The organism is Streptomyces scopuliridis (assembly GCF_042790125.1).
In the GTDB taxonomy this organism is placed as follows: domain Bacteria; phylum Actinomycetota; class Actinomycetes; order Streptomycetales; family Streptomycetaceae; genus Streptomyces; species Streptomyces scopuliridis_A.
Genome location: NZ_JBHTZS010000002.1, coordinates 1 through 57671 on the forward strand (window position 1 = coordinate 1; position 57671 = coordinate 57671).

Consider the following 57671-nt stretch of genomic DNA (forward strand, 5'->3'; position numbering starts at 1 on the left):
CGTACGCGCGCGCCACGTCCTACGTTTTTTCGCGAGGCATCCGGTCCCGGTCCGGCTCCAGCTCCGGCTCCGGCTCCGGCTCCGGCTCCGGCTCCAGGAAGGGGGCCAGCAGGCCCGGGACCGCCTCGTCCGCGAAGGCCAGGCCCTCGCCCCGCGCCGCGTCGTACACGTGGTACCCGCCCTCGCCCGCGGCCGTCGTCGCCGTCAGCGTCACCAGGCCCGCGCGGCGCTGGAAGTACGACTGCTTGACCGTCCAGCCGATCACCCCGCCGCGCTGGAGGGCGACCGTCGTACGGCGCAGGGTGCCGGAGCGGGCGACGAGATAGCCGCCGCTGAGGCCATGGCCCAGATTGCGGTAGGCGTCGAGGGCGAACAGGACGGCCACCGGCAGCAGGATCACCGCGCAGACCGCCGCGACGGTCAGCAGGACATCGGTCAGCAGCAGGCCGAGGACGGCGAGGATCACGACCGGCAGCAGTGCGTACGCCACGGCCCAGCGCAGCCGGCGCCCGCGCGCGGCCCGTGGGTGCGGAAGCAGGGTCACGCTGTTCGTCGGGGACACGGGCTCGCGCAGCACCTGCGCCGCCACCGCGTCCGCGAGCGCCCGGGGCGCGGCGGGCAGCAGCGTCTTCTTGTCGCTGCGCATGTCCTCTTCCTCCTGGGCGAAGCCGGTGGCGACCGCGTCCACCCTGGCCGCGCCCGCCATCCGGACCCCGAGCGGCTCGACCAGCTCCACACCGCGCAGCCGGCGCTCCTCGATGGAGACGGAGCGTGAGGTGAGCAGTCCGCGGCGGACCCGGAGCGTACGGCCGGGCTCGCGCTCAAGGCGGTAGTTCCACCACATCTCGATCCACAGGCCCAGCGCCCCTATGGCCCCCGCGAGGGCCAGCACGGCGAGCAGGACCAGGCTCCCCCAGAGGACCGAGACGGCCCGGAAGTAGTCGCCCAGCCAGGCGAAGAGCCGCAGCTGCACGCCGAACCAGTCGCTGAGCTGCACCAGCCCGCCGGCCGCCGAGGCACCGAGCAGCGGGGCGGCGAAGGAGAGCGGCGCGTACCGGATCCACCGCCGGTCGAAGGAGGCCAGCGTGCCGTCGCCGTACGCCCCGGGCTTCCCCGGTGCCCGGTCGAGCAGCTCTCTTCTGAGCCGCTCGCCCTCGGCGCGGGTGACGGGGTCGAGTTCCAGCGTGGATTCCCCGGCACCGGTCTGCTCGCCGGTGCCGATCCGGACCTTCACCAGCCCGAGGACCCGGAGCAGGGGGTGGGCCGTCAGATCGACGCTGCGGATCCGCTCGCGGGCCAGCGACCGGCGCTTCAGCAGGAACAGCCCGGTATGGAGCTCGGCGCGCTCGGACCCTATCCGGTAGCGGGTGCGGCGCCACCGTATGTAGTCCCCGCCCGTACCGCAGATGATCAGCAGCACGGCGCCGGCGGTCACCCAGCCGACCGCCTGCGCAAGCCCCAGGCCGCCCGCCATACCGACGGCGGCCGGCACACCGGCGCCGATCACGACCCCGATCATGATCACGGTGGTGACCAGGAGCGTACGCCGGTCCAGCCGCCGCCACTCCCCCTCCGCGGGCCCCCCGAACCCCGCGGGCTCGCTCATGTCGCGTCCCCGGGAGTGGCCTGGGTGATATGCGTCAACTGCTCGGCCAGCCCGGCGGCCAGCTCATGGTCGAGCCCCTCGATCCGCACGGCGCCCTTGGACGACGCGGTCGTGACGATCACCGTGGAGAGCTTGAACAGCTGCTCCAGCGGACCGCGCACGGTGTCCACGGTCTGGATCCGGGACATCGGCGCGATCCGCCACTCCTGCCAGAAGAAGCCGGTGCGGACATAGACCGCCTCGTCCGTCACCTCCCAGCGGTGCACCCTGTACCACCACCCGGGTATCAGACCCGCACAGGCCAGCCCGAGCACCGCCAGCACGACGGCCGGGCCCAGCAGCCATGGCCGTGCCGGGGTGATGAGCGCCCCCAGCACGGCCAGGACCCCCACCGGGCCCGCGGTCAGCAGCAGCCATTGCGTGCGCCACCAGGCGATGGCGCGCCTGTCCAGCGTGTTGCTCGGCGGTCGCAGCCGTCGGGCCCCCTCCCCCGTCATCGGCTCAGCGCCCCCGCAGCCCGCGGTACGCCTCGACCAGCGTGGCCGTCGAGGAGTCCAGGCCCTCGCCCGGCTCGTCACCGGTGAGGACGGGCTCGATCCTCTTGGCGAGGACCTTGCCCAGCTCGACACCCCACTGGTCGAAGGAGTCGATGTTCCAGATGGCGCCCTGGACGAACACCTTGTGCTCGTAGAGCGCGATCAGCTGGCCCAGGACGGACGGGGTGAGCGATTCGGCGAGGATCGTGGTCGTCGGGTGGTTGCCGCGGAACGTCTTGTGCGGCACCAGCTCCTCGGCCACCCCCTCGGCCCGTACCTCCTCGGGCGTCTTGCCGAAGGCGAGCGCCTGCGTCTGCGCGAAGAAGTTGGCCATGAGCAGATCGTGCTGCGCGACCAGGCCGGGCGCCAGATCCTCGACCGGCCGGGCGAAGCCGATGAAGTCGGCCGGGATGACCTTCGTGCCCTGGTGGATCAACTGGTAGTACGCGTGCTGCCCGTTGGTGCCCGGCGTACCCCAGACGACGGGCCCGGTCTGCCAGTCGACGGGATTGCCGTCACGGTCCACCGACTTGCCGTTGGACTCCATGTCCAGCTGCTGGAGATAGGCGGTGAACTTCGACAGATAGTGGCTGTACGGGAGGACCGCGTGCGACTGGGCGTCGAAGAACCCCCCGTACCAGACGCCCAGCAGCCCGAGCAGCAGCGGTGCGTTGCTCTCCGGAGGGGCGTTGCGGAAGTGCTCGTCGACGAGATGGAAGCCGTCGAGCATCTCGCGGAACCGGTCGGGGCCGATCGCGATCATCAGCGAGAGCCCGATGGCCGAGTCGTACGAGTAGCGCCCGCCGACCCAGTCCCAGAACTCGAACATATTGGCCGTGTCGATACCGAACTCGGAGACCTTCGCGCTGTTCGTGGAGAGCGCCACGAAGTGCTTGGCGACGGCTTCCTGTCCCGCCCCGAGCCCACTCAGCAGCCAGTCGCGCGCGGAAGTGGCGTTGGTGATGGTCTCGATGGTGGTGAAGGTCTTGGACGCGATGATGAACAGCGTCTCGGCCGGGTCCAGATCCCGTACGGCCTCGTGCAGATCGGCTCCGTCGACATTGGAGACGAACCGCACCGTCAGCCCGCGGTCGGTGAAGGACCGCAGCACCTCGTACGCCATCGCGGGCCCGAGGTCGGAGCCGCCGATACCGACGTTGACGACGTTCTTGATGGGCCGGCCGGTGTGGCCGGTCCACTCGCCGGACCTGATCCGGTCGGAGAAGGCGCTCATCTTGTCGAGCACGGCGTGCACCGCCGGTACGACATTCTCGCCGTCGACCTCGATGACGGCGTCACGCGGGGCGCGCAGCGCCGTGTGCAGCACGGCGCGGTCCTCGGTGGTGTTGATCTTCTCGCCGCGGAACATCGCGTCCCGCAGCTCGGCGACCCCGGTGGCGGCAGCCAGCTCGCGCAGCAGCGCCAGTGTCTCGTCGGTCACCAGATGCTTGGAGTAGTCCAGGTAGAGGTCGCCCACCTGGAGGGTGTGGCGGGCGCCGCGCGCCGGGTCGGCGGCGAACAGCTCCCGCAGATGCGTCTGCCCCAGCTGCTCCCGGTGCTTGCCCAGTGCGTTCCACTCGGGCGTCCGGGTCAGCCTGGTACGGCTTTCCGCGTTCATCTCGGACATCAGCCCACTTCTTCTCGTGCCTGCGTGCATGCCCTGTTGCCCGACCAACCTAATTGATCAGGGGGCCCAGCGACGCGGCGCCGAGCAGGAACAGCCCGGCCGCCAGCAGGGCGGGGGTGTTGAGCCCCCAGCCGGCCGCCGCCACACCGCCCAGCAGCGCCCCGAACGGCGCCCCCGCGACGGCGAGCGTACGGAACGCCGCGCTGATCCGGCCCAGCATCTCGGCCGGGCTGCGCTCCTGCGTCAGCGTCGCCTGGTTCACATTCCACACCATGCCCATGACGCCGAAGACACCGAGGCAGACGGTCGCCGCCCAGGTCTCACGCACCGTTCCCAGCGCGACCAGACAGCCGGTCTGAACGGCCCCGGCGAGGAAGACGGCGCGTATGCGGCCCGTCCGCTCGGCGAGGCGCTTGGCCAGCAGCCCGCCCACCACACTGCCCACCCCGTAGGCGGTGAGCGTCACGGCGAATCCGCTGTTCCCCGCGTCCAGCCAGCCCGTGACATGCAGCACCAGCGTCGCGATCACGGCGCCCATCCCGATATTGACGAGCGTCGTCGCCAGACACAGCCCGCGCAACGTGCGGTCCCGCCACAGCGCGCGTATCCCCTCGGCGATCTCGCCGCGCAGTGTGGAGCCCGTCTTCCGGGGCGCCCGCTCCGGCGGCTCGGCCCGTAGCGAGGCGATCAGCAGCGCGGCCACCCCATAGGTGAGCGCATTGGCCACATGCGGCATCGCCACGCCGACGAGCAGCAGCACGGGCACGAGCGGGGCCGCGAGAAAGCCGCTCGCGATCTGCTGTCCGGTCATCAGCCGGGCGTTGGCACTGCCGAGCGCCTGCCGCGGCACCAGCGACGGCAGCAGCGCCGTGGCCGCGTTGTCGAACAGCGTCTGGAGCGTGGTGAGCGTGAAGGCGAGCGCCAGCAGCAGCGCGATCGACGCCTGGCCGAGGGCGACGGCCGCCGCGAAGGCCGCCATCAGCACGCCCCGTACCAGATCGACGCTCCACATCGCCCGCCGCTGGTCGACCCGGTCCGCGAGCGCGCCGCCGAGCAGTCCGAACAGCAGCCACGGCAGATACCCGCAGGCCGTCACCGAGGCGATCAGCAGCGGATCGTCCGTGAGCGAGGCGGCGAGCAGCGGCAGCGCCGCCGTCCGCAGCGCGTCACCGAACCGCGAGACGACCGCGGCCGACCAGAGCCGGCCGAACCCCCCGCGCCACGCGGGCGTCCGTACGTCCACAGCCTCGGTCGCCGTCACAACTTCCCCTTCCGGTCCACTGATTCAGAACCGTAGGCGGTGCCACTGACAACGCGAGGTCGCCGATCGGCACCCCGAAAGGGGGGCAAAGCAGGACAGAAACGGTTCGGCCGGACACCTGTTGGGTGTCCGGCCGGTAAAACGTGACTAGTGCCGCGACCGGCAATGTTTGCGCGACGGGGCAAACGTTGCCGGGAGGGGCACTAGATCTCGCCGCGAAGTTTGGCGAGCGCTTCGGCGAGGATCGCTTCACCGTCCGCGTCGCTGCGCCGTTCCCGTACATACGCGAGGTGCGTCTTGTACGGCTCGGTGCGCGGCGGGTCCGGCGGATTGTCCCGGTCCTGACCGGCCGGGAATCCGCAGCGCGGGCAGTCCCACGTCTCCGGAACCTGCGCGTCACTGGCGAAGCTCGGCACCGTCTCATGCCCGTTCGAGCACCAGAAGGAGATGCGCAGGCGTGGCGCGGACTCGCCACGCTCGGCCTCACCCATCGGCCCCGCTCCGACCCGGCTTCCCCGGATCGCGTTGCCACTTGCCACGGTCGTAACTCCCTGCGTGATGGTGCCGCAAAGCATCGAGAGGCAGCTCCGCTGCCGGGCGCCCCAGTCTACGTAAGGCCCAACGCGCGTCCAGTGAAGGGAGTTACCCCCCTGCCGCCGGGCGCGGAACCCATGATAGGCCGCGCCCGCGCCGCCGTACCGTGCGTACGGTCAGCTGTCCAGCTTCAGCAGCAGACCGAGAACGACAATGCACGCGAACCACAGCAGACCGACAACCACGGTGATGCGGTCGAGGTTACGCTCCGCGACGGAGGAACCACCGACGGACGACTGCATTCCGCCACCGAACATGTCGGAGAGGCCGCCGCCCTTCCCCTTGTGCATCAGCACCAGCAGCATCAGCAGCAGGCTGAAGACGATGAGGGCGATCGAGAACCCCATAACCACGGCTGGACCAACTTCCTCGGACTGACAGGACCGACAGGACTGAAAACGAACGACGGGGACCGACGGGCCGCCTCCGATACGCATGGTCGCGCCATGCGCACACGGACGGCGTCCTCTCGGCCCCCGCCAGGGTACGACGGATCCGTGCTACCGCATACTTACTGGTCGCGGAAGCGTACGATCTTGACGAACTCGTCGGCGTCCAGCGCCGCGCCGCCCACCAGAGCGCCGTCCACATCGGGCTGCGCCATGATCGCGGCCACGTTCCCGGACTTCACCGAGCCGCCGTACTGGATCCGGACCTTGTCGGCCAGCTCCCGCGAGTACAGCTCGGCCAGCCGGCCGCGGATCGCCCCGCAGACCTCCTGGGCGTCCTCCGGGGTGGCGACCTCGCCGGTGCCGATGGCCCACACCGGCTCGTACGCGATCACGACGGACTCGGCCTGGTCGGCCGGTACGTCCTTGAGACCGCCGTCGAGCTGCCGCAGCGTGTGCTCGACCTGCCGGCCCGCCTTGCGGATGTCCAGGCCCTCCCCGACACAGAGGATCGGGGTCAGACCGTGCTTGAACGCGGCCTTCACCTTGGCGTTGCAGATCTCGTCCGTCTCGGCGTGGTACTGCCGCCGCTCGGAGTGGCCCACGGCGACATAGGCGCACTTCAGCTTCGACAGCATCGGGCCCGAGATCTCACCGGTGTACGCGCCGGAATCATGTGCCGAGATGTCCTGGGCGCCGTACTTGATCTTGAGCTTGTCGCCGTCGACCAGGGTCTGCACGGACCGCAGGTCGGTGAAGGGCGCCAGCACGGCGACCTCGACGGCGTCGTAGTCCTTGTCGGCCAGCGCGAAGGCGAGCTTCTGGACATGGGCGATGGCCTCAAGGTGGTTGAGGTTCATCTTCCAGTTGCCCGCCATCAGCGGGGTACGGCCGGCGTTTTCGGATGAAGCAGTCATACGGGGGTCAGTCCTCCAGTGCCGCGAGGCCGGGGAGCGTCTTGCCCTCAAGATATTCGAGGCTCGCGCCGCCACCGGTCGAGATATGGCCGAATGCCTTTTCGTCGAAGCCCAGGATCCGGACGGCGGCGGCGGAGTCGCCACCGCCGACGACGGAGAAGCCCGGGGAGTCGACGAGCGCCTGGGCAACGGCCTTGGTGCCCTCGGCGTAGTCGGGGTGCTCGAAGACGCCCATGGGACCGTTCCAGAAGACGGTCTCCGCGTCGGCGAGCTTCGAGGCGTACAGCCGGCCGGTCTCGGGGCCGATGTCCAGGCCCATCTGTCCGGCCGGAATGGCGTCCGCGGCCACCGTCGCGGGGTGGGCCGGGGCCTTGGTCCTGAGGTCCGGGAACTCCGGGGCGACCAGGACGTCCACGGGGAGCACGAACTCCACCCCGCGCTCGTCGGCGCGCCTCAGATACTCCTGGACCGCCGGGATCTGGTCCTCCTGGAGCAGCGAGGAGCCGGTCTCGTGGCCCTGCGCCTTGAGGAAGGTGAAGACCATGCCGCCGCCGATCAGGATGCGGTCGGCCTTCTCCAGGAGATGGTCGATGACGCCGAGCTTGTCGGAGACCTTGGCGCCGCCGAGGACCACGGCGTAGGGCCGCTTGACGTCGTCGGTGAGCTTCTTGAGCACACCGACCTCGGTGGCGATCAGATAGCCCGCGGCGTGCGGCAGACGGGCCGGCAGATCGTAGACGGAGGCGTGCTTGCGGTGGACGGCCCCGAAGCCGTCGCCCACATAGAGATCGGCCAGCCCGGCGAGGTCGTCGGCGAAGGCGCCGCGCTCGGCGTCGTCCTTCGAGGTCTCGCCCGGGTTGAAGCGAAGGTTCTCCAGGACGGCGACCCGGCCGTCGGCCAGGCCCGCGACGACGGCCCTGGCGGACTCGCCGACCGTGTCGGTCGCGAACGCCACGTCGGCGCCCAGGAGTTCACCGAGGCGCGCGGCGGCGGGGGCGAGCGAGAAAGCGGGGTCCGGGGCGCCCTTGGGGCGGCCCAGGTGGGAGGCGACGATGACCCGGGCGCCGGCCTCGGCGAGCCGGGCGACCGTCGGCTGTACGGCGCGGATACGGCCGTCGTCGGTGATGGTGGTGCCGGCGAGCGGCACATTGAGGTCGGCGCGGACGAATACCCGCTTTCCCGCGACCCCTTCGGCGAGAAGTTCGTCGATCGTCTTCATCTGCTGCGGGACTCCTTGGGATGTCTGGACAGGCCAACAGGGCTCGAACAGCGCCGCATGTGCGCCGGCCGAGCCCTGTCGCTCATACCGAGATGCCTACCGGCCCTGAACTCAGCGGCCCTGAATCAGAGCTGGCCGCCGACGAAGACGGTCAGGTCGACCAGACGGTTGGAGTAGCCCCACTCGTTGTCGTACCAGCCGATGACCTTGACGTTCTTGCCCTGGACCATGGTCAGGGAGGAGTCGAACGTGCAGGAGGCCGGCCAGTTGACGATGTCCGAGGAGACGATCGCGTCCTCGGTGTAGTCCAGGATGCCCTTGAGCTGGCCCTCGGCGGCCTTCTGGAACGCGGTGTTGACCTCGTCCTTGGTCACCTCGCGCTCCAGCTCGATGACGAGGTCGGTGACGGAGCCCGTCGGGACCGGGACGCGCATCGCGATGCCGTCGAGCTTGCCCGCCAGCTCCGGGATCACCAGCGCGGTGGCCTTGGCGGCACCGGTGGTGGTCGGAATGATGTTCTCCGCGGCGGCACGCGCGCGGCGCAGGTCGCTGTGCGGGAAGTCCAGGATGCGCTGGTCGTTCGTGTACGCGTGGACCGTCGTCATCATGCCCTTGACGACGCCGAAGTTCTCCAGAAGAACCTTGGCCATCGGCGCCACACAGTTGGTGGTGCAGGAGGCGTTCGAGATGACGTGGTGCGCGGCAGCGTCGTACTTGTCCTGGTTGACGCCCATCACGATGGTGATGTCCTCGTCCTTGGCCGGAGCCGAGATGAGAACCTTCTTGGCGCCGCCCGCGAGGTGCTTCGAGGCATCGGCCTTCTTGGTGAAGATGCCCGTGGACTCGATGACGATGTCGACACCCAGCTCACCCCAGGGGATGTCGGCCGGGTTGCGCTCCGAGAGCACCTTGATGGTGTGGCCGTCGACCGTGATCGTGTCGGCGGTGTGGGTCACCTCGGCCTTGAGGCGGCCCAGGATGGTGTCGTACTTCAGCAGATGCGCCGTGGTCGCGGTGTCACCCAGGTCGTTGACAGCCACGATCTCGATGTCTGCACCCTGCTCCAGCAGCGCGCGGAAGTAGTTACGACCGATGCGGCCAAAGCCGTTGATGCCTACGCGGATCGTCACGAACCGATCTCCTCGTTGGTACGCCGGTTTTCGACGCCGGCGAGTTGTATGGGATGTCCCCGACCGCTTATGACCCTACCTCTCCACGGGCCGCGCGGTGACATCGAGTGGCCCCGCGGACCCGCGGCGGCCCGAACCCGTTCGTACGGGTTGACGAGCCGCCGCGGACCCGGTGCCCAGGGCTCAGCGCCGCAGGGCGCGCAGCGCCTTGCCGAGCAGCGCCGCGCGCTCCCCGGCGTCCGGCACATGCTCCAGGCCGAAACCGAACAGCACGGTGTTACGCGTAGTGACGGAGGCAGAGGAGGTGAACAGCTCCTGGGCGCGCGCCCAGTCCCCCTGCACGACGGGGCTGCCGGCCGGCGCGCCGGGCGTGGTCCAGACGCCGAGAGAGGTCTCGAAGCCCTCCGACTCGCGGTCCGCGCCGCCCACGACGAGCCTCGCGTCGTCCGCGAAGAGCCCGAGTCCGCCGCTGCCGGGGTCGGTGATGTAGCTGAGCGAGATCTCGGCCTTCTTGCCCGCGTAGGCGCTCAGGTCGAAGGAGACCTGACGCCAGCCGTTCGAGCTGCCGGTGAAGCTGTTCCAGGAGCCGCTGGTCCCGGTCGCCGCGCAGCCGTCCGCGCCGAGGGTCAGATAGTGGCCGAGGAACGGATGGCCTTCGAGGTAGAACCCGGCCTCGCACTCCGCGGGGACGGCCGTGCTGGTCGCGCCGCCGGCCTCGGGAAGCGTGGTCCAGTCCTCGGCCCCGGCGGTGCGGGCCTCCAGGACGGCGTGGTCGTACCCCTGCTCCGTGTTCCAGTTGAGCGCGAAGCGGAGCGCGGGCTTGTCGGCGGCGCTGACACCGGTGAGGTCGACGGTGCGGGTGAGCCGGCTCCACTCGTTGTCCTGGTGGAGGGCCGCCGCCATCCACTGGCCGGCGTACGGGGCGTACGGGTTCGTGACCCCCGTGTACGAGCCCGACTCGGCGCTCTTGAACTGCGGGAACGCCTTCGGGTCGAGGACGTCGGAGGTGACGGTGTAGGCGCCCGCGGGGTCCAGCGGGTTGCCGGGCAGCCCGGCGAGCGATCCGGCCGCCCCCGCGAGCGATCCCGTACCGGTGAAGCCGGTGGCGCCCGACGTGGACGTCCGTCCGTACGCGCCCAGGTAGTACTGGCTGAAGTCGTTCGTCAGGGTCCGTCCGACCTGGGCGTTGCCGCCCGCGCGCCGGCCGGCCTCGATCAGCTTGCCGCCCTCGTTGAGGAAGGCGCGCAGGGCCAGCTGCGTGGGCCCGCCCGGGGCCGCCGCGCCGGTGTAGTGGACCGCGGTGGAGAAGTGGCCGAGGACGCCCAGCGGGTGCGGTGCGCCCTGGGTGGCGACATCCCAGACGGCGGCGGTACGGCCGTTGGCGCGCAGGGCGTCGGTGTAGGCGCGGAGCTGCTGCGCGGGCGCGCCCTCCTCGGCGATCACGAGCGTGTCGGCGCGGGGGCGTTCGGCGACGGTGTAGCTGAAGTGCTCACTGGAGGTGGGCTTTCCGCTCTTCGTCCGTCCGGTGAACCAGACCTCGACGGTGTCACCCGGACGAGCGTCCTCGATCTCGGCGCGGTACTCGTCGAAGTGGAGGTTGTCCTCGCCTCCGTAGGTCTCGCCGCCCTTCCAGGACTTGAGTTTCTCGTCGTGCGTACGGCCGCCGTTGACGCGGTAGTTGAGCTCCTTGTCCCGGACCGACTTGCGGGCCGTGACGGAGACCTCCTGGTCACTGTCGCGCGCGTACGAGGTGGTGAACGGGTCGGGGGTGAAGTCGGGGGCGGTCAGGCCGACCGCGGAGGAGGGCTGGTCGGGGTGGGCGGCGGTCTCGGCGACGGAGAGCGCGAAGGGGACGTTCTTGGCGAACTCGTCCTGGATCAGCTTCTCGTCGTCGGGGAAGTTGAAGCCGGAGCGGCAGTCCTTGGCCTCCCAGGCGTCGTCCGGGTCGATCGCGGACGCGGTCTGGCAGGTGGTCATCTCCGGGGTGAACATCATCGTTCCGTTGACGTTCGCCGCGTGCCCGTCGGCCTCGCCGTTGGTGGTGTAGAGCTCGGAGGAGACCTGCGGGTAGTAGCCGGGGACCGCGGGGTTGTCGGGGGTGCCCGCCAGCGCCTTGTAGAGCACGTCGTCGGGCGTCGGGGTGGCGACCTGCCAGCCCACGCCGTAGAGCAGCAGTTCGGCGGCGGAGTGGTAGTTGATGCCGTAGTCGAAGCCGATGCGCTTCTGGAAGCGGTCGATCGCCTGGGTCTCGGGCTCGGAGCCGGGTCCCGCGCCGCGGTAGGTCTCGCTGGCGGGCCGGGGCGAGGAGCCCTCGTCGTCGTAGCCCCACTTGTAGGGGAAGTTCCGGTTGAGGTCGACGCCGTCGCCGGAGGTGATCTGCCCGTCCCCGTTGACGTCACGGAGGTTCTTGCGCCACAGCCGGTTGCTCTCGGAGCTGTGGGTGAAGTCGTAGCCGTCCGGGTTGGCGGAGAGGACGAACCACAGTTCGGTGGAGTCGACGATCCGGGTGATCCGCCGGTCCTTGCCGTAGTTGTCGATGTAGTGGTGCATCAGCCGGCGCGTCATCTCGGGAGTGATCCACTCCCTGGCGTGCTGGTTGGACATGTACAGCACGGACGGCTTGGCCCCGTCCTTGGTGGTCCGCGCCCCCTTGCTGAGCTTGAGGGCCAGGATGTCCTGGCCCTTGAGGGTCTTGCCGATGGACACGACCTTGGCGATCCCGGGGTTGGCCTGCCCGGTCTCGACGATCTCCTCCTGGAGGTTGCCCGCGCCGCTGTACGGGCGGAACACCCCGTCCCCCGCCGCCCGCAGCCGGGCCCCCGCCTTCGCGGAGACCTTCCGCTCGGTGGCCTCGACGCCCTGCTTCGCGAGGGCGCGGGCCTGCGCGTCGGTGAGGAACAGCTCGACGTTCGCCGTCCCCTTCTCGGGCGCCCGCTCCGTCAGTTCATGGGCGTCCTGACCGGCCGCGAGGAGCAGCGGTATCTGCTCCTTGGTGACCTCTGCGTCGAAGACCTTCACGGCGTCCGCGCCCGGCGCCGCCTCGGCTCCCGGCGCGGATCCGGGCCGTGCCTGGGCGGCCGGTGCCGCCGTGATACCCGCCAGCAGCAACGCGCCCGCCGCGAGGATCGATCCCGCTCTTCGTCTCATGTGCCCCCCTTGCTGTTGTCTGCCACGTCCGTGGACAGACGCCAGGCTCACCACCCTCCATGATCATGTCAAGGGTGTATCAAGGAGCCGCAAAATGCCTGCTGCCGACACCTATTCGGGGCCGGCAGCGGACAGTTGGGAACAGCGGGCCAGGTCAGCCGACGAGGCCGTCGGCCAGATCCTCGCTCAGATTGGACTCCGTACCCGGAATCCCGAGGTCCTGGGCCCGCTTGTCGGCCATGGCCAGCAGCCGCCGGATCCGGCCCGCGACCGCGTCCTTGGTGAGCGGCGGGTCGGCGAGCGCGCCCAACTCCTCCAGGGATGCCTGCTTGTGCTCCATCCGCAGCCGGCCCGCGGCGGCGAGATGCTCGGGCACCTCCTCGCCGAGGATCTCCAGCGCGCGCTGCACCCGTGCGCCCGCCGCGACCGCGGCCCGCGCGGACCGGCGCAGATTCGCGTCGTCGAAGTTGGCGAGGCGGTTGGCCGTGGCGCGGACCTCGCGGCGCATCCGCCGCTCCTCCCAGGCCAGCACCGACTCATGGGCGCCGAGCCGGGTCAGCAGCGCGCCGATCGCGTCACCGTCCCGTACGACCACCCGGTCCACCCCGCGCACCTCACGGGCCTTGGCGGCGATCTGGAGCCTGCGGGCGGCACCGACCAGCGCGAGGGCCGCCTCGGGACCCGGGCACGTCACCTCCAGCGAGGAGGAGCGGCCGGGCTCGGTGAGCGAGCCGTGCGCCAGGAACGCGCCGCGCCAGGCCGCCTCCGCGTCACAGGTGGCACCGGAGACGACCTGCGGGGGCAGTCCGCGGATCGGGCGGCCCCGGCCGTCGACCAGTCCGGTCTGCCGGGCCAGCTGATCACCGCCCGTAATCACCCGTACGACGTAACGGCTGCCGCGGCGCAGTCCGCCCGGGGCCATCACGACGAGCTCGGAGTTGTGCCCGAAGATCTCCAGGATGTCCTTACGGAGCCGGCGCGCGGCGATGCTGGTGTCCAGCTCCGCCTCGATCACAATGCGTCCGCTCACCAGGTGCAGCCCGCCCGCGAACCGGAGGATCGCCGAGACCTCAGCCTTCCTGCAGCACGTCCGGGTGACGGGGAGGCGGGCGATCTCATCCTTCACCGCTGGCGTCATCGCCATGGGCCGATCCTTCCATGCATCCGAAAAATACGGTCGTACGCGGCTGCCAACAGCTCCGGATCATGGACCGGGGAACTGTCGGGCGCTGCCACCGGCGCCAGCTCGACCGCGGCCCCGAACCGCTGGGCGGCGTCGGAGAGTGAATCGCGGTCGGGCACGGCGGCCTGGTCGGCCAGCACCACGTCCAGGGCGAGTTTAGGGGCGTGTCGCCCCAAAACCTCCAAATGACGCTGCGGTGAGAAGCCTTCGGTTTCACCGGGTTGGGGCGCGAGGTTCAGTGAGAGGACCCGGCGCGCCTTCGTCTCGACGAGCGCGTCGAGCAGCTCGGGCACCAGAAGATGCGGGATCACCGAGGAGAACCAGGAGCCGGGGCCGAGCACCACCCAGTCGGCGTCCAGCACCGCGGCGACCGCCTCGGGGACGGCCGGCGGGTCGTGCGGCACCAGATGGACGGACTGCACCTCACCGCGGGTGAGCGCGACGGTGGCCTGGCCGCGCACCGTGTCGACCTGGTCGGGCCGCCCCGGGTCATGGCCCCGTACGAGCGCCTGGAGCTCCAGCGGTACGGCGGACATGGGCAGCACCCGGCCGTGCGCCCCGAGGAGTTTGCCGACCAGATCGAGGGCCTGCACATGGTCGCCCAGCTGCTCCCAGAGGGCGACGATCAGCAGATTGCCCACCGCGTGCTCGTGGAGGTCACCCTGCGACTGGAAGCGGTGCTGGATCACCCGCGCCCAGGTCTGGCCCCAGTCGTCGTCACCGCAGAGCGCCGCCAGCGCCTTGCGCAGATCGCCGGGCGGCAGGACGCCCAGCTCCTCCCGGAGCCGGCCGCTGGAGCCGCCGTCGTCGGCGACGGTGACGACGGCGGTGAGATCGCCGGTGATCCGGCGGAGCGCCGCGAGGGAGGCGGACAGGCCCATCCCGCCGCCGAGCGCGACGACCTTGGGCTGGGCGCCGCGCCCCCGCGCCGACAGCGCGGGGACACCCCTGCGCAGTCGGCGCATGCGGAAGGTGCGTCCGGTCACTCGCGCCCCATGTCCCGGTGGACGACGACGGTCTCGATGCCTTCGGAGGCGAGACGCGCGCCGAGCCTCTCGGACATGGCGACGGAACGGTGTTTGCCGCCGGTACAGCCGACGGCGACGGTCACATAGCGCTTGCCCTCGCGGCGGTAGCCCGCGGCGATCAGCTGGAGCAGCTCGGTGTAGCGGTCGAGGAACTCCTTGGCGCCCGGCTGGTTGAAGACATACGCGGACACCTCCTCGTTGAGCCCGGTGAAGGGCCGCAGCTCGGGGACCCAGTGCGGGTTGGGCAGGAAGCGGCAGTCCACCACCAGGTCGGCGTCGACCGGCAGGCCGTACTTGTAGCCGAACGACATGACGGTGGCCCGCAGCTCCGGCTTCTCGTCCCCGGCGAACTGGGCGTCCATCTTGGCCCGCAGTTCGTGGACGTTGAGGCTGGAGGTGTCGATCACCAGATCCGCGTCGCCGCGCAGCTCGCGCAGCAGCTCACGCTCCGCCTCGATGCCGTCCACGATCCGGCCGTCGCCCTGGAGCGGGTGCGGGCGGCGTACGGATTCGAAGCGGCGCACCAGCGCCTCGTCGGAGGACTCCAGGAAGACGACCCGGCGGGTCACCTCCTTGGCGTCGAGATCGGCGAGGGATTCGCGGAGGTTGTCGAAGAACCGCCGCCCCCGTACGTCGACCACGACCGCGATCCGCGCCACATTGCCCTGCGAGCGGGCGCCGAGCTCCACCATGGTGGGGATCAGCGCGGGCGGCAGGTTGTCCACGACGAACCAGCCGAGGTCCTCCAGACACTTGGCCGCGGTGCTGCGGCCCGCGCCCGACATACCGGAGATGATCACCAGTTCGGGGATGGCCGCCTCGACGGCCTCACCCGTCTCGTTTGTGGTGCCCGTACTCACGTGCCCTGCTCCGTCCCGGTCGTGCTCAGTCATGCGTGCTGCCCCCGTTGTCTTCCATGATCTCTCCTGTTGCCGTGTTCACGGCGGGTGCCGCCGGGGCCGCGTTGGCGAAGGCCACGACGACGGACTCGGCCGTTTTGCGGCCCACGCCCGGCACCTCACAGATCTGGTCGATTGTCGCCTGCCGCAGCTTCTTCACCGAGCCGAAATGCTTGATCAGCGACTGCTTCCGGGACTCTCCGAGGCCGGGCACATCGTCCAGCGGGCTGGACCTGACGCGCTTGGCCCGCTTGGCCCGCTGGTACGTGATGGCGAATCGGTGCGCCTCGTCCCGTACGCGCTGGAGCAGATAGAGCCCCTCGCTGGAGCGGGGCAGGACCACCGGGTCGCTCTCGCCGGGCACCCAGACCTCTTCGAGGCGCTTGGCGAGGCCGCAGACGGCGACATCGTCGATGCCCAGCTCGTCCAGGGCCCGCTTGGCCGCCGCGACCTGCGGCTGTCCGCCGTCGACGACGACCAGCTGGGGCGGGTAGGCGAAGCGTCTGGGGCGGCCGTCGTCCTCGCGTCCGGGCTGTTCCGGCGGGCCCGGCCTCGCGGAGGAGTCCCCGGACTCCTCCGCGTGATCCAGCTGTTCCGCCCGCTGTTCCGGCTGCTCGGACCACTCCCCGGTCCGTTCCTTCTCAAGGAGATAGCGCCGGAAGCGCCGCCCGATGACCTCGTGCATCGACCGGACGTCGTCCTGTCCCTCGAAAGTCTTGATCTGGAACCGGCGGTACTCACCCTTACGGGCGAGGCCGTCCTCGAAGACCACCATGGACGCCACGACATCGTCACCCTGGAGATGCGAGATGTCGAAGCACTCGATACGCAGCGGCGCGCTGTCCAGACCGAGGGCCTCCGCGATCTCCTCCAGGGCCCGGGAGCGGGTGGTGAGATCGCTGGCGCGCCTGGTCTTGTGCAGGACCAGCGACTGCTGGGCATTGCGCCCGACCGTCGCCATCAGGTCCTTCTTGTCACCGCGCTGCGGGATGCGCAGCGAGACCTGGGACCCGCGCCGCTCGCTCAGCCACTGGGTGACCGCCTCCGTGTCCTCCGGCAGGGCGGGGACAAGGACCTCCTTGGGGACGGCGTCGCCGCTCTCCTCCCCGTACAGCTGCTGGAGCGCGTGCTCGACGAGCCCCGCCGTCTCCACGGCCTCGACCTTGTCGGTGACCCAGCCGCGCTGGCCGCGGACCCGGCCGCCGCGGACATGGAAGATCTGTACGGCCGCTTCCAGCTCGTCCTCGGCCACCGCGATGAGGTCGGCGTCCGTGGCGTCGGCGAGCACGACGGCGTTCTTCTCCATCGCGCGGCGCAGCGCGCCTATGTCGTCCCGCAGCCGGCCCGCCTTCTCGTACTCCATCTCCTCGGCGGCCTCCGTCATCCGCTGCTCGAGCCGGCGGATGTACGCGCCGGTGCGGCCGGCCATGAAGTCGCAGAATTCCTCGGCCAGTTCGCGGTGCTCCTCGGGGGTGACCCGGCCGACGCAGGGCGCCGAGCACTTGCCGATGTAGCCGAGGAGACAGGGGCGGCCGGTCCGGGCTGCGTTCTTGAACACCCCGGCGGAGCACGTCCGTACGGGAAACACACGGAGCATCAGATCGACGGTCTCGCGAATCGCCCAGGCGTGTCCGTAGGGGCCGAAGTAGCGCACGCCCTTCTTCTTGGCGCCGCGCATCACCTGGACCCGGGGGAACTCCTCGTTCAGCGTGACGGCGAGGAACGGATAGCTCTTGTCGTCGCGGTACTTGACGTTGAAGCGGGGGTCGTACTCCTTGATCCAGGAGTACTCCAGCTGGAGCGCCTCGACCTCGGTGGAGACGACGGTCCACTCGACGGACGCGGCGGTGGTGACCATGGTGCGGGTGCGCGGGTGCAGACCCGAGAGGTCCTGGAAGTAGTTGGCGAGCCGCTGACGCAGGCTTTTCGCCTTCCCGACATAGATCACCCGCCGGTGGTCGTCACGGAACCTGTAGACCCCCGGCGAGTCGGGGATCTGTCCCGGCTTGGGGCGGTAGCTGGAGGGGTCGGCCATGCCGTCCACCCTACTGTCGGGGACCGACAGCAGAGCCGCGCCGGGGTACCGCCCGGGGCCCTCAGGCCCTGGGGCCCGCGATGAGCTTGCCGCCCTCCGCCGTGACCGGGACCTCGGGCAGCGGCGTGGTCGCGGGGCCCTGGAGGGCCTTGCCGGTGGTGACATCGAACTTGCTGCCGTGGCACGGGCAGTCACCCACCGTGCCCTCCAGCTTCTCCAGGAGGCAGCCCGCGTGGGTGCACTGCGCGCTGAACGCCTTGTACTCCCCCTTCGCCGGGCAGCTCACCACCAGTCGCTGGTCCCGGTAGAGCTTCGCGCCGCCGACGGGCACGTCCGCCGCCGCGCCGAGGTCGACCGGTGCGGTGGGGGTGGGGTTCTCGGCATGGCCCAGCTTCGACTCGGTGGAGCAGGCCGCCACCCCCAGCCCGGCCGCACCGGCGAGCGCGGCGCCCTTCAGCACGGTGCGGCGAGCGGCGGACGGGCCGGCCATGGTGTCTCCACTGGGTCGGGGGTCGGTGACATACGCGACGATACCGGGGCCGTTCCGGCGGTCCTTCAGCGGCTGCCCCCGCGGCGGGACACCCCGCCGAGGAACGCCCCGACCGCCGTCCGGAAGCCTTCCGGGTCCTCGGTCCAGGGCAGGTGTCCGGCGCCCGCCAGCGTCGTCCTGGTCACGTCCGGGAGCGCGCTCTCCAGCGAGTCCACGGACCACCGGGGCCGGATGTCGTCCTCCCCGTCCACGATCAGTACGGGGACCCGCAGCGCGGCGCACCGCTCCCGCAGCCCGTGCGTGGCCCCGGGCCGTCCCAGCTCCGCGCCGATGGTGGCGTTGCACGTGTGGTTGACGCCGAACCACGGGGTCGCCATGGCCTCGGCGTGCTCCCGCGCGCGGCCGTGGTCGCTGAAATCCACCGACCACTGGAGGATCGCGTACTCCCGGTCCTCCGCCTCCGTACGGCGCTCACCACGCTCGCGCAGTTCCTCCCAGCGCTCCCGGCGGCCGTGCCGCTCGCCGAGCCGGCGGCGGAACGCCTCCTTGTACGCCGGATGCCAGGTGGAGTCGTCGTCGATACCGGTCCCCGAGACATAGATCACCCCGCTGACCAGCGCCGGATGGTCCAGCGCGTAGGCCAGAGCCAGCCGCGCGCCCCAGGAGTGGCCGAGCAGCGTGACCCGCTCCAGCCCGAAGTGACGCCGTACGGCGTCGAGATCGGCCACCGAGCGGTCGGTGCTGTACGGCCCCGAGCGCTGGGAACGGCCACAGCCCCGCTGGTCCCAGCGGTACGCCGGGGTGCCGGGAAGCAGAGCCGCCGGCTCCTCCAGGGTGTCCCAGAGGCCCGGCCCGCCATGGCAGAGGATCACGGGCTCACCGGCGCCGCCGCCCGTGCGGGTGGCCCAGAGCCGTACGCCGTCGTCCGTCAGAACCGTCTCGTCCCTGCCGCCTGTCGCGGCCGTCCCGTCCATTCCCAGGATTGTGCCGGTCCGGGGAGGGACGGGACAGCCGCTTGGCGGGGCGATGCGCGCGGCGTGGGCGTGCCGGGTCAGGCGCGGCGCGCGCGGACGGCGGTCTTCTTCGCCGCCACCGCCTTGGCCGGTGCCTTCTTGGCCGCCGTCTTCCGGGTCGTCGCCTTCTTCATCGGCGCCGCGTCGCTGATGCTCTCGGCGTCCAGGATCTCCCGCAGGAACTTCCCGGTGTGGCTGGCCGGGACGCCGGCCACCTGCTCCGGGGTGCCCTCCGCGATCACCAGACCGCCGCCGTTGCCGCCCTCCGGTCCCATGTCGATCACCCAGTCCGCCGTCTTGATGACGTCCAGGTTGTGCTCGATCACGATCACCGTGTTGCCCTTCTCGACCAGTCCGGAGAGCACCGTGATCAGCTTGCTGATGTCCTCGAAGTGCAGACCGGTCGTCGGCTCGTCCAGGACGTAGACCGTACGGCCGGTGGAGCGCTTCTGCAGCTCGCTCGACAGCTTCACCCGCTGGGCCTCACCGCCCGAGAGGGTCGGCGCGGACTGGCCCAGCCGGACATACCCGAGGCCGACCTCGTTGAGCGTCCTGAGGTGGCGCGAGATCGTCGGGACGGCCTCGAAGAAGTCCAGGGCCTCCTCGATCGGCATGTCCAGCACCTCGGCGATGGACTTGCCCTTGTAGTGGACCTCCAGGGTCTCCCGGTTGTAGCGGGCTCCATGGCAGACCTCGCACGGGACGTAGACGTCCGGGAGGAAGTTCATCTCGATCTTGATCGTGCCGTCACCCGAGCAGTTCTCGCAGCGGCCGCCCTTGACGTTGAAGGAGAAGCGCCCGGGGAGGTAGCCGCGGACCTTGGCCTCCATCGTCTCCGCGAAGAGCTTGCGGACATGGTCGAAGACCCCGGTGTACGTGGCCGGGTTGGACCGGGGCGTACGGCCGATGGGCGACTGGTCGACATGCACGACCTTGTCGACCAGATCGTCACCGTCGACCCGGGTGTGGCGGCCGGGCACCGACTTCGCGCCGTTCAGCTCACGCGCCAGATGCGTGTAGAGGATGTCGTTGACCAGCGTCGACTTTCCGGAGCCCGAGACTCCGGTGATGGCCGTGAACACCCCCAGCGGGAACGACACATCGATGTCCCGCAGATTGTTCTCCCGGGCGCCGCGGACGGTGAGCTGACGGTCCGGGCCGATCGGCCGGCGGATGCCCGGCGTCGGGATGACCTTCTTCCTGGACAGGTACTGGCCGGTCATCGACTCCTTGTTGGCCAGCAGCCCCTTCAGCGGTCCCGAGTGCACGACCTCGCCGCCGTGCTCACCGGCCCCGGGGCCGATGTCGACCACCCAGTCGGCGACCTTGATGGTGTCCTCGTCGTGCTCCACGACGATCAGGGTGTTGCCCATGTCGCGCAGCCGGACCAGGGTCTCGATCAGCCGGTGGTTGTCCCGCTGGTGCAGCCCGATGGACGGCTCGTCCAGCACGTACAGCACCCCGACCAGCCCGGAGCCGATCTGCGTCGCGAGCCGGATCCGCTGGGCCTCGCCGCCGGAGAGGGTGCCGGCCGCGCGGTTCAGCGAGAGATAGTCCAGACCGACGTCGACCAGGAACTTCAGCCGTTCGTTGACCTCCTTGAGGACCCGCTCGGCGATCTTCTTGTCCCGGTCGTTCAGCTTGAGCTGGGCCAGGAAGTCGGCGCAGTCGCTGATGGAGAGCGCGGCGACCTCGGCGATGGACTTCTCCATGACCGTGACGGCGAGGACGATCGGCTTCAGCCGGGTGCCCTCACAGGTCGGGCAGTGCACCTCGCGCATATAGCCCTCGAAGCGCTCCCTGCTGGTGTCGCTCTCCGCCTCCGTGTGCCGCCGCTTGACGAAGGAGACCGCTCCCTCGAAGGCGGGGCTGGTGTAGGCGCGCTCGCGGCCGTACCGGTTCCGGTAGCGGACCTCGACCTGGGTCTTGTGGCCGTACAGCAGGGCCTTCCTGGCGCGCGCCGGGAGGCCGGCCCACGGGATGTCCGTACGGAACCCGAGGGCCTTGGCGAGGCCGCCGATCTGCCGTCCGAAGTACTCCTTCGTGTGGCCGTGGGACCAGGGGTGGATCGCGCCCTCGTCGAGGGACTTGTCCTCGTCGGGGACGATCAGCTCCGGGTCGACCTCCATACGCGTACCGATACCGGTGCAGTCGGGGCAGGCGCCGAAGGGCGAGTTGAAGGAGAAGGAGCGGGGCTCCAGCTCCTCGAAGGAGAGATCGTCGTACGGGCAGTACAGATGCTCGGAGTACATCCGCTCGCGCTCGGGGTCGTCCTCGGGGAGGTCCACGAAGTCGAGCACGACCATGCCGCCGGAGAGACCGAGCGCGGTCTCGACCGAGTCGGTCAGCCGGCGCTTGGCGCTGTCCTTCACCGTGAGGCGGTCGACCACCACCTCGATGGTGTGCTTCTCCTGCTTCTTGAGCTTGGGCGGCTCGCTGAGCTGGATCGTCTGCCCGTCGACCCTGGCCCGGCTGTAGCCCTTGGTCTGGAGATCGGCGAAGAGATCGACGAACTCGCCCTTGCGCTCACGGATGAGCGGCGAGAGGACCTGGAACCGGCTGCCCTCGGGCAGTTCGAGCACCCGGTCCACGATGGCCTGCGGCGACTGCCGGGAGATCGGCCGGCCGCACTCGGGACAGTGCGGCTTGCCGATCCTGGCGAAGAGCAGCCGGAGGTAGTCGTAGACCTCGGTGATCGTGCCGACCGTCGAGCGCGGGTTGCGCGAGGTCGACTTCTGGTCGATGGAGACTGCCGGGGAGAGCCCCTCGATGAAGTCGACGTCCGGCTTGTCCATCTGGCCGAGGAACTGCCGGGCGTACGAGGAGAGGGACTCCACGTACCGGCGCTGCCCCTCGGCGAAGATCGTGTCGAACGCGAGAGAGGACTTGCCCGACCCGGAAAGCCCGGTGAAGACGATGAGGGAGTCACGGGGGAGGTCGAGCGACACGTTCTTGAGATTGTGCTCGCGCGCGCCACGGACGATGAGACGGTCGGCCACGCCGGTCCGCACCTTTCTGAAGAGAACCAGGGGCGGAGCCCCCTACTCACACTAACGGGGGTCGCCGGAACGATGGATTGCCAAGGGGTCGATCGCCGGGCTTCGAAGCGCCGGGCGGGTAGTGCCTACATGCCAGGATGCCTCTCCCGAGCCTATAGCACGCGCATTCGATTTACGGCGGCCTTTCGCCGTCTTCACCCGATCGAGTGCCGGCGCTATCGTCGGCGCATGATCGACCACGAGCGTGACCTGGCAGCTGTACGCGAAGCGACGGATCGGCTCCTCAGCGCAGCCGCCGGACTGGACAACGCGGCCCTGGCCGCCCCGTCACGGCTCCCGGGCTGGAGCCGGGGACATGTGCTGGCACATCTCGCCAGAAACGCGGACGCACTGGTCAATGTGCTCGAAGGCCGGCCCATGTACCGCGACGCCGCGACGCGCGACGCCGATATCGCACGGGACGCGCCCCGGCCGCTGGAGGTCCAGCTCGCCGATGTACGTAACACCGCCGACGCCTTCCAGCATTCCGCGGCCGCACCCGCGGACTGGACGCGCGTCATCACCATGCGCAACGGCGTCACGGATGTGGCGGCCCGCGTTCCGTTCCGGCGGCTGATCGAGATCGAGCTGCACCATGTCGATCTCGGTATCGGCCGCGAGCTCGAAGACCTCTCCGAGGAGTTCACCGAGCGCGAGACCCGTTTCCTCGTGGAGCGCTTCTCCGGGAACGCCGCGGTCCCGCCGCTGGCCCTGACCGCGCCCGACGGACGGAGCTGGCGCACGGGCCGTACGGAGGGCGCCCCGCTCGCCGTCAGCGGACCCGCCGCGGACCTGATGGGCTGGCTCGCGGGCCGCAGGGACGGGGCCGCGCTGAAGTCCCCGGACGGCCCCCTCCCCGTGCTGCCCCCGCTATAGGCTGATCCACATGACGTACAGCGGAGCGGTGAAGGTGGGCGGACCGGCGGATGTGCATGAACTGCCCGCCCTGATGATCTCCAAGGTCGCCGTCGGGCCGATGGACAACAACGCCTATCTGCTGCGCTGCCGGGCCACCGGCGAGCAGCTGCTGATCGACGCGGCCAATGACGCGGGCACGCTGCTGACCCTGATCGGTGACGACGGCATCGCGTCCGTCGTCACCACGCACCGCCATGGCGACCACTGGCAGGCCCTGGCCGAGGTCGTGGCGGCCACGGGCGCGCGGACGTACGCGGGCCGGTACGACGCCGAGGGCATCCCCGTCCCCACCGATGTCCCGGTCGAGGACGGGGACACGATCCGTGTCGGTGAGATCGGACTCACCGCCCTGCACCTGGTGGGTCACACCCCGGGCTCGATCGTCCTGGTCTACGACGACCCGCACGACCACGCGCATCTGTTCACCGGCGACTGCCTGTTCCCCGGCGGCCCCGGGAAGACCGGCACCCCGGCGGACTTCACCAGCCTGATGGACGGCATCGAGACCAAGATCTTCGCGGCGTTCCCGGACGAGGCATGGATCTACCCGGGCCACGGCAACGACTCCACCCTCGGCGCCGAACGCCCGCACCTCGCGGCCTGGCGGGCACGCGGCTGGTAGACGACCGCCGGAACGGCGGGAGGGGGCGAGCGGCGGATTGCCGCTCGCCCCCTCCCGTTTCCGCGAGGATCAGGCCGTTCCGTGCGGATCAGGCCTCGACGCTGTCCTTGTTCTTGTCCTTGCCGCCGTCCGTCTCGGCGGCGGCCGCGTCACGCTCCGCCTGCTTCTTCGAGGCGATCAGGCTGGTGATCGTGGTGATGACCAGGACACCGCAGATGACCGACAGCGAGACCGGAATGGAGATCACGGGGACATGCACCCCGGTCTCATGCAGCGCGTGGAGCACCAGCTTCACACCGATGAAGCCCAGGATGACCGACAGGCCGTAGCTGAGATGCACCAGCTTCCGCAGCAGCCCCCCGAGGAGGAAGTACAGCTGCCGCAGACCCATCAGCGCGAAGGCGTTGGCGGTGAAGACGATGTACGGGTCCTGGGTCAGACCGAAGATCGCGGGGATGGAGTCCAGCGCGAACAGCACGTCGGTGGTGCCGATGGCCAGCATGACCACCATCAGCGGGGTCAGGATCCGCTTGCCGTTGCTCCGGATGAAGAGCTTGGTGCCGTGGTACTTGTCGGCGACCCCGAAGCGCTTCTCGATGGACTTGAGGAGACGGTTCTCCGCCCACTCTTCCTCCTCCTCGTCGGAGCGCGCCTCCTGGATGAGCTTCCAGGCGGTGTAGATCAGGAACGCACCGAAGATGAAGAAGACCCACGAGAAGCTGGCGATGATCGCCGCGCCGGCCGCGATGAATATGGCGCGCAGCACCAGGGCGACCAGCACACCGACGAGCAGCACACGCTGCTGCAGATGCGAGGGAACCGCGAACTTCGCCATGATCAGAATGAAGACGAAGAGATTGTCGACACTGAGCGACTTCTCGGTGATGAATCCGGCGAAGAACTCACCGGCCGCCTGGCCCGTCCCGAACACCATCAGGCCGATGCCGAACAGCGCGGCGAGGGCGATCCAGACGGCTGTCCAGATACCTGCTTCCTTCATCGACACGTCATGGGGCTTGCGCCCGATGAAGAAGTCGACCGCGATAAGGGCGGACAGACCAAGAATGGTCAGCACCCACAGGGTCAGGGAAACGTCCACTGTGCCTCCGGCTTCGTACGGCTACTGATCAGCGTCGTCGCTGCCGGAGGTCTCCTCCACCCGGGCGGCTTCCGCCGCTCCCCGGGCCGACGCCCCGGGATCGATGGCGATCCGTATTGACGGGCACGTCGCGATGTGGGAGTACTCCCCTCCGCTGCGTAGAAGAGTACAGGAAAGACCAAAGAAAGGTAAAGAAAGAGGTAAACGATCGCCAAGTGCCCAGGTCAGGGCGGTAGTTCAGAATGACTCAGCGGCGCCAGGAACGGCGCGCGGACGCCACCTGCTCCAGGATCTGGAGCAGCACCCGGCTGCCCGGCGGCACCACCGGCGGTTCATAGGTCCAGGCGTGCCCCACCCAGGGGTCGGCGAGGTGATCGTCCGGGACGGGGGTGACCCGCAGCAGCATCCGCCAGAGCGGGTCCAGCACCGGTCCGTACGCGCTCGCGTCCTCGCGGTCCGCGACCATCAGCAGATGCACGCCGACCGCCGGCCCCTCGTCGGCGAGATAGCGCAGCTGGGTGACCGCGCGGTCGTCGAAGCCGTGCGGGAAGTCATTGACGATCAGCAGCTGCTCGGCGGTGTCCAGACCGGGCGGCAGGGACTCGGCGGCCCCGCCGCGGACCGCCATCTGCACCAGATCCACCCGCTGCGTGAGCTTCGCGAGCACGGTGGCCACTCCCCCGGAGCCCGTCGCGGGCGGCTGGTCGAGCACCCCGGACGCGGTCAGCGGGGCCAGCGAGCGCGCCCCCGAGCCGGCCGGATCGATCACATGGACGGTGAACTCGCCGGGCGGGTAGACGGCCAGGAGGCGCGCGGCATGGGCGACCGCGGTGTCCATGGCCAGCCCGCGCAGCTGGGCGTCGTCCATCATCAGCGCGGCCTCGGAACCGGCGCGGCCGCTGTCGACCCAGAGCCCGCGCTCCAGGGGCAGCCGCACCAGCATCGGTATCCGCAGATCGGGGCGCTCGGGCAGATGGACATCGCCGAGGCGGAGCGCCATCGGGATCTCCATCGGGACGCGGTAGCCGTGCCAGACGGGGTTGTCCCAGCGGGCGTACGCGGGCGGCAGCGCGGGCTCGACGACCTCGGACTCGGCGACGAGCTGGGCGAGATCCCGGTCGAGTACCTCGCGCGCCCGGTCCGCGAGCTCGTCGTGCCGGGCGCGGGCGGCCTCGCGCGCGGCGTGTCCCGCGCCGCCGATGCGCTGACGGGGGTCGGAGAGGACGCGGTCCAGCTCCTGGTCGAGCCGGGACTCGGCGAAGTCCATGGCGCTGCGGTACGCGGCGGTCGTACGGGCCAGGTCCTCGAACATGCCCCAGACCTGGTTGTAGAGCCGCTCGTCCATGGACCAGCCCGTGGCGTCGCCCGCGACAGGGCGGGGCGGCACCCCCGGCTGGGCGGGCTCCGCGGCCGGGGGCGGGGTCGGGGGCGTGGATGTACGGCGGCCCGGATGCGTGTAGTTGACGGCCCCGCCCGCCCCGGACTGCGGACCACCGGACGACGGCGGCCCGGACGACGGCGGCCCGGCGGGCGGCACGGTGTCGGGCGGGGACTGCGGGGCCGGGGCGGGCTGCGGAGCCAGGGGCAGCCCCTCGGACCTGCGCCGCCCGCCGTCCGTCGCACCCGGCAGCGGTGTCTGTACGGCGCTGGCCAGATGGCGGGCCACCGCCTCCTGGATACCGGCGGCGAAGGCACGGGCCCCCGGCAGGCCCTGGTTGCCGAAGAGTTCGGCGAGGCCGCCCGCGTACCCCTGGCCGACGGCCCGGACCTTCCAGGCGCCCTGGCGGCGGTACAGCTCCAGGGCGATGACGGCGGTCTCGGAGTCCAGCCCGGTGAGGGTGAAGCTGGCGACCTCGGTGCCCTCGGTGGAGGTGACGGCCGCGAAGGGGGCCGCGGTGGCGCCGAAGCGGTCGGGACCGCCGACACCCTCGGGGAGGGCGAGCAGCACATGCACCAGATGCACGCGCGGGGGCAGGGCGTCCAGATCGACATGGAAGCGGAGGCCCGCGGCGGCCTGGCGGGACACCTCGATGCCCGGGAGGGAGGGCGATCCGGGGTGGACGATCCACTCCGTGCCGTCCACGGTGCCCTGGGCGTCCGCGAGCGTGGCGCAGGCCATGACCGGTGCGCCGGCCGTCACCCGGATCTCCAGTCGGGTGTGGGGCAAGGGGTGGTTCTGCCCCCGGACCAGCTCGGCCGTCATCGCCTCTGTCCCCTCATCGGTTACGCGTCAGTGTTCAGGTGTGGGTGTACAGGTGTGGGTGTACAGCTCGGTACGGGTGCCGGACGGGGCCCAGACGGCAGAGACGCAGCCCCCGGCGGCCTGCGCCGGCCTCCGGGAGCTGCGTACGGGACGACGCCGTCGCCCCGTCCTACAGATGCGGCAGGATCGACGGCATCAGGTCCTGGAACGTACGGCCGTTGGCCGGGTTGCCGAGGGCCGTCATCTGCCAGCCGGAGCCCACGCGGTGCACCTTCGCCATGATCTGCGCGGTGTACTGGCCCCCGCCGTCGAGCGTGTAGCGGGCCAGCTCCTGGCCGTTGGTCTCGTCGACGATGCGGCAGAAGGCGTTCTGGACCTCCTGGAACGTCTGGCCGGTGAAGGAGTTCACCGTGAAGACGATCTGGTCGATATGGACCGGGATCCGCTGGAGGTCGACGAGGATCGCCTCGTCGTCACCGCCCTGGCCCGCGCCGCCGACCAGATTGTCGCCGGTGTGCCGTACCGAACCGTCGTCGCTGACGAGATGGCGGAAGAAGACCACGTCGACCGGCTGCTTGTCGGCGAACAGCACCGCCGAGGCGTCCAGGTCGATCTCACGCGTACGGGAGCCGAACAGGCCCCGGCGCGGGGCGGCCTGCCAGCCGAGCCCCATGCGCACCGCCGTCAGCGTGCCGCCGCCCTTCTTCTCCAGGCTGATGGCCTGACCCTTGGTCAGATTGACGCCAGGGCCTCCGGGCGCGCCGCCCTTGGATACGTCCACCACGCGCTGTCCCCTCTCGAATGGTTCCCCCGCAACCGTCCGTATGCGGTTGCGCAGCACCCTACGCAGTCACGCGGACAGTGCAGGGACTTGGACCGTTTTTGTGTCGGTCTTGCAACACACCGCATGCCCCGGTGTGTCAGGCGAGCCCCGCCTCCCTCATCTGCCGCAATTCCTTCTTGAGTTCGCTGACTTCGTCGCGCAGCCGCGCGGCGACCTCGAACTGCAGCTCGGCGGCGGCGGCCCGCATCCGGTCGGTCATCTCCTCGATGATCCCGGCCAGTTCGGCGGCGGGGCGGTCGGTGACCACCGCGCCCGTGGCCGCCGCCCTGCCGCCCTTCGCGGGCTTCGTCCCGAGCGAGGGGACCGGGGCCTTGGCCGGCTTGCCGTCCTTCGACTGCCGGTAGCCCGTGCCGAGCAGGGCCTCGGTGTCGACCTCCTCGCGCGCGATGGTCGCGACGATGTCGTTGATCTTCTTACGGAGCGGCTGGGGGTCGATACCGCGCTCGGTGTTGTACGCGATCTGCTTCTCGCGGCGCCGGTTCGTCTCGTCGATCGCCTGCTCCATCGCGGGGGTGATCTTGTCCGCGTACATATGGACCTGGCCGGACACATTGCGCGCGGCCCGGCCGATGGTCTGGATGAGCGAGGTGCCCGAGCGCAGGAAGCCCTGCTTGTCGGCGTCGAGGATCGCCACCAGAGAGACCTCCGGGAGGTCGAGGCCCTCGCGCAGCAGGTTGATGCCGACCAGGACGTCGTACTCACCGGCGCGCAGCTCGCGCAGCAGCTCGACCCGGCGCAGGGTGTCGACATCGCTGTGCAGATACCGCACCTGGATGCCCAGCTCCAGGAAGTAGTCGGTGAGGTCCTCGGCCATCTTCTTGGTGAGCGTGGTCACCAGGACGCGTTCGTCCTTCGCGGCGCGCTCGCGGATCTCATGGACCAGATCGTCGATCTGGCCCTCCGTGGGCTTGACGACCACCTCGGGGTCGATCAGGCCGGTGGGACGGATGATCTGCTCCACGAAGCCGTCGGAGCGGGACAGCTCGTACGTGCCGGGAGTGGCGGAGAGATAGACGGTCTGGCCGATCCGCTGCTGGAACTCCTCCCACTTCAGCGGGCGGTTGTCGAGCGCGGACGGCAGCCGGAAGCCGTGGTCGACCAGGGTCCGCTTACGGGACGCGTCGCCCTCGTACATCGCGCCGATCTGCGGCACGGTCACATGCGACTCGTCGATGACCAGCAGGAAGTCCTCGGGGAAGTAGTCCAGGAGGGTGTTGGGCGCGGAGCCCGGCGCGCGGTCGTCGAAGTGCATCGAGTAGTTCTCGATCCCCGAGCAGGAGCCGATCTGGCGCATCATCTCGATGTCGTAGGTCGTCCGCATCCGCAGCCGCTGGGACTCCAGCAGCTTGCCCTGCTTGTCCAGCTCGGCCAGCCGGGTCTCGAGCTCCCGCTCGATGCCGTTGACCGCCTTCTCCATGCGCTCGGGGCCCGCCACGTAGTGGCTCGCGGGGAAGATGTACAGCTCTTCGTCGTCGCTGATGACCTCGCCGGTGAGCGGATGCAGCGTGGAGAGCGCCTCGATCTCGTCGCCGAACATCTCGATACGGACGGCCAGCTCCTCGTAGACCGGGAAGATCTCGATGGTGTCGCCCCGTACCCGGAAGGTGCCCCGGGTGAACGCGAGGTCGTTGCGCGTGTACTGGATGTCGACGAAGCGCCGCAGCAACTGGTCCCTGTCCAGCTCCATGCCGACCTTCAGCGGCACCATCCGGTCCACGTACTCCTGGGGCGTACCGAGACCGTAGATACAGGAGACCGAAGCGACGACGACCACATCGCGCCGGGTGAGAAGGGAGTTCGTCGCGGAGTGGCGCAGCCGCTCGACCTCCTCGTTGATGGAGGAGTCCTTCTCGATGTAGGTGTCCGACTGGGGGACGTACGCCTCGGGCTGGTAGTAGTCGTAGTACGAGACGAAGTACTCGACGGCGTTGTTGGGCAGCAGCTCGCGGAATTCGTTCGCCAGCTGGGCGGCGAGCGTCTTGTTCGGCGCCATCACCAGCGTGGGGCGCTGGAGCTTCTCGATCATCCAGGCGGTCGTCGCCGACTTTCCCGTGCCGGTCGCGCCGAGCAGGACGACATCCTTCTCGCCCGCGCGGACACGCCGCTCCAGGTCGGCGATGGCCGTCGGCTGGTCGCCGCTGGGCTGGTAGGAGCTGACGACCTCGAAAGGCGCCACCGTACGTTCGATCTTGGAAACGGGCCGCATGGATCCACCGTACGACCCCGCACTGACAGTGGGGGGGTGAGCGGCCCCGGATCACCTCAGGTGACCGGTGACTCACGCGCGTCACCAGTCGTGGAGGTCCTGGGAGCCGCGGCGCGGGGACCTGGCCGCCGTACGGTCGGCGTGCTCACGGAGGGCCTGCCGCGGCCGGATCCGCTGCGCGGGCACCCCGCCGCGCCCGCACGGCCCGGTCACCGCGCCCGCGGAGCGTGACCGCTCGGGACGGCCCGTCACCAGCAGCGGGTCCACCAGCACCGCCACCCCGGCCAGCAGCAGGAAGAACGCCGGGCCGACCAGCATCGGGGCCAGCAGCTCGGTGGCCGGGGCGCCGCCCGAGTCCCCGACGGCGCCGTCCAGATGAACGCGGACCGCGGCCATGGCGGTGTAGTGCATCCCGGTCGACGCGACGCCCATCACCGCGCTGGCGGCCAGACCGGCCAGGAAACCGCGGTGCGAGACGACCACCCAGAGCGCCGTGGTCGCCGCGAGGACGGCGATGATGACGGAGAGCGCGACGGTGACGGTGTCGTATCCGACGCGGCCGTGGAGCCGTATGCCCGCCATGCCGAGGTAGTGCATGGTGGCGATGCCGAGGCCGGTGATGGTGCCGCCGGTGACGAGGGTCATCGGGGTCGTGCCGCGGTACCCCACGATGAAGATCCCCACCCCGACCATGACGATCCCCACGACGAGGCTGGCGAACGTCGTGAACCGGTCGTAGCCGACCGGCACCTCCGAGACGCTGAACCCCATCATCGCGATGAAGTGCATCGTCCAGACACCGGAGCCGATCGCGGCCGAGCCGAGCGCGAGCCCGCCCGGCTTCCAGGAGCGTCTGGTCCGCAGGGATCTCGCGGTGCAGCGCAGGCCCAGAGCCGCGCCGAGGCAGGCCATGAGAAAGGCCGCCACGGGTGTGACGAGACCGTAGCTGAATCCGTCGATGGTGCCCTGCATAGCGATATGCCCTTCGCCCCTCGTGCTTCCTGTACGAAAGCGCCGGCTCGGGCGAGGGTAGGACGGCCGGCCCGGTTAGCAAACAGGCGACCGGCGAATTGTCGACACGAAACGGCACAACCTCGCGGTACGAGGCGGCCCCGCGCCGGTCCGGCTTCATGATGTCACCCCGTTCTCGCGGTCCGTCTTCCCGGTCCATGGCGTGACTTCACGTTGTGGCCAGCCTTCGCCTGTTCCCCGTTGGCCGGGGGCTGCCACGCTCTGGCCGACTGTCATCGCCCGACGCGAGGAGTACACGTGTACGTACGCACCTCAGTGACAACGGCCGCCGCGCTGCTGGGAGTCACGGCGCTCGTTCTGCCCGGCGCCGCCACCGCGAGCGCGGGCCCGGCCGCCGCGCCCAGGACCGGGAGCCCGGTCGTCATCGCGCACCGCGGCGCCTCCGCCTACGCCCCGGAGAACACGCTCGCGGCCGTCGACGCGGCCGATGACCTGGGCATCGACTGGGTGGAGAACGACGTCCAGCGCACCAAGGACGGCCGGCTGGTGGTGATCCACGACGACAATCTCCAGCGCACCACCAATGTGGAAGAGGTCTTCCCCGACCGGGCCCCCTGGAAGGTCAAGGACTTCACCGCGGCGGAGATCGCCCGGCTGGACGCGGGCAGTTGGTTCGGCGAGCGGTGGGCGGGCGAGCGCGTGCCCACGCTGAGGCAGTATCTGGACGCCGTCGAGGCCAACCGGCAGAAGCTGCTCCTGGAGATCAAGGCTCCCGAGCAGTACCCCGGCGTCGAGAGGGACATCCTGCGGGTGCTGGGCCAGGAGGGCTGGCTCAGCCGCGCACATGTCCGGAACAAGCTGGTCGTCCAGAGCTTCAGCGCGGACAGCATCCGTACGGTGCACCGGCTGCGCCCTGACCTCACGACCGGTTTCCTCGGCACGCCCGCGGTGGCCGAGCTGCCCGCGTACGCCGCTTTCACGGACCAGATCAACCCGCCGCACGCCGCGCTCACCGGCGACTACGTGGCCGCGGTGCAACGGCTCAAGGGCGCGCACGGCAAGCCGCTCACGGTGAGCACGTGGACGGTCAACGACGCGGCGGGCGCGGTGCGCGTCCGGGATCTCGGCGTGGACGGGATCATCACCAACAACCCCGACGTGGTGCGCGACGCGGTGCGCTGAGGCCGGGGGCCGGTCACAGGCCCGTTGTCAGTGGTGGCCCGTACCGTGGTCGGCATGAACAACTACGGGCAGTCGCCGGTGGAGTGGACGGTCATGTCCACCGGCATCGGGCCGCTGCTGCTGGCCGCGACCGGCCAGGGGCTGGTGAGCGTCGTCTTCCATGTCGACGGGCCGGTGCGGGAGAAGGCGCTCGGACAGCTGAGGGACCGGCTGGGCACCGAGCCCGTCGCATCGGCGTCGGGTCTGCTCGCCGAGCCGATACGCAGGCTGTCCGCGTATTTCGCGGGCGAGCTGCGGGAGTTCGGGCTGCCGCTGGACTGGTCGCTCTCCACGGGCTTCAACCGTCAGGTGCTGCGCGAGCTCGCGGCGGGCGTCCCGTACGGCACGGTGGTCGGTTACGGCGATCTGGCCAGACGGGTGGGCGAGCCGGCCGCTGCCCAGGCGGTCGGCGCGGCGATGGGTTCCAACCCGCTGCCGGTGGTGGTGCCGTGTCACCGCGTGGTGGAGAGCGACGGCGGACTCGGCGGTTTCGGGGGCGGGCTCGAAACGAAGCGGCAGTTGCTGGCCCTGGAGGGCGTGCTTCCGGAACCGCTCTTCTGAGCCTCTTCTCCACCCCGTACTCCACCCCGTTCTCCACCCAGGAACGGCGCGGATTGCGCATATTTAGCGCCACTTGTCCGCTTCCTATGGCGGGCTTAGGCTGAAATAAGGAGAGGACCACCGCGCGTACGGCCCGGCGGACAGAAGAGGTCGGCCCGGGGCGTTCCGAGGCGCCGGCCGGACACGTTCCGTATCGGTATGTGTACCTCTGCCGGACCGCCCGAGCGGTAGCCGACTCCATCGCACGCACAGGCCGAGTCATCCGCTGGACGAGGAGAGCCGAAGGGACGGCGAGTCAGGATGAGCGGAGGAAACAAGGCAGTCGAATACATCAAGCCGGGTGAGGTGGATGTGAGGACCACCGACTACCCGACGCTGGAACTTCAGGACGGGCCGGGTGTGGCCCCCGCGAACGTAGGCCGCAAATGCCGCCACGGCGTCATCCTCAAGGTACTCGCCACCAACATATGCGGCAGCGATCAGCACATGGTGCGCGGCCGGACCACGGCCCCCGAAGGTCTGGTCCTCGGCCACGAGATCACCGGTGAGGTCATCGAGCGCGGCCCCGACGTCGAGTTCATCGACGTCGGCGATGTCGTGTCGGTTCCCTTCAATATCGCCTGCGGCCGCTGCCGGAACTGCAAGGAGCGCCAGACCGGAATCTGTCTGAACGTCAATCCCGCCCGTCCCGGCGCGGCGTACGGCTACGTCGACATGGGCGGCTGGGTCGGCGGACAGGCGCAGTACGTGATGGTGCCGTACGCGGACTTCAACCTGCTCCGCTTCCCCGACCGGGACGCGGCGCTGGAGAAGCTGCTCGATCTGACGATGCTGTCGGACATCTTCCCCACTGGCTACCACGGCGCGGTGACGGCCGGCACGGGCGTCGGCTCCACGGTGTACGTCGCGGGCGCGGGACCTGTCGGTCTCGCCGCCGCGGCCTCGGCCCAGTTGCTCGGCGCCGCGGTCGTCATCGTCGGCGACCTGAACGCCGAACGGCTCGCACAGGCCCGCAGTTTCGGCTGTGAGACCGTCGATCTCACCAAGGGTGCGGTCGAGGAGCAGATAGCGCAGATCCTGGGCGAGCCCGAGGTGGACGCCGCGGTCGACGCGGTCGGCTTCGAGGCACGCGCGCACGGCAAGGACTCCAAGGAGGCTCCGGCGACCGTCCTCAACTCCCTGATGGGTGCCGTCAGGGCGGGCGGCGCGCTCGGTATCCCGGGGCTGTACGTCACCGACGACCCGGGCGGGATCGACGAGGACGCCAAGACCGGCACGCTGAAGGTCCGGCTGGGCCTCGGCTGGGCGAAGAGCCACACGTTCAGCACGGGACAGTGCCCGGTGATGAAGTATCACCGGGGCCTGGCGATGGCGATCCTGCACGACCGGGTCCACATCGCGAAGGCCGTCAACGCCACGGTGATCTCGCTGGAGGACGCTCCGCGCGGCTACGAGGAGTTCGACCACGGCGCCAGCCGGAAGTACGTGCTCAACCCGCACGGCGCGCTCAACGGAGTGGTGGCCGCCTGAACGATTCCCGAATGGTGGAGGGCGCGGTCGGCACCGCGCCCTCCACGGGTACGGGCCCGGAGGCGTGAACGTTCGCCCGCGCGGCGACGTTTGCGTCCGCGCGGGATGTGCCATGGATGGGGACATGCCAGACATCACTTCGCAGCTCTCCCCCGAGGTACGGGAAGCGCTCGCCGCAGACCGTCCCGTGGTCGCCCTGGAATCGACGATCATCGCGCACGGACTGCCGCGCCCGCGCAATCTCGCGGTCGCGGAGGAGCTGGAGGCGCTCGTACGCTCCAGCGGCGCCGTACCCGCCACGGTCGCCGTGCTGGACGGCCGGCCCCGGGTGGGCCTGTCCAAGGACCAGTTGGAGCGGGTCGCCCAGGACTCCGCCGTACGGAAGCTGGGCCAGCGCGATCTGGCGCCCGCGCTCGCGGCGGGCGCGAGCGGCGCGACGACCGTGTCCGCCACGGCGTTCCTGGCCGCGCGGGCCGGGATCCGGGTCTTCGCGACGGGCGGCCTGGGCGGGGTCCACCGCGATTGGACCGACACCCAGGACGAGTCGGCCGATCTGCGCCTGCTGGCCAGGACCCGGATCACCGTGGTCTGCGCGGGCGTCAAATCGATCCTCGACGTTCCGGCGACGCTCCAGCGGCTGGAGACGCTGGGGGTCGGCATCCTCGGCTACGGGACCGACCGGTTCCCCGGCTTCTATCTGACCTCGTCCGGTGAACCGGTCGACTGGACGGTCCATACGCCCGAGGAGGTCGCGGCGGTGATGGACGCGCAGGACGCGCTCGGCGGCCCCGAAGCGGCGCTCATCGTCGCCAACCCCGTGCCCGAAGCGGAGCAGCTGGATCCGCGGTTGCACGACCGGGTGCTCGCGGAAGCACTGACGGAGTGTCATGAGCGGGGCATCAGCGGCCAGGCGGTCACCCCGTTCCTGCTGGACCAGCTGATGCGGCGGACGGGCGGCGCCTCGCTGGAGGCCAATCTCGCGGCGGTGCGCGGCAATGTGTGGCTCGCGGCGCGCATCGCGGCCGCGCGTATCGCCACCGCACGGACCGCGGCCGGCGGATGAGCGCGGGCACCGCGGACGGTGCGCTGCTGGTGATCGGGGACGTGGTCACCGATGTGGTGGCGCGGTACCGCACCCCGCTCGCGCACGGTACGGACACGGCCGCCGAGATCCGTACGCTGCCGGGCGGCGCCGGGGCCAACGCGGCCTGCTGGGCGGCGCGTTCCGGGTGCGCGGACGTACGGCTGCTGGCACGGGTAGGGGCGGAGGCGCGGGAGTGGCACGAGGAGCGGCTGCGGCGGGCGGGGGTACGTACCCACCTCGTCGTGGACGACGAGGTGCCGACCGCGACGGTGATCTGTCTGGTCGACGCGTCCGCCGAACGCACACTGCTCACCGACAGCGGCGCGGCGCTGCGGCTGTCCCCCGCCGACTGGTCGCCGTCCCTGCTGGACGGGGTGGGCCGGCTGCATCTCTCCGGCTATCTCTTCTTCGCGGACACGAGCCGCCAACTGGCCGTCGCCGCACTGCGATCGGCCGGCGAGCGGGGCGTCCCGGTGAGCGTGGACCCCGCCTCGACGGGATTCATCAAGGAACTGGGCGCGGACCGTTTTCTGGCGTCGGTCGACGGCGTGGAGACGCTGCTCCCGAACGCGGACGAGGCCAGGCTTCTCACCGGGCTGACGAACGTGGCCGACGCCGCCGCCGCGCTGAGCCGGCGGGTGGGGACGGCGGTGGTGACCCTGGGCAGGGACGGCGCGCTGGTGGCGCGGGCGGGGGCTGTCACGGCCCGGGTCCCGCCGGTTCCGGCGCGTGCCGTGGACTCGACGGGCGCGGGCGACGCCTTCACGGGCGCGTTCCTCGCGGCCCGGCTCACCGGGGCGGACGCGGTGGCGGCGGCCGCGGCGGGCTGCCGGGCGGGGGCGCGGGCGGTCGCGACGGTGGGCGGCCGGCCGTGACGGTGGGCGGCCGGCCGTGACGCCACATGTCCGCCGGGGCCGCGCGGCGCCGTACGAGGCGACCGGCCGGGACGTCGTCACACGTCCGCCGGGGCCGCGCGCCGTACGAGGCTGTCATCCGGGACCGCTGTCCGAAAGCCGCTGTCCGTGCTCTCCGAGGCCGCCCCACGCCGGATGGCGCGGATCGTCCGTCCGTACGACCACATCGGCGGCCTCGGCCGGGTCCACCTCCCGCTCGTACCGCTCGAAGGCGGGGAGTGTCCACCGTTCGCTCTCGTCGGTACGGCGCCGGAGCGCGGCCGGTGACAGCCGCAGATGCACCGTGAGGTCGAACGGGAACCAGTGCCCCAGCAGCAGCGGGCCGTGCAGCACCAGCACCCCGCCGGGCGCGAGTTCACTGTGCGGGCTGCGGGTCGCGCGGTCGGTGGCGGGGTCCCAGAGATCGGGCAGGACCCGCCCGGTGCCGCCGGGCTCCAGCGGCGCGAAGACCTCCCGCCACAGCGCCCCGGTGTCGAACCAGCCGCTGTAGTACGACTCCGGGTCCTCGCGTCCGTACTCGTACCGCAGCGACGCCGGCCGCAGAAACCCGCCGGTCCCCACGACCAGTACCGACCGGCCGCGTACCCGTAGCGCCTCCGCGAGCGCGTCGGCCCGCTCACGGGTCCCGGCGGCGGGCGCTCCGTCGATGGCGACACGGGGCCAGGGACCGCCGTCCGCCGTCCCCGTCTCCAGCACCCGCTCGGCGACGGCCTCGGTCAGCCGCTCCCAGGTGATCGCTTCGAGTCGCATCCGGCCATCATCGTCCAGCGGCGCCAGGGCGTGTCGCGCGCGGGCCCCGTACCCGGCCCGCCGTCAGATGCCGGCCACGGGAAGAGCCTGCTCGGCCCAGATGGTCTTGCCGCCCGTGCCCTGGCGGGTGCCCCAGCTCTGCGTGAGCTGAGCGACGAGCAGGAGGCCGCGGCCCCCTTCGTCGAACACCCGGGCCCGGCGCAGATGCGGAGCGGTGTTGCTGCCGTCCGAGACCTCGCAGATGAGGCTGCGGTCATGGATGAGGCGCAGCTGAATGGGGGCCTGGGCATACCGGATGGCGTTGGTGACCAGTTCGCTGACCACCAGTTCCGTGGTGAAGACGGCGTCCTCCAGCCCCCAGGCGGCCAGTTGCTCGGCGGCGTCCCTGCGCGCCTGGGCCACCCCGGCGGGATCGCACTCCAGCTCCCATGTGGCGACCTGGTTCGCGTCCAGGGCGCGGGTACGGGCGAGGAGCAGGGCGACGTCATCGGCGGGGCGGCCGGGGAGCAGCGTCTTCAGCACGTTGTCGCAGATGTCCTCCAGCGGCGCGGCGGGCTGGGCGAGGGCGGTGCGCAGCGCGGCGAACGATTCGTCGATGCCGCGCTCGCGGGATTCGACGAGACCGTTGGTGAACAGGGCGAGCACGCTGCCCTCCCGCAGTTCCATCTCGACGGACTCGAAGGGCAGATTGCCGAGACCGAGCGGCGGCCCCGCGGGCAGGTCGAGGAAGGCGACGGTGCCGTCCGGGGTGACCATCGCGGGCTGCGGGTGTCCGGCGCGCGCCAGGGAGCAGCGCCGGGACACCGGGTCGTAGGCCGCGTAGAGACAGGTGGCGCCGACGTCCCCGGCGGCCTCGGCGCCCGAGGGCTGTCCGCCCGACGCCTCGGCGGCCAGATGGTTGACGAGGTCGTCGAGGTGGGTGAGCAGTTCGTCGGGCGGCAGATCGACATCGGCGAGGGTGCGCACGGCCGTGCGCAGCCGGCCCATCGTGGCCGACGCCTGGACGCCGTGGCCCACCACATCGCCCACGACCAGGGCCACGCGCGAGCCGGACAGCGGGATCACATCGAACCAGTCGCCGCCGACCCCGGCCCCCGAGTCGGCGGGGAGGTAGCGGAAGGCGAACTCGACCGCCGCGTGTTCGGGCAGCGCGCGCGGCAGCAGGCTGCGCTGAAGGGCCAGCGCCGTGTCACGTTCGCGCGTGTAGCGGCGGGCGTTGTCGATACAGACGGCCGCCCGCGCCGTGATCTCCTCGGCGAGCAGCAGATCGTCCAGCTCGAAGGGGGCCGGGCTGCGGTGCCGGGAGAAGGTGGCCACGCCGAGGATGGTGCCGCGAGCGCGCAGCGGGACGGCCATCGTCGAGTGGAACCCGAAGGCGCGCATCTTGGCGGCACGCCGCGGATCGGTCCTCTCCCACCGGGCCACGGAGTCCTCCGTCACCCTCCTCATGACGGCCCGCTGCGTCCTCAGACACTCGGCGGCGGGCGAGCTGTTGGGGTAGGACGAGGTCTCCCCGAGCTCGATCGCGACCTCCGGCGCACCCTCAAGAACGGACTGGCGGGCCACGCGCCGGAGCCTCACCTGGCCGGGCAGCGGGCCGGCGGGGGTCTCGGCGCCGCCTCTGCTGACCTCGGGCAGCAGATCGACGGTGACGAAGTCGGCGAGCACGGGGACGGCGACATCGGCCAGCTCCTGTGCGGTGCTCACGACGTCGAGGGCGCTGCCGATACGGGTACTGGCCTCGTTCACCAGCAGCAGTCGCTGCTGGGCTCGGTTCTGCCGGGTCATGTCGTGTACCGCCACGATCACACCGCGTGTCCGGCCGTCGTCCTCCCGTAGCGGGGCGATGGAGACCGCCCAGGCGAAGTCCCGGTCGTGGCCGGGCAGGCGCAGCGAGAATTCGAGGTGCTGCGGCTCGCCGGTCTCCAGCGCCCGCAGCATATGCCGCTCGGTGTTGTCCATCTCCGGGGCGGGCATGGCCTCGGGCAGCCGCAGTCCGCGTACGTCGTCCTCGGTGAGGCCCAGCAGGCCCTCCATGTCCTCGCTCACCTGCCGCAGCCGCAGCCGGGTGTCGTAGACGGCCATCGGACAGGGCGACTGCGCGAAAACCAGTTCGAGCAGGTGTGTGTCCTCGACATACGGGTCCGCCCGGTTCAGCGGGGAGACGAGGAACCACTCGGTGGCACCGTCCTCCGTCGTACGGCGGTGTGCCAGCAGCCGTACGTCCAGCCGGCCGCCGTCGCGGTGCAGCAGCGTGACCGTCCCGCTCCAGCTGTCCGGCAGGGCGGCCGGATCCAGCGCCGCCGGATCGAGCGTGCCGGTGCGGGACCGCGCGGTCGCGCCGTCGGCGAGCAGCTCGGCGGCGGGCCGTCCGACCATCTCCGACGGCCGGTGACCGAGCAGCCTGCGGGCGCCCTCGCTCCACTCCGTCACGGTGCCCCGCGCGTCGATGACCGCCCTGGCCGTGGCCGCCTCGTCAAACGGATCACGCGGCTGGTCGCGGGGATCCGTCCCGGCGGGAGCGGCCTCGCCGGGATCGCCCTCGCGGGGACCGTTCGACCGGACGGGCTGGTCGTCCCGCGCGGAGTCCGGTCGCCTCATCGTCGCTCATCTCACCCTGCCTGGATCCGGCCGCCGAGGGACGAGATCCCGGCCCCGGCGGGCCTCCACCTCCAGTGACTACTCACCTCTCCAAGTATGACATCCGTGACGAATTAGGCTATTTCTGTCACCGTCAGCGGCACACAGGCGGCCTCCCGCCCGCTCACTCTCCGCGCAGCACCTTGGCCAGCGGCCCGTCACCCGACACCTCGATCCGCCCGTCCCGCACTCCGTCCCCCACTGTCAGCGCGCCCCCGCTCAGCTCACGGCAGGTGTCGGCATCGAGCACGAGGCGGGCGTCCGGGCTCTCCGCAGGCCCGTCGCCGTACACCGGATCGCCCGCCCCGAGCCGTACATGGAACGCCCCTTCGCCCAGCCGGACCTCCACCACGCCCTCCCCCGTCCCGCCGCCCGCACCCGAGCCCGCCGGGCCCGACAGCCCGTCCAGCACCGGCAGCAGCGGCACGGCGAACCAGTGCGCCCGCACGGCGTCGGTGGGCCTGCGCTCCTCCAGCGCCGGAGCGCCCCACTCCGCCAGAGCCGTGAGCACCGGCAGCAGCCCCCGCCCCCGCTCCGTCAGCTCGTACACATACGCCGCGGCCGGGGGCGGCAGCTTGCGGCGCACGGCCAGATCATCGCGCTCCATGTCCTTGAGCCGGGAGGCGAGCACATCCGTGCTGACACCCGGCAGATCGGCGTGCAGATCGGTGTACCGGCGGGGGCCCGCCAGCAACTCCCGGACGATCAGCAGGGTCCAGCGATCGCCCACGGAGTCGAGGGCACGGGCGGCGGCGCAGTACTGGTCGTAGCTTCGTCGACGTGACATGTGACGGATTCTAGACATGTTGTTGGACTTTCCAAGCTCGGGCTTGGTAAAACCAAGTATCGCAACAAGGTCTGGAGGACCACCGCATGGAATTCCGGCAGTCGAGCAAGCTCAGCGAGGTCTGCTACGAGATCCGCGGCCCGGTGATCGAGCACGCCGACGCCCTGGAGGAGGCGGGCCACAGCGTCCTGCGCCTCAACACCGGCAACCCCGCGCTCTTCGGGTTCGAGGCGCCGGAGGAGATCCTCCAGGACATGATCCGGATGCTGCCGCGGGCACATGGCTACACGGACTCGCGCGGTGTCCTCTCCGCGCGCCGCGCCGTCGCCCAGCGCTACCAGACCATGGGGCTTCCCGAGGTCACGGTCGACGACGTGTTCCTCGGCAACGGCGTCTCGGAGCTGGTCTCCATGGCCGTCCAGGCGCTCCTGGAGGACGGCGACGAAGTCCTGATCCCGGCCCCCGACTTCCCGCTCTGGACCGCCGTGACGACGCTCGCGGGCGGCCGTCCCGTGCACTATCTCTGCGACGAGTCCGCGGAGTGGTACCCGGACCTGGACGACATGGCGTCGAAGATCACCGACCGTACGAAGGCCGTCGTGATCATCAACCCCAACAACCCCACCGGCGCGGTCTATCCGCGCGAGATCGTCGAGGGCATCCTCGATCTCGCCCGCCGTCATCAGCTCATGGTGTTCGCGGACGAGATCTACGACCAGATCGTCTACGACGACGCGGTCCACCACACCGCCGCGGCCCTCGCCCCCGATCTGGTGGTCCTCACCTTCAGCGGGCTCTCGAAGACATACCGCGTGGCGGGGTTCCGCTCGGGCTGGCTCGTCGTCACCGGCCCCAAGCAGCATGCCCGTAGCTACCTTGAGGGCCTGACGATGCTCGCCTCGATGCGGCTCTGTCCCAACGCGCCCGCCCAGTACGCCATTCAGGCCGCGCTCGGCGGCCGGCAGTCGATCAAGGAGCTCACCGAGCCGGGAGGCAGGCTGTACGAGCAGCGCGACCGCGCCTGGGAGAAGCTCAACGAGATTCCCGGGGTCTCGTGTGTGAAGCCGAAGGGCGCGCTGTACGCCTTCCCCCGGCTGGACCCCAAGGTGCACAGGATCCACGACGACGAGCGGTTCGTGCTGGATCTGCTGCTGCGGGAGAAGATCCAGGTCGTGCAGGGGACGGGGTTCAACTGGCCGCGTCCCGACCACTTCCGGATCCTGACGCTCCCGTACGCGGACGATCTCGACGCGGCCATCAGCCGGATCGGCCGCTTCCTGAGCGGCTACCGGCAATGAGCCGCCCGCCTCGGCCCTTGGACAGGGCCTGGAAACGAACGGGCAGGGCGATCAGGCCCCGGGCGCGGGTCGAGGGGCGCCACCGCAGTTCCTCGTACGGAACGTCCAGCGCCAGCCGCGGAAAGCGCTCCAGCAGCGCGTTGAGCGCGATCTCGGTCTCCAGCCGGGCGAGTGGTGCGCCGAGGCAGTAGTGGATGCCGTATCCGAGAGCCACGTGCCCCGCCGTGTCGCGGTCGAGGTCGAGCCGGTCGGGGTCGGCGAAGCGGTGCGGATCGCGGTTGGCGGCGGCGAGGGACAGCATGACGGTCTCCCCCGCCGGCACCGTCACCCCGCCGATCGTCAGGTCCTCGACCGCGAACCGCCGGATCGCCAGCAGCGCGGGCCCCTCGTACCGTACGAACTCCCCGACCGCCGCGGCCGTCCTGCCGGGCTCCGCGCGCAGCGCCGCCAGTTGCTCGGGGTGCCGGAGCAGGGCGAGGACGGAGTTGCCGATGAGCTGGACGGCGTTCTCGTACCCGGCGAAGAGGAGGAGGAAGGCCAGCGACATCAGCTCGTCCTCGCTGAGCCGGTCGCCACCGTCGCCCCCGGACGCCGGGCCGCCGGTCTCCGCACCGGCCTCCTCACCCTCGTCGCGCGCCGCGATCAGAGCGGAGAGCAGATCGTCCCCCGGCTCGGCGCGCTTGTGGGCGAGCAGTTCGGTGAAGAAGGCGAGCATGGCGGCGACCGCCTCCTTCATCCGCTCGGGCCGCGCGGGATCGGGAGCGATCAGGGCATCCGTCCACTCCCGGAAGTCACGCCGGTCGCGCGCGGGTACGCCCAGCAATTCGCAGATGACGACGAGGGGAAGCGGCGCGGCGTACGAGGCGACCAGATCGGCGCGGCCGCCGTCGCGGCCGTCGAGGGCGCCGGAATCACGGCCGCCGGAGTCGAGGGCGTCGAGCAGTTCGTCGGCGGTCCGCCGCACCGGCCCCCGCAACTCCTCGATCCGCCGCGCCGTGAACGCCCGCGCGACGAAGCGCCGGATGCGGGTGTGGTCCGGCGGATCCATGTTGAGCAGATTGGCATCGAGGGCGGGCGGCAGCGCGAAGCCCCGGTAACCGCCGGGCAGCGCACGGCTCTTGTCGAGGGAGAGCCGCGGATCGGCGAGCGACCGCCGTACGTCCTCGTAGCGGGTGACGATCCAGGCGGGCCGTCCGTCGGGCCCGACGATCCGCCGCACGGGCGCGGTCTCGCGCAGCCGCGAGTACACCTCGTACGGATCCGCCAGCAGCTCGCTCGTCGGATCGTAGAGCGACCGCGGTGACGCGCCGGATGCCGTGATTGCCATGATCCCATCCTAAACAGCCGTACGAGGGGCGGCTGTTGACGGCGCGCGGCAGGGACCGCGCGCGCCCCCGGAGATGACCAGGGGCGCCGACCGGCAGGATCACCAGATCCTTTCGCTTGGCATGGACCTGCTCATGATCCTCGGCTACGCTCCGGCTGGCACGCCTGAGAGCGCTCTCAGGTGCCTGCTGTTCCACCCCCACCACGCTGGAACACAGAAGGGCCACATCCCTTGAGACGTACGACAGTGATACGCACCGGTCTGTCCGCACTCCTCCTCCTCGGCACCTGGGCCGCCGCCGGGCTGGCGCCGGCCGCCGCGTCCCCCTCCTCCACCTCCGAAGCCCCGGCCTCCGCCGGTCTGCTCACCGCCATGCAGAAGGACCTTGGCCTGACGGCGAGTCAGGCCAAGGCGCGTCTGGCCGCGGAGAAGACAGCGACGGCGGTCGAGGGCAAGGCGAAGCGCGCGGCGGGAGCCTCGTACGGCGGCTCCTGGTTCAACCCGGACAGCGGCACGCTGACGGTCACGGTCACCAGTGCCCAGAAGGCCGAGGCCGTACGGGCGACGGGCGCGACCGTACAGCTCGTCAAGCACAGCGCGCGCCAGCTGGACGCGGCCAAGGAGCGGATCGACGCGCTCTCCGCGCCGGCCGGTGTCAGCAGCTGGCATGTAGACCCCAAGGCCAACCGCGTCGTGGTGAATGTCGTCGCGGCGCAGAAGAACGACAACGATGTCCGTGACTTCCTCGACCGCGCCCGCCAGGCCGGTCCCGTCACGGTCAAGGAGACCGCCCACGCTCCCCAGACGTTCGCCGCGGGCACCGTCGGCGGCGACCCGTACTACACGGGCAACGTCCGCTGTTCCATCGGCTTCTCCGTATACGGCGGCTTCGTCACGGCCGGCCACTGCGGCCAGGCGGGCGCCTCGGTGAGCGGCTGGGACGGCTCGTACATCGGCAACTTCCAGGGCTCGTCCTTCCCCGACAACGACTACGCGTGGGTGAACGTCGGCAGCGGCTGGTGGACCGTCCCGGTGGTCCTCGGCTGGGGCACCGTCTCCGACCAGCTGGTCCGCGGTTCCAACGAGGCCCCGATCGGTGCCTCGATCTGCCGCTCGGGCTCCACGACCCACTGGCGCTGCGGCAACCTCCTGGCCAAGAACGAGACCGTCAACTACAGCCAGGGCGCCGTCCACCAGATGACCAAGACCAGCGTCTGCGCCGAGGGCGGCGACTCGGGCGGCTCCTTCATCAGCGGCGACCAGGCCCAGGGCGTGACGTCGGGCGGCTGGGGCAACTGCAGCAGCGGCGGCGAGACCTGGTACCAGCCGATCAATGAGATCCTGGGCCGCTACGGCCTGACGCTCCACACAGCCTGACCGCCGACTCCGCCTGACCCACGGGCAGATCAGGCCCACGGGGAGATCGGCCCCATAGGGAGATCAGACCTTCGGGGCAGGCCGGCGCACCGGCTGACGAGGCCGGGGTACGGGGAGAGCGCGCAGTGGTACGGCGCGGTCGTCCCGTGCTCCCGGCCTCCGTCCTTCCCGCGCACCGAGCCCCCGCGCCCGCACATCCCGCTCCGCGTCACCGGCCGAGCAGGGCCGTCAGAGCACCCACCGGATCGGTGTCGGGGGTACCCCGGGGCCACCAGTCCTCTCGGTCCCGGTCCGACTCATAGCCGTACCAGAGCGCGTCGCGGCCGAACCGGAGCTGGAGGGACGGGGTGGAGAGGCGGTTGCGCCAGGGCCGGAAGTGGGGGAAGTCGGCGGCGGCCAGGGCGGGACGGGCACGGTCGAAGGGGCCCGCGGGCGGGTCCCAGGGCTCTTCCAGTACGGCCAGGCCCGCCAGGCCGCCCTGGCGCCAGGCGGCCACGGCGCGGGCCAGGTCGGTGGGGGTGCGGTCGAGCGCGGCGGCCAGGTCCCGGTAGAGGGCGCGGGTGGAGGCGGTCAGCCCGGAGCCGGGGTGGGCGGCGGCCAGCCGTACCGCGTCCTGCCAGGGGGTGAGGGCTCCGATGGGGTCGAGGCCGGTGGTCAGGAACGTATGGGCGCGGGCCGCCGCTTCGGTGGCGAGCAGGTCGAGGGCGAGCGGGTCGGGCGCGCCAGGGGTCTGCGGATACACGGGCGGGCGGCCCGGCTGCGCGGGCACGGGAAACGGCGGCGGAAGCACCGGGCGCGTACGGGCCGCGAGGGCGACGCGCGCCTCGACCGTGGGCATGGGCGGCGCGGCGGTGGTCCGTTCGGCCGCCGAGCGCGTGGCGTTGCGCCGGGTGAGATCGGCCAGCACCTCGTGCTCGCCACGGCCGCGCATCAGGAACAGGACGAACGGGTCCTCGTCGAGGAGCCGCGCCGTCTGGTAGCAGAGGGCGGCGGCGTGCTTGCACGGGTAACCGTCGTCCGGGCAGGAGCAGTCGGGGGTCAGATCGCCGCCGGTCGGGAGGAGATCCGCGGAGGCCGCGAGGGTGTGCGGCATGTCCTTGTCGAGCAGGGCGGCGATGTGGTCGGGGCGGGCAGCCGCCGCGTCGAGAAGATCCTCCCAGCCGGTCTCGTCGAGGGTACGGAGACGGATCTCCGTACGGTACGGGCGGGGCCGCGAACCGTGGACGTACGCCATGACCCGGCCGGGAGTGACGGTGATCGCGTCGACATGACCGCTGCCCGCGTAGGCACGGCCGCGCTGGAGACGGGCCGTGTCGAGCGCGGTGTCCTCCATGGATTCCACCCATGCGTTGCCCCACCAGGTGGTGGCGAAGTCGCCCGGCGCGCCCGGCCGCGGGGGCAGCGCCGGGAACGTACGCCGCCGGTCGTCACGCCGAGGGGCGGGGGCGCGGCGGGGGGTCATGACAGCCTCCGCAGGGACACCAGATCCGCGAGCTCCCGGTCGGTCAGCTCGGTCAGGGCCGCCTCGCCCGAGCCGAGGACCGCGTCGGCCAGCGCCCGCTTGGACGAGAGCATCTCGGCGATCCTGTCCTCGACCGTGCCCTCCGCGATCAGCCGGTGGACCTGTACGGGCTGGGTCTGGCCGATGCGGTACGCGCGGTCCGTGGCCTGTTCCTCCACGGCCGGGTTCCACCACCGGTCGAAGTGGATGACATGGCCGGCCCTGGTCAGATTGAGACCGGTGCCCGCCGCCTTCAGGGAGAGGACGAAGACCGGGACCTCGCCGGACTGGAACCGGTCCACCATGCGCTCGCGCTCGGCGACGGGCGTGCCGCCGTGCAGGAGCTGGGACGGGACGGCGCGCGCCGCGAGATGCGCGGAGAGCAGCCGCGCCATCGATACGTACTGGGTGAAGAGAAGGACCGAGCCGTCCTCCGCGAGGATCGTGTCGAGCAGTTCGTCGAGGAGGGCGAGCTTGCCGGAACGGCCGGTGAGCCGGGCCGTGTCCTCCTTCAGATACTGCGCGGGGTGGTTGCAGATCTGTTTGAGGGCGGTGAGCAGCTTCATGACGAGGCCGCGGCGGGCGATGCCCTCGGCCGCCTCGATGGCGGCCGTCGTCTCGCGGACGACCGCCTCGTAGAGCGATGCCTGTTCGCGGGTGAGCGCGACGGGGTGATCGCTCTCCGTCTTGGGCGGCAGCTCGGGCACGATCCCGGGATCGGACTTCCTGCGGCGCAACAGGAACGGCCGGACCAGCCGGGACAGCCGCTCCACCGCCTCCGCGTTGTCCGCGTCCTTGACGTCGGCGCTCTTCGCGTTCTCGACGTTCTCCACGATCCTGGCGTGGCGGGCACGGAACGCCTTGAGCGGGCCGAGCAGTCCGGGGGTGGTCCAGTCGAGCAGCGCCCACAGCTCGGACAGATTGTTCTCGACGGGCGTCCCGGTCAGCGCGACCCGGGCGGGCGCCGGGATCGTACGGAGCGCCTTGGCGGTCGACGAGAAGGGGTTCTTCACATGCTGGGCCTCATCGGCGACGACCATCCCCCAGCCGTGCGCGGCCAGCGCGTCGGCACTGCCGCGCATCGTGCCGTACGTGGTGAGCACGAACCCGCCCGGGACCCCGTCCCCCGAGAGACCTGCCAGGGTCCGTCCGGCGCCGTGGAAGCGGTGGACGGGGACGCCGGGCGCGAAGCGGGTGATCTCGCGCTGCCAGTTGCCCAGGAGGGAGGCGGGGCAGACGACGAGGGTGGGGGCGGTGCGGGCCCGGTGCAGATGGAGGGCGATGACCGTGACCGTCTTGCCGAGGCCCATGTCGTCCGCGAGACAGCCGCCGAGGCCGAGCGAGGTCATCAGATCCAGCCAGGCGAGACCGCGCAGTTGGTAGTCGCGCAGGGTGGCGTCGAGACCGGGCGGCTGGGCGATCGCGGCCGGGCCGGTGGTGAGACGGTCGCGCAGCGCGGCCAGCGCGCCGGTCGGGACCGCTTGCACCGTCTCGCCGTCCACCTCGGCGGTGCCGGTCAGGGCGACGGCGAGCGCGTCGACCGGCTCCAGCAGGCCCAGCTCCCGCTTGCGCGCCTTCCGTACGAGGGCCGGGTCGACGACCACCCACTGATCACGCAGCCGCACGATCGGCCGGTGCGATTCGGCGAGCGCGTCCATCTCCCGCTCGCTGAGGGGATCGCCGTCGAGCGCCAACTGCCAGTTGAACTTGAGCAGTTCCGCGCTGTCGAAGAACGGCGTGCCGTCCGTGGCCGAGCCCGGCGCGGGGCGGACGACCGCGGCGGCGGTGAGCGTACGGGCCAGCTCCCTCGGCCAGTGGACGGCGACCCCGGCGGCGGCGAGGCGGGCCGCCCCAGGACCGAGCAGTTCGTACAACTCGTCCTCGGAGAGCGGCAGCGCGTCGGGGACGTCCCGCTCCAGCAGCCGGGCGAGCGGGGTCCAGACCCGGGCCGCACGGCGCAGGGCGAGCAGCGCGTCGATCCGGGCGCGCGGGCCGAAGCTCTCGTCGCCCTGACCCGCCCAGAGCCCCGAGGCGTCGATGACCAGGGTCGGGTCGGCCAGGCTGTGGATCTGGACGAGCGCGGCCCCGGCACGCCGGGTGACCCGCGCGTCCTCGGCGCCGGGCCCGAGGTCCGCGCCCGGGGAAGCGGCCGGGTCCGTCTCCGCCTGGTCGAAGAGGTCGTACGCGGAGAGGTCGAGGCGCAGCGAGACCCGTACCCCCGCGTCCATCCCGGCCGCCGCCTCCGCGGCCCAGGTCCGGGCGCCCGGCAGATGCTGCGCCTCCCGGGCGGCGAACGGCGCACCCGCCGCGTAGGCGGCGGCGGGCGTACGCGGCAGGGAATCCGCGACCGCGTCGAGGAACGCCCGTACCAGCGCTTCCGGATCGGGCAGCTGGAGCGGGCTCAGATCCGGGACCGGTACGGCGTGGGCCTCCGGGGGCATGGCCGCGGCGATGGCTCTCAACTGCGCGATGTCGTCGGCGTCGAGCGGGCCGGCGCGCCAGGCGTCGTGGTCGGACGCGGTGAGACCGGGCAGCAGCCTGCCGCGCCCGGCCAGTTGGAGTGCGTGCAGCGAGGCGGCGCCCCAGCAGGCGGCGGCGGGATGCGCGGCCCTGTCGCGCCGGGCGCGGACCAGCAGCGGGATCGCGTCGGCCACGGACAGCAGCACGGCGGGGACGGTGCGCGTATGGACGTCGTCGCCACCGTCGTGGACTCCGCCCCCGCCGTCGCCACCGTCCCCGCCGCCCCCGCCGTCGCCACCTTCCCCGCCGTCGCCCCGACGCCGGACGACCGTCAGCTCCCCCGGCCCGAGCCCGGACGCGCCCGGACCGCCCGACGCGAGCGGCGCCGTACCGGCTGCGCCGAAGGCACCGGCCGGCAGCTCCCCGTCCGGGGACCAGAAGGCGACCCGCCCCTCGCGCGGCAGACCTGCGGGCAGGAAAACGGCGGCGCAGCGGGCCAGGGCCGCCGTCGCGGCATGCGCGGACGGAGCGGTGGGGGTATGCACGGAATGCACGGATTGCGCCACGGTCACCGACTCCCTCCCAGCCCGGGGTCATCTCGCAGGATCTGATTCCTCTGCGAGTCTAGGCCGGGGGTCTGACAGTCGATCTCGATACGCCGTTTCCGCAGCTCAGCGGGTGCCGGAGGCGGACAGCACAGAGGACGACCCCGCAGTGCTCGACCGCGGGATCGTCCGGCCTCAGACGGGCTGCGCGTCCTGCCGCTTCTGCGGCTCCTCGTCCAGCGGCGGTGCCGGCTCGTCCAGCGGCGACGCCGACGTGGGTACGGACGACACCTTGGGCCGCGCCGTGAGGTCAGGTGCGCCGGGTTCGACGGCGGTCGCCCCCGGCGCGACGGCGGGTGCGGGTGCGGGAGCGGCGGCGGGCTCATCGGCGGGGGGCGACGGGGCCGCCTCCACGGCTTCCGAGACCGCCCGCACGGCCTGTACCGCCTCGGCCGGTGTGGCACGTTCGAGGAAGCGGAGCAGTTCGACGGGGAAGGGCAGGACGAGTGTCGAGTTCTTCTCGGCCGCGACCGCCACGACCGTCTGCAACAGCCGCAGCTGAAGCGCGGCGGGCTGGCCGGACATCTGCTTGGCCGCCTCGGCGAGCTTCTTCGACGCCTGGAGCTCCGCGTCCGCGTTGATCACCCGGGCACGGCGCTCACGGTCGGCCTCCGCCTGGCGCGCCATCGACCGCTTCATGGTCTCCGGCAGCGAGACGTCCTTGATCTCGACGCGGTCGATCTGCACGCCCCAGCCGACCGACGGGCTGTCGATCATCAGCTCCAGGCCCTGATTGAGCTTCTCCCGGTTGGACAGCAGATCGTCCAGATCGCTCTTGCCGATGATCGACCGCAGAGACGTCTGCGCCATCTGCGACACCGCGAACCGGTAGTCCTCGACCCGGACCAGCGCGTCCGCCGCGTCGACCACCTTGAAATAGATCACGGCGTCCACGCGCACGGTCACGTTGTCCCGCGTGATGCCGTCCTGGGCGGGCACCGGCATCGTCACGATCTGCATATTGACTTTGTGCAGCTTGTCCACGAACGGAACGATCGTCGTGAATCCGGGTCCCCGGATCGCCTCCTGCAGCTGGCCGAGGCGGAAGACGACGCCCCGTTCGTACTGCCTGATGACCCGCGCGGCCGCCATCGCGTACAGCCCGCACGCGCATACCGCCGCTATGACAGCAATGACCAGTTCCTCGACCATCTTGGGCCCCCTGACGACGCCGGACGAGGTGCTAATAACCACGGTATGCCTTGTATGACCGGTGGTCGAGAAGCGTGCGGCACGGAGATACCGGTCCGTAGGCCCGGGCCCGCATAGCCCGCCCGGCCGCACATCGGGTGCCGCCGTCCCGGGGATCCGGCAGTGTGACCAGCAGGCTCACCCCCCACCACCACACGGAAACCACACCGGATCCCACAGACGAGGACCCGCTCATGTCCGTGACCCATCACCGGCGCCTCGGCATCGCTGCCGGGGCCGCGTTCCTGACCGTCGCCCTCGCCGGCTGCTCCGGCCTCGGCCGGACCGCGGTGGGGACCGTTACATACGACACCCCGCGCGGCCGGCACATCCAGGTCTCCAACCCCTTGGTCACGGGCTGCCACCGCCTCGCGCCCGGCGGCGCCGTCTCGCTCGCGAACCGCACGCTGGTGGACTTCGTGATGTACGGGACGCCCGACTGCACGGGCAAGGGCACGACGTACATCGCCACCACGCTGTCCGATGTGATCGCCCCCGGCGAAGGGCCGTGGCGCAGCTACACCATCGTCCACTGACCCGGGCGCCGCCCCGCCCCCGCAGCGGTCACATACAAGGGTCAAAAGCCGCGATCGCGGGTAGGGGCCTGGTGGTGCGTATGGGAGGTGGATGAGTCATGCGCACCGGAAGTGAGCCGGTCACCGCGCGCAGTCCGCTGCGGATGCGGTTCTGGCTGAGCGTATGGGGCCTGATCTGGACCGCCTTCGGTACGACGGCGTTCGCGATCGCCGGGCGCTTCGGGTGGGCACTCGCCTGCGGCGTGCTGCTGCTGATCGTCGCCACGGATCTGGTCCTGGTGCTGCGCCACCTCCGGCAGGGGTCGCGCTATCAGCCGGGGCGGGACGTCCCGCCGTACGAGCCGGGGCGCCATGGCTCGGATCCGGATCGCGAGCGGAGTCTCGACCATGATCTCGGCAGCCGTGTACGCGAGTGGATGCGCGAGCCGGACCCCGCGCAGCGCGGTGGCCGTACCCGGCACCACAGCGCGCACGGACAGGGACGATGACCGTACAGCCCGTGCCGCCCGTGCCGCCCGTACCGTCAGCGTCAGCCGTCAGCCGTCGGCGCGCCGGTCCGCGTCGAACTGGGCCGCCTTCACATACTCCGGCTTGGGATCCAGCGCCGCCGCCAGCCTGAAGTGGCGTTTCGCCTGCTCGGGCCGTCCTGAGCGCTCATAGGTGCGGGCCAGCGCGAAATGGGCGAACGCGTTGTCCGGCTCCCGCTCCAGCACCAGCTCGAATTCGAGCTCGGCGGGCCGCAGTTGGGCGGCGGCGAAGAACGCGCGGGCGCGCAGCAGCCGGGCCGCGGTGTTCTCCGGATGGGCCGCGATCACCGAGTCGAGCAGCTTCACGGCCCCGCGCGGATCACGCGCGGCCAGAAGTTGCTCCGCCGCGCGATAGTCGATGACGTGGGTTTCCGGACTCTCGGGCACGGTCGCATCCTTCCCTAGCTGCGCGCGTTCAACGCCGCGTATGGCGACGCTATTCCTCACATCGGCCCGCCCCGGCTGTCAGCTCGCGGTCGCAGCGCGGTCCCTCAGCGTCTGCCATACGCGTCTGACCTGCGGTTCCAGCTGCTCCAGCGGACCGTCGTTGTCGATCACGACATCCGCGGCGGCGCGGCGCCGCTCACGGGTGGCCTGGGCCGCCATGCGCTTACGGGCCTCGGATTCGGCCATTCCCCGCAGCCGCACGAGCCGGTCGAGCTGGGTCTCCGGCGCGGCGTCCACGACGATGACCAGGTCGTACAGCGCCTCCATGCCGTTCTCGACGAGCAGCGGCACATCGTGCACCACGATCGAGTCCGGCCCCGCCGCCGTCTCCAGTTCGGCCGAGCGTGCGCGGACCAGCGGGTGCACGATCGCGTTCAGCGCCCGCAGCCGGTCCGGATCGCCGAAGACGATCGCGCCGAGTCGCGGCCGGTCGAGACCGCCGTCCGGAGCCAGTACCTCCGGTCCGAATTCGGCCACCACGGCCGCCAGACCGGGCGTCCCCGGCTCGACCACTTCGCGCGCGATCCGGTCGGAGTCGATCAGCACCGCTCCGTAACTGGTCAGCAGGCGCGAGACTTCGCTCTTTCCCGCGCCGATTCCGCCCGTGAGTCCCAACCTCAGCATGCGGTCAGCCTAAACGGGAGGCGCCTGGACGGGACGAGCGCCTCAACGACGGGGCCCCCCAACAGCGAGCGGCCGTACGGCTCCCGAGGGAGTCCGTACGGCCGCCGCTCCTGACTCAGGCCGGCCGAGCATCCGGCCGGGGCCGGGTCACGCGCCGCCCTCGCCTTCCCGTTCCGCGAGGAACTTCTCGAACTCGCGGCCGATCTCATCGGCGGACGGCAGTTCCGCCGGCTCGGCCACCAGACTGCCGCGGGTCTCCGCGCCCGCGATCGCGTCGTACTGGTGCTCAAGCCCCCGCACCATCGTGACCAGTTCTTCGTCCCCCTCGCCGAGCTGCCGCTCGATCTCGGTCTGGGTGCGCTGTGCCTCGGTACGGAGCGAGTGCGCGACGCTCGGCAGCACCAGGCCGGTCGCGGCCGTGATCGCCTCCAGGGCGGTGAGCGCCGCGTCGGGGTACGAGGACCTGGCGACATAGTGCGGTACGTGCGCGGCGACGCCGAGTACGTCGTGGTCCGCCTGCATCAGCCGGTACTCCACCAGCGACTCGGCGCTGCCCGGGACCTGCGCCTCGTCGAAGGGGCTGCGGTGGCCGGGCATGAGGTCGGTGCGGTTGCCGTGCGGGGTGACCCCCACGGGGCGGGTATGCGGAACACCCATCGGAATGCCATGGAAGTTGACCGAAAGACGTACCCCGAGGCGCTCCACGATCTGCCGTACGGCTGTCGCGAAACGCTCCCACTCCACATCCGGCTCGGGGCCGGACAGCAGCAGGAACGGCGCGCCGGTGGCGTCCTGTACGAGCCGTACGTCGAGCGTCGGCGTCTCGTAGTCGGCCCAGCGGTCACGCCGGAAGGTCAGCAGCGGGCGCCGTGCGCGGTAGTCGACCAGCCTGTCGTGGTCGAAACGGGCCACCACCTGGTGGGGCAGCGACTCCAGCAGGTTCTCGACGATCTGGTCGCCGGTCTCCCCCGCGTCGATATAGCCGTCGAAGTGGTACAGCATGACCAAGCCCGCCGACTCCTGCGCCAGTGCCATGTCGACGACGGCGAGGCCCTTGGGCTCCCATTCGTACAAACCCTGCGGATCAAGCACGATTACCGCTCCTCCTCGTGTTCGTAACGAAGAACGCCCCACAGGGCGCGGGCATTCCCCGCACTCCATGGGACTAACCCCGCGATCGGGACCGAACTGACCGGTCTGGTCCAGACCTTGACACGCCCAGGGCGCCTCCCTACCGTCACGGGGCAGCAGCCAGTTCATGGACGCAACCATCGTCCATATAAGAGAACAGAGTCGCCACACCTCGGACCTCAACGTCCTCAACGGGAAGGCTCCCCCCCATGCGCATCCGCACGCCGCTTCCTGCCCTGCTGACCCCTCTGCTCGCCATCGGCGCGCTGTCCCTGTTCGCCGCCCCGACGGCCGGGGCCGCGCCCACCGGCGCCGCCGCGGTCATCCAGGTCTCGACCGCCGCCCAGCTCAAGTCGGCCCTCACCGCGGCACGTCCCGGCGATACGATCCAGCTCGCCAACGGCACGTACACAGGGAACTTCAAGGCGACGACGCCCGGTACGGCCGGCTCCCGCATCACCCTCACCGGTTCGTCCGCCGCGATCCTCACCACCGGCGGCGGGGGCTACGGCCTGCACCTCAACGGGGCCGCGTACTGGACCGTCAAGGGCCTCACCATCACCAACGCCCAGAAGGGCATCGTGGCGGACGGGGCCAACGGGGTCGTCATCGACTCCGTGACCGTGCACCACCTCGACATGGAGGGCGTGCACTTCCGCCAGTCCAGCAGCGACGGCGTCCTGAAGAACTCACGGATCTACGACACCGGCAACGACGGCCGGGGCATGGGCGAGGGCGTCTACGTCGGCAGCGCCAACACACTGTCCGACCGCAGCGACAACGCGCAGATCCTCGGCAACACCATCGGCCCGGACGTCGGCGGCGAGAACATCGACATCAAGGAAGGCACCACCGGCGCGCGCGTCATCGGCAACACCTTCGACGGCAGCGGCCTCACCGGCGCCAACTACGACGACTCCTGGGTGGACGTCAAGGGCAACAACGTCCTCGTCGAGGGCAACACCGGCAAGAACACCACCAACAACGGCTACGAGACCCACACCCAGCAGAGCGGCTGGGGCTGCGGCACGGTCTTCCGCGACAACACCTCGGATCTGCGCGGCTCCACGGGCACCAACCAGCTCGCCATCAATGTCACCAACGACAGCGCGAGCTGCCGTACCACCGTCTACGGCAGCAATACCGTGACCGGCGGCAAGGGCCTGACGAACATCACCGTCACCCCCTGACCCGCCGCCCCGCCGCGCGATCGGCAGGGGATCGGCGGGTGATCCGCGAGAGAGATCCGCGCACGCGTGAGGCCCGCTCCCCCGAGGGGGAACGGGCCTCACGTTCAGCTACCTACGAAGCACCTGCGAACGGGACCGGAGCGTCAGCTCTGGCCACCGGCCAGCTTCTCGCGCAGGGCGGCCAGTGCCTCGTCCGACGCCAGGGCGCCGGAGTTGTCCGCGGACTCCGAGGAGTACGAGCCGCCACCGGAGGCGGCCGGAGCGCTGCCCCCGCCGGCGGGCGCGGCAGCACCCTCGGCAGCGGCGGCCTCGTCGGCCTCGCGGGACTTGATGACCTGGGCCTGGTGCTGCTCGAAGCGCTGCTGCGCCTCGGCGTACTGGCCCTCCCACGCCTCGCGCTGGGTCTCGAAGCCCTCGAGCCAGTCGTTGGTCTCGGGGTCGAAGCCCTCGGGGTAGATGTAGTTGCCCTGGTCGTCGTAGGACGCGGCCATGCCGTAGAGCGTCGGGTCGAACTCGACCGAGGCCGGGTCGCTGCCGAAGGACTCGTTGGCCTGCTTCAGCGAGAGGCTGATGCGGCGGCGCTCCAGGTCGATGTCGATGACCTTGACGAAGATCTCGTCGTTGACCTGGACGACCTGCTCCGGGATCTCCACGTGGCGCTCGGCCAGCTCGGAGATGTGCACCAGACCCTCGATGCCCTCGTCGACGCGGACGAACGCGCCGAACGGAACGAGCTTGGTGACCTTGCCCGGGACGACCTGACCGATCTGGTGCGTCCTGGCGAACTGCTGCCACGGGTCTTCCTGCGTCGCCTTGAGCGACAGGGAGACACGCTCGCGGTCCATGTCCACGTCGAGAACCTCGACGGTGACCTCCTGGCCGACCTCGACAACCTCGGAGGGGTGGTCGATGTGCTTCCAGGACAGCTCGGAGACGTGCACGAGACCGTCGACGCCGCCGAGGTCCACGAACGCACCGAAGTTGACGATCGAGGAAACGACGCCGGAGCGGACCTGGCCCTTCTGCAGGGTCGTGAGGAAGGTCTGGCGGACCTCGCTCTGGGTCTGCTCCAGCCAGGCACGGCGGGACAGGACCACGTTGTTGCGGTTCTTGTCCAGCTCGATGATCTTGGCTTCGAGCTCCTTGCCCACGTAGGGCTGGAGGTCACGGACGCGGCGCATCTCGACGAGGGAGGCCGGCAGGAAGCCACGGAGGCCGATGTCGAGGATGAGACCACCCTTGACGACCTCGATGACGGTGCCGGTGACGATGCCGTCCTCTTCCTTGATCTTCTCGATCGTGCCCCAGGCGCGCTCGTACTGCGCACGCTTCTTGGACAGGATGAGACGGCCTTCCTTGTCCTCCTTCTGGAGAACCAGGGCCTCGATCTCATCGCCCACGGCGACGACCTCGTTGGGGTCGACGTCGTGCTTGATCGAAAGCTCGCGGGAGGGGATGACGCCTTCGGTCTTGTAACCGATGTCGAGCAGGACCTCGTCCCGGTCGACCTTCACGATGACGCCGTCGACGATGTCGCCGTCGTTGAAGTACTTGATCGTCTCGTCGATCGCGGCGAGGAAGGCTTCCTCGTTACCGATGTCGTTGACCGCAACCTGCGGGGTGGTGGCGGTGGTCTCGGTGCTGCTCGTCATGTGGGAAAGGGCTCCGGTGCGGACAGTGAGTCGTAGGTACTGCTACGCCGAGAGCCTGTATCGCCTCTGCAGAAGCCGGACAGCCAAGGAAGCGCCGGCCCCGGACAATAGGGAAAGCGCCTCGACAACCGAGGGAACATACAGATGCGAGCGCGGCTGCTACGTCTGAGGCGCGCAAGCCCGCAGCGCAACCTTTAGCATACGGGGGCAGCCGGGCACGGTCAATGCGCGAACGCCCCCACCGGGGGCGGAACCTCACATACCCGGCACAACCAACGTTCCATGAGGCCAGAACGGCCCCATGACGACTCCTCGCACACTACGACGACGGACACGATGATCCAAGAGCACGAACCCGAAACCGTTCGCGAAACCGCTTGCGGAACCGTTCTCGACGCCGAGCCCGCCGGGACCGCCGACGGGACCGAGACGGAGCCGGAGGCGACACGCCGGGACAGCGGCGCCGCGGAGAGCAGCCGGGCCAACCGCGGCTGGTGGGACCGGAACGCGGACGACTACCAGATCGAGCACGGCACCTTCCTCGGCGACGACCGTTTCGTCTGGTGCCCGGAGGGGCTCGACGAGGTGGAGGCCGGTCTGCTGGGCCCCCAGGAGTCCCTGCGGGGGCTGGACATCCTGGAGATCGGGGCGGGCGCGGCGCAGTGCTCGCGCTGGCTGGCGGCGCAGGGCGCGCGTCCGGTGGCGCTGGATCTCTCCCACCGCCAGCTCCAGCACGCGCTGCGGATCGGCGAGGGCCGTTCGCTGGGCTTCCCGCTGGTGGAGGCGGACGCGGGTGCGCTGCCCTTCCGGGACGGCTCCTTCGACCTGGCCTGCTCCGCCTATGGCGCGATCCCCTTCGTCGCCGACCCGGCGGCGGTGTTCCGCGAGGTACGGCGTGTACTGCGGCCTGGCGGGCGCTGGGTCTTCTCCGTCACGCACCCGGTCCGCTGGGCGTTCCCCGACGAGCCGGGACCCGAGGGCCTGTCGGTCGCGGCCTCGTACTTCGACCGCACGCCGTACGTGGAGCAGGACGAGGAGGGCCGCGCGGTCTATGTGGAGCACCACAGGACGGTGGGTGACCGGGTACGGGACGTGGTGGGCGCCGGATTCCGGCTGATCGATCTGGTGGAGCCGGAGTGGCCGGCCTGGAACACCCAGGAGTGGGGCGGCTGGTCCCCGCTGCGGGGGAACCTGATCCCGGGCACGGCGATCTTCGTCTGCGTACGGGACTGAGCGCCGCGTACGGGACCGATCCGCGTACGGGACTGAGCGGGGCCGCGGCAGGGGCCGGGGCGTTCGGTCGTCCGCGCGTACGGCCCCGTCGTCCGCGCGTACGGCCCCG

45 protein-coding genes and 1 pseudogene are annotated in these 57671 nt (G+C 70.8%); 13 read left to right on the top strand and 33 right to left on the bottom strand.

Annotation, left to right across the window (positions count from 1 at the left end; all coding sequences use genetic code 11):
- Window positions 1-19 precede the first annotated feature (19 nt).
- From ACFRKB_RS02285 to uvrA, 17 genes are all read right to left on the bottom strand, one after another.
- Entirely contained in the window at window positions 20-1606 is a 1587-nt protein-coding gene (locus ACFRKB_RS02285; RefSeq protein WP_383102577.1) for a PH domain-containing protein, read from the bottom strand.
- Window positions 1603-2103: a PH domain-containing protein gene (locus ACFRKB_RS02290; RefSeq protein WP_383102579.1), complete on the bottom strand. Its 501-nt coding sequence runs from the start codon at window positions 2101-2103 to the stop codon at window positions 1603-1605. The genes ACFRKB_RS02285 and ACFRKB_RS02290 overlap by 4 nt, the downstream gene beginning before the upstream one ends.
- Before the next feature lie 4 nt (window positions 2104-2107).
- Window positions 2108-3760 carry a glucose-6-phosphate isomerase gene (gene pgi, locus ACFRKB_RS02295; RefSeq protein WP_383103251.1) on the bottom strand — a complete coding sequence of 551 codons (1653 nt, stop codon included), beginning with the start codon at window positions 3758-3760 and terminating at the stop codon, window positions 2108-2110.
- A 58-nt stretch (window positions 3761-3818) separates the two neighbouring features.
- The gene (locus tag ACFRKB_RS02300; RefSeq protein ID WP_383102581.1) at window positions 3819-5030 is read right to left on the bottom strand and encodes an MFS transporter; all 1212 of its coding nucleotides are present in this window, start codon (window positions 5028-5030) and stop codon (window positions 3819-3821) included.
- A gap of 203 nt (window positions 5031-5233) precedes the next feature.
- Window positions 5234-5569: an RNA polymerase-binding protein RbpA gene (locus tag ACFRKB_RS02305; protein ID WP_078615979.1), complete on the bottom strand. Its 336-nt coding sequence runs from the start codon at window positions 5567-5569 to the stop codon at window positions 5234-5236.
- Between the two features lie 171 nt (window positions 5570-5740).
- On the bottom strand, window positions 5741-5971 hold the full coding sequence (gene secG / locus ACFRKB_RS02310; protein WP_030753123.1) for a preprotein translocase subunit SecG: 231 nt from the start codon (window positions 5969-5971) through the stop codon (window positions 5741-5743).
- Window positions 5972-6135: 164 nt separating this feature from the next.
- Complete coding sequence (gene tpiA, locus ACFRKB_RS02315) at window positions 6136-6930, bottom strand: triose-phosphate isomerase (protein ID WP_383102582.1); 795 nt, start codon at window positions 6928-6930, stop codon at window positions 6136-6138.
- A 7-nt stretch (window positions 6931-6937) separates the two neighbouring features.
- Window positions 6938-8149, bottom strand: coding sequence for a phosphoglycerate kinase (locus tag ACFRKB_RS02320; RefSeq protein WP_383102584.1), 1212 nt, complete (start codon window positions 8147-8149; stop codon window positions 6938-6940).
- A 125-nt stretch (window positions 8150-8274) separates the two neighbouring features.
- The gene (gene gap / locus ACFRKB_RS02325) at window positions 8275-9279 is read right to left on the bottom strand and encodes a type I glyceraldehyde-3-phosphate dehydrogenase (RefSeq protein ID WP_383102586.1); all 1005 of its coding nucleotides are present in this window, start codon (window positions 9277-9279) and stop codon (window positions 8275-8277) included.
- A 183-nt stretch (window positions 9280-9462) separates the two neighbouring features.
- On the bottom strand, window positions 9463-12426 hold the full coding sequence (locus ACFRKB_RS02330) for a M14 family metallopeptidase (protein WP_383102588.1): 2964 nt from the start codon (window positions 12424-12426) through the stop codon (window positions 9463-9465).
- Between the two features lie 154 nt (window positions 12427-12580).
- Complete coding sequence (gene whiA / locus ACFRKB_RS02335; RefSeq protein WP_030353658.1) at window positions 12581-13570, bottom strand: DNA-binding protein WhiA; 990 nt, start codon at window positions 13568-13570, stop codon at window positions 12581-12583.
- Complete coding sequence (locus tag ACFRKB_RS02340) at window positions 13561-14595, bottom strand: gluconeogenesis factor YvcK family protein (RefSeq protein WP_383102589.1); 1035 nt, start codon at window positions 14593-14595, stop codon at window positions 13561-13563. Before ACFRKB_RS02340 ends, whiA begins: the two co-directional genes overlap by 10 nt.
- On the bottom strand, window positions 14592-15530 hold the full coding sequence (gene rapZ / locus ACFRKB_RS02345) for an RNase adapter RapZ (protein ID WP_030353656.1): 939 nt from the start codon (window positions 15528-15530) through the stop codon (window positions 14592-14594). Before rapZ ends, ACFRKB_RS02340 begins: the two co-directional genes overlap by 4 nt.
- Complete coding sequence (uvrC, locus tag ACFRKB_RS02350) at window positions 15523-17571, bottom strand: excinuclease ABC subunit UvrC (protein WP_383102591.1); 2049 nt, start codon at window positions 17569-17571, stop codon at window positions 15523-15525. The genes rapZ and uvrC overlap by 8 nt, the downstream gene beginning before the upstream one ends.
- Window positions 17572-17632: 61 nt before the next feature.
- Window positions 17633-18061: a Rieske (2Fe-2S) protein gene (locus ACFRKB_RS02355; protein ID WP_365973986.1), complete on the bottom strand. Its 429-nt coding sequence runs from the start codon at window positions 18059-18061 to the stop codon at window positions 17633-17635.
- A gap of 65 nt (window positions 18062-18126) precedes the next feature.
- On the bottom strand, window positions 18127-19035 hold the full coding sequence (locus ACFRKB_RS02360; RefSeq protein ID WP_383102593.1) for an alpha/beta fold hydrolase: 909 nt from the start codon (window positions 19033-19035) through the stop codon (window positions 18127-18129).
- A 77-nt stretch (window positions 19036-19112) separates the two neighbouring features.
- Window positions 19113-22073, bottom strand: a complete 2961-nt coding sequence (gene uvrA / locus ACFRKB_RS02365) for an excinuclease ABC subunit UvrA (protein WP_383102594.1) — start codon at window positions 22071-22073, stop codon at window positions 19113-19115.
- Window positions 22074-22301: 228 nt separating this feature from the next.
- Here uvrA and ACFRKB_RS02370 point away from each other — a divergent pair, with 228 nt between their 5' ends.
- Window positions 22302-22988: a maleylpyruvate isomerase family mycothiol-dependent enzyme gene (locus tag ACFRKB_RS02370; RefSeq protein ID WP_383102596.1), complete on the top strand. Its 687-nt coding sequence runs from the start codon at window positions 22302-22304 to the stop codon at window positions 22986-22988.
- Between the two features lie 10 nt (window positions 22989-22998).
- Window positions 22999-23652 (top strand): MBL fold metallo-hydrolase, encoded by a 654-nt coding sequence (locus ACFRKB_RS02375; protein WP_383102598.1) that lies wholly within the window; start codon window positions 22999-23001, stop codon window positions 23650-23652.
- An 88-nt stretch (window positions 23653-23740) separates the two neighbouring features.
- Here ACFRKB_RS02375 and ACFRKB_RS02380 read toward each other — a convergent pair whose 3' ends face one another.
- The 5 genes from ACFRKB_RS02380 to ACFRKB_RS02400 all read right to left on the bottom strand — a co-directional run bounded on the left by ACFRKB_RS02380 (window position 23741) and on the right by ACFRKB_RS02400 (window position 30976).
- Entirely contained in the window at window positions 23741-24751 is a 1011-nt protein-coding gene (locus ACFRKB_RS02380) for a TerC/Alx family metal homeostasis membrane protein (protein ID WP_383102600.1), read from the bottom strand.
- Window positions 24752-24998: 247 nt separating this feature from the next.
- On the bottom strand, window positions 24999-26954 hold the full coding sequence (locus ACFRKB_RS02385) for a TerD family protein (RefSeq protein WP_383102602.1): 1956 nt from the start codon (window positions 26952-26954) through the stop codon (window positions 24999-25001).
- A gap of 169 nt (window positions 26955-27123) precedes the next feature.
- Complete coding sequence (locus ACFRKB_RS02390; RefSeq protein WP_030353647.1) at window positions 27124-27690, bottom strand: TerD family protein; 567 nt, start codon at window positions 27688-27690, stop codon at window positions 27124-27126.
- A 184-nt stretch (window positions 27691-27874) separates the two neighbouring features.
- Window positions 27875-30004 carry an excinuclease ABC subunit UvrB gene (gene uvrB / locus ACFRKB_RS02395; RefSeq protein ID WP_383102603.1) on the bottom strand — a complete coding sequence of 710 codons (2130 nt, stop codon included), beginning with the start codon at window positions 30002-30004 and terminating at the stop codon, window positions 27875-27877.
- A gap of 81 nt (window positions 30005-30085) precedes the next feature.
- On the bottom strand, window positions 30086-30976 hold the full coding sequence (locus tag ACFRKB_RS02400) for an MHYT domain-containing protein (protein WP_383102605.1): 891 nt from the start codon (window positions 30974-30976) through the stop codon (window positions 30086-30088).
- 297 nt (window positions 30977-31273) lie between these two features.
- On the opposite strand from ACFRKB_RS02400, the gene ACFRKB_RS02405 reads away from it, so the two are divergent.
- The 5 genes from ACFRKB_RS02405 to ACFRKB_RS02425 all read left to right on the top strand — a co-directional run bounded on the left by ACFRKB_RS02405 (window position 31274) and on the right by ACFRKB_RS02425 (window position 36247).
- Window positions 31274-32158: a glycerophosphodiester phosphodiesterase gene (locus ACFRKB_RS02405; protein ID WP_383102607.1), complete on the top strand. Its 885-nt coding sequence runs from the start codon at window positions 31274-31276 to the stop codon at window positions 32156-32158.
- A 54-nt stretch (window positions 32159-32212) separates the two neighbouring features.
- Window positions 32213-32758 (top strand): methylated-DNA--[protein]-cysteine S-methyltransferase, encoded by a 546-nt coding sequence (locus tag ACFRKB_RS02410; RefSeq protein ID WP_383102608.1) that lies wholly within the window; start codon window positions 32213-32215, stop codon window positions 32756-32758.
- A gap of 300 nt (window positions 32759-33058) precedes the next feature.
- A complete protein-coding gene (gene fdhA / locus ACFRKB_RS02415; protein WP_383102610.1) occupies window positions 33059-34288 on the top strand; it encodes a formaldehyde dehydrogenase, glutathione-independent in 1230 nt (409 codons plus the stop codon).
- 124 nt (window positions 34289-34412) lie between these two features.
- Entirely contained in the window at window positions 34413-35351 is a 939-nt protein-coding gene (locus ACFRKB_RS02420; RefSeq protein WP_383102612.1) for a pseudouridine-5'-phosphate glycosidase, read from the top strand.
- A complete protein-coding gene (locus tag ACFRKB_RS02425) occupies window positions 35348-36247 on the top strand; it encodes a carbohydrate kinase family protein (RefSeq protein WP_383102614.1) in 900 nt (299 codons plus the stop codon). The genes ACFRKB_RS02420 and ACFRKB_RS02425 overlap by 4 nt, the downstream gene beginning before the upstream one ends.
- Window positions 36248-36361: 114 nt before the next feature.
- Here the strand turns inward: ACFRKB_RS02425 and ACFRKB_RS02430 are convergent, their stop codons facing one another.
- The 3 genes from ACFRKB_RS02430 to ACFRKB_RS02440 form a co-directional block, all read right to left on the bottom strand.
- On the bottom strand, window positions 36362-37036 hold the full coding sequence (locus ACFRKB_RS02430; protein WP_383102615.1) for a nucleoside/nucleotide kinase family protein: 675 nt from the start codon (window positions 37034-37036) through the stop codon (window positions 36362-36364).
- Between the two features lie 63 nt (window positions 37037-37099).
- Window positions 37100-39637 carry a SpoIIE family protein phosphatase gene (locus tag ACFRKB_RS02435; protein ID WP_383102616.1) on the bottom strand — a complete coding sequence of 846 codons (2538 nt, stop codon included), beginning with the start codon at window positions 39635-39637 and terminating at the stop codon, window positions 37100-37102.
- A gap of 163 nt (window positions 39638-39800) precedes the next feature.
- Entirely contained in the window at window positions 39801-40481 is a 681-nt protein-coding gene (locus ACFRKB_RS02440) for a winged helix-turn-helix transcriptional regulator (RefSeq protein ID WP_383102617.1), read from the bottom strand.
- 68 nt (window positions 40482-40549) lie between these two features.
- Between ACFRKB_RS02440 and ACFRKB_RS02445 the strand changes: the two genes are divergently transcribed.
- Window positions 40550-41761, top strand: coding sequence for a pyridoxal phosphate-dependent aminotransferase (locus tag ACFRKB_RS02445; RefSeq protein WP_365973969.1), 1212 nt, complete (start codon window positions 40550-40552; stop codon window positions 41759-41761).
- On the opposite strand, the gene ACFRKB_RS02450 is transcribed toward ACFRKB_RS02445, so the two are convergent.
- A complete protein-coding gene (locus ACFRKB_RS02450; RefSeq protein ID WP_383102619.1) occupies window positions 41721-43088 on the bottom strand; it encodes a cytochrome P450 family protein in 1368 nt (455 codons plus the stop codon). The genes ACFRKB_RS02445 and ACFRKB_RS02450 overlap by 41 nt on opposite strands.
- 246 nt (window positions 43089-43334) lie before the next feature.
- On the opposite strand from ACFRKB_RS02450, the gene ACFRKB_RS02455 reads away from it, so the two are divergent.
- Window positions 43335-44465, top strand: coding sequence for a S1 family peptidase (locus ACFRKB_RS02455; protein WP_383103253.1), 1131 nt, complete (start codon window positions 43335-43337; stop codon window positions 44463-44465).
- Between the two features lie 208 nt (window positions 44466-44673).
- Here the strand turns inward: ACFRKB_RS02455 and ACFRKB_RS02460 are convergent, their stop codons facing one another.
- The 3 genes from ACFRKB_RS02460 to ACFRKB_RS02470 form a co-directional block, all read right to left on the bottom strand.
- On the bottom strand, window positions 44674-45927 hold the full coding sequence (locus ACFRKB_RS02460) for an SWIM zinc finger family protein (protein WP_383102621.1): 1254 nt from the start codon (window positions 45925-45927) through the stop codon (window positions 44674-44676).
- Window positions 45924-48971, bottom strand: coding sequence for a DEAD/DEAH box helicase (locus tag ACFRKB_RS02465; RefSeq protein WP_383102622.1), 3048 nt, complete (start codon window positions 48969-48971; stop codon window positions 45924-45926). The genes ACFRKB_RS02460 and ACFRKB_RS02465 overlap by 4 nt, the downstream gene beginning before the upstream one ends.
- Before the next feature lie 195 nt (window positions 48972-49166).
- Window positions 49167-50183, bottom strand: coding sequence for a slipin family protein (locus ACFRKB_RS02470; RefSeq protein WP_383103255.1), 1017 nt, complete (start codon window positions 50181-50183; stop codon window positions 49167-49169).
- A gap of 233 nt (window positions 50184-50416) precedes the next feature.
- Here ACFRKB_RS02470 and ACFRKB_RS02475 point away from each other — a divergent pair, with 233 nt between their 5' ends.
- Together ACFRKB_RS02475 and ACFRKB_RS02480 are read left to right on the top strand one after the other, a co-directional pair.
- Entirely contained in the window at window positions 50417-50758 is a 342-nt protein-coding gene (locus ACFRKB_RS02475) for a hypothetical protein (RefSeq protein WP_383102624.1), read from the top strand.
- A gap of 98 nt (window positions 50759-50856) precedes the next feature.
- Window positions 50857-51111, top strand: a pseudogene (locus tag ACFRKB_RS02480) (DUF6343 family protein); the annotation flags it as partial.
- A gap of 183 nt (window positions 51112-51294) precedes the next feature.
- Here ACFRKB_RS02480 and ACFRKB_RS02485 read toward each other — a convergent pair.
- From ACFRKB_RS02485 to ACFRKB_RS02495, 3 genes are all read right to left on the bottom strand, one after another.
- Window positions 51295-51672, bottom strand: a complete 378-nt coding sequence (locus ACFRKB_RS02485) for a tetratricopeptide repeat protein (protein ID WP_383102626.1) — start codon at window positions 51670-51672, stop codon at window positions 51295-51297.
- A gap of 78 nt (window positions 51673-51750) precedes the next feature.
- Complete coding sequence (gene coaE, locus ACFRKB_RS02490; RefSeq protein WP_383102628.1) at window positions 51751-52356, bottom strand: dephospho-CoA kinase; 606 nt, start codon at window positions 52354-52356, stop codon at window positions 51751-51753.
- A gap of 147 nt (window positions 52357-52503) precedes the next feature.
- A complete protein-coding gene (locus ACFRKB_RS02495) occupies window positions 52504-53448 on the bottom strand; it encodes a PAC2 family protein (protein WP_383102630.1) in 945 nt (314 codons plus the stop codon).
- Window positions 53449-53696: 248 nt separating this feature from the next.
- Between ACFRKB_RS02495 and ACFRKB_RS02500 the strand changes: the two genes are divergently transcribed.
- Window positions 53697-54677, top strand: coding sequence for a right-handed parallel beta-helix repeat-containing protein (locus ACFRKB_RS02500; protein ID WP_383102632.1), 981 nt, complete (start codon window positions 53697-53699; stop codon window positions 54675-54677).
- 143 nt (window positions 54678-54820) lie between these two features.
- On the opposite strand, the gene rpsA is transcribed toward ACFRKB_RS02500, so the two are convergent.
- Entirely contained in the window at window positions 54821-56329 is a 1509-nt protein-coding gene (gene rpsA, locus ACFRKB_RS02505) for a 30S ribosomal protein S1 (RefSeq protein WP_030353622.1), read from the bottom strand.
- Between the two features lie 336 nt (window positions 56330-56665).
- Here rpsA and ACFRKB_RS02510 point away from each other — a divergent pair, with 336 nt between their 5' ends.
- Window positions 56666-57562, top strand: a complete 897-nt coding sequence (locus ACFRKB_RS02510; RefSeq protein ID WP_383102634.1) for a class I SAM-dependent methyltransferase — start codon at window positions 56666-56668, stop codon at window positions 57560-57562.
- Window positions 57563-57671: the final 109 nt, after the last annotated feature.

Bases quoted from the DNA above. Each gene is read 5' to 3' on its own strand.
- ACFRKB_RS02285 (WP_383102577.1), bottom strand. From the start codon at position 1,606: ATGAGCGAGCCCGCGGGGTTCGGGGGGCCCGCGGAGGGGGAGTGGCGG.
- ACFRKB_RS02290 (WP_383102579.1), bottom strand. From the start codon at position 2,103: ATGACGGGGGAGGGGGCCCGACGGCTGCGACCGCCGAGCAACACGCTG.
- pgi (WP_383103251.1), bottom strand. From the start codon at position 3,760: ATGAACGCGGAAAGCCGTACCAGGCTGACCCGGACGCCCGAGTGGAAC.
- secG (WP_030753123.1), bottom strand. From the start codon at position 5,971: ATGGGGTTCTCGATCGCCCTCATCGTCTTCAGCCTGCTGCTGATGCTG.
- tpiA (WP_383102582.1), bottom strand. From the start codon at position 6,930: ATGACTGCTTCATCCGAAAACGCCGGCCGTACCCCGCTGATGGCGGGC.
- ACFRKB_RS02320 (WP_383102584.1), bottom strand. From the start codon at position 8,149: ATGAAGACGATCGACGAACTTCTCGCCGAAGGGGTCGCGGGAAAGCGG.
- ACFRKB_RS02330 (WP_383102588.1), bottom strand. From the start codon at position 12,426: ATGAGACGAAGAGCGGGATCGATCCTCGCGGCGGGCGCGTTGCTGCTG.
- whiA (WP_030353658.1), bottom strand. From the start codon at position 13,570: ATGGCGATGACGCCAGCGGTGAAGGATGAGATCGCCCGCCTCCCCGTC.
- rapZ (WP_030353656.1), bottom strand. From the start codon at position 15,530: ATGACTGAGCACGACCGGGACGGAGCAGGGCACGTGAGTACGGGCACC.
- uvrC (WP_383102591.1), bottom strand. From the start codon at position 17,571: ATGGCCGACCCCTCCAGCTACCGCCCCAAGCCGGGACAGATCCCCGAC.
- ACFRKB_RS02355 (WP_365973986.1), bottom strand. From the start codon at position 18,061: ATGGCCGGCCCGTCCGCCGCTCGCCGCACCGTGCTGAAGGGCGCCGCG.
- ACFRKB_RS02360 (WP_383102593.1), bottom strand. From the start codon at position 19,035: ATGGACGGGACGGCCGCGACAGGCGGCAGGGACGAGACGGTTCTGACG.
- ACFRKB_RS02370 (WP_383102596.1), top strand. From the start codon at position 22,302: ATGATCGACCACGAGCGTGACCTGGCAGCTGTACGCGAAGCGACGGAT.
- ACFRKB_RS02375 (WP_383102598.1), top strand. From the start codon at position 22,999: ATGACGTACAGCGGAGCGGTGAAGGTGGGCGGACCGGCGGATGTGCAT.
- ACFRKB_RS02385 (WP_383102602.1), bottom strand. From the start codon at position 26,954: ATGACGGCCGAGCTGGTCCGGGGGCAGAACCACCCCTTGCCCCACACC.
- uvrB (WP_383102603.1), bottom strand. From the start codon at position 30,004: ATGCGGCCCGTTTCCAAGATCGAACGTACGGTGGCGCCTTTCGAGGTC.
- ACFRKB_RS02400 (WP_383102605.1), bottom strand. From the start codon at position 30,976: ATGCAGGGCACCATCGACGGATTCAGCTACGGTCTCGTCACACCCGTG.
- ACFRKB_RS02410 (WP_383102608.1), top strand. From the start codon at position 32,213: ATGAACAACTACGGGCAGTCGCCGGTGGAGTGGACGGTCATGTCCACC.
- fdhA (WP_383102610.1), top strand. From the start codon at position 33,059: ATGAGCGGAGGAAACAAGGCAGTCGAATACATCAAGCCGGGTGAGGTG.
- ACFRKB_RS02420 (WP_383102612.1), top strand. From the start codon at position 34,413: ATGCCAGACATCACTTCGCAGCTCTCCCCCGAGGTACGGGAAGCGCTC.
- ACFRKB_RS02425 (WP_383102614.1), top strand. From the start codon at position 35,348: ATGAGCGCGGGCACCGCGGACGGTGCGCTGCTGGTGATCGGGGACGTG.
- ACFRKB_RS02430 (WP_383102615.1), bottom strand. From the start codon at position 37,036: ATGCGACTCGAAGCGATCACCTGGGAGCGGCTGACCGAGGCCGTCGCC.
- ACFRKB_RS02435 (WP_383102616.1), bottom strand. From the start codon at position 39,637: ATGAGGCGACCGGACTCCGCGCGGGACGACCAGCCCGTCCGGTCGAAC.
- ACFRKB_RS02440 (WP_383102617.1), bottom strand. From the start codon at position 40,481: ATGTCTAGAATCCGTCACATGTCACGTCGACGAAGCTACGACCAGTAC.
- ACFRKB_RS02445 (WP_365973969.1), top strand. From the start codon at position 40,550: ATGGAATTCCGGCAGTCGAGCAAGCTCAGCGAGGTCTGCTACGAGATC.
- ACFRKB_RS02450 (WP_383102619.1), bottom strand. From the start codon at position 43,088: ATGGCAATCACGGCATCCGGCGCGTCACCGCGGTCGCTCTACGATCCG.
- ACFRKB_RS02460 (WP_383102621.1), bottom strand. From the start codon at position 45,927: ATGACCCCCCGCCGCGCCCCCGCCCCTCGGCGTGACGACCGGCGGCGT.
- ACFRKB_RS02470 (WP_383103255.1), bottom strand. From the start codon at position 50,183: ATGGTCGAGGAACTGGTCATTGCTGTCATAGCGGCGGTATGCGCGTGC.
- ACFRKB_RS02475 (WP_383102624.1), top strand. From the start codon at position 50,417: ATGTCCGTGACCCATCACCGGCGCCTCGGCATCGCTGCCGGGGCCGCG.
- coaE (WP_383102628.1), bottom strand. From the start codon at position 52,356: ATGCTGAGGTTGGGACTCACGGGCGGAATCGGCGCGGGAAAGAGCGAA.
- ACFRKB_RS02500 (WP_383102632.1), top strand. From the start codon at position 53,697: ATGCGCATCCGCACGCCGCTTCCTGCCCTGCTGACCCCTCTGCTCGCC.
- rpsA (WP_030353622.1), bottom strand. From the start codon at position 56,329: ATGACGAGCAGCACCGAGACCACCGCCACCACCCCGCAGGTTGCGGTC.
- ACFRKB_RS02510 (WP_383102634.1), top strand. From the start codon at position 56,666: ATGATCCAAGAGCACGAACCCGAAACCGTTCGCGAAACCGCTTGCGGA.